A 56,331-nucleotide genomic window follows, 5' to 3' on the forward strand; every position below is an offset into this window, starting at 1 on the left:
ACGGTGCGCCGCGCACCGGCTTCCTGCAATTCGGTCACCGCATTCGCATGGAGGCCCGCAACAGCGATGGTTCGCCGTTGTTCGGTGCCATCGACCAGCAGGTAGTCCAGGCAGCCCCGCCATGCGCGTGATGATTACCGGAGCTGCCGGTTTCCTTGGACGCTTGCTGGTGCAACAACTGCTGCATAGGGGCCAGCTGCGCGGCCAGCCGCTGGAAGCGCTGGTGTTACTGGATCAGCAACTGGAGGGTTTTCCTTCTGACCCGCGCCTGCGCTTGCTCGCCGGCAGCATCGCAGAATCGACCCTGTTACGCCGCGCCCTGGCCGATGGCGTGGATGTCGTGTTCCATCTGGTGAGCGTCCCCGGCGGCGCAGCCGAGGAGCACTATGCATTGGGCCGGCAGGTGAATCTGCTGGCGACCCTGGAACTGCTCGACCAGTTGCGCAACGCTGCGCGGCCACCGGTGCTGGTCTACGCCAGCAGCGTGGCCGTGTACGGCGCGCAACTACCGGCACGCATGGACGAGCAAAGGATGCCGCGTCCGGCGCTGTCTTATGGCGCGCACAAGGTCATGGTGGAAACCCAGCTCAATGACCTCGCCCGCCGTGGCGAGGTAGATGGCCGCGCATTGCGGCTACCGGGCATCGTCGCAAGGCCCCGCGAGCAGAATGGCTTGCGTTCGGCCTTCATGAGCGACCTGATGCACGCCCTTGCCGCTGGAGAAAACTATTGCTGCCCGGTATCGCCGCAGGCCACCGCCTGGTGGATGTCGGCGCGTTGCTGCGTCGACAACCTGCTGCATGCCGCCGAACTGCAAAACCCCGGCCCTCAGCGGGTGTGGCAGTTGCCAGTGCTGCACCTGGCCATGGACCAAGTGGTCGAGGCTCTGGCCGAGGCCTTCGGCGACGACCGTCGGGCCTTGGTGAGCTACCAGCCAAACGCGGACCTGGAGGCCTTGTTCGGCCGCTTTCCGCCTTTGCGTACCCCGCAATCGCGAGCCCTGGGATTTCATCACGATGGCTCTGCCCAAACCCTGGTGCGTAACGCCCTTAGCCTGAGCCAACGCCCGCGCCATGCGCGCGCGTCATTACAAACCCTTTGAGACCTGCTGCCATGACCCTTGCCCGTAAACGCCGCCTCGTCGACCTCTCGGTAACGCTGGACAACAACCCCTACACTGACCCGCCGCCGCTGCTGCCCAAGATCGACTATATGGACCACCAGCAGGGTTGGCCAGAAATGGCCGCCATGTTCCCTGGCCTGTCCCTGGACCAGATGCCGGGGCACGAGTCGTGGGCAGCAGAGCGCCTGTCGATCACCACCCACAGCGGCACTCACATGGATGCGCCTTGGCACTACGCCTCTACCACCGACGGCGGCAAGCCGGCGTTCGGTATCGATGAGCTACCGCTGGAGTGGTGCCTGCAAGCGGGAGTGAAGCTGGACTTTCGCCACCTGCCCGATGGCCATGTGGTGACTGGCGCCGAGGTGCACGCTGAGCTTTCGCGTATCGGCCATGAGTTGCAGCCGCTGGACATCGTGCTGGTGAACACCCGTGCCGGCAGCCTGTTCGGCGAGCCGGGGTATCTGGAAGCAGGCGTCGGCATGGGCCGTGAAGCCACCCTCTACCTGCTGGAGCGCGGCGTGCGAGTCGTGGGTACCGACGCTTGGAGCTGGGACGCACCCTTCAAGTACACCCGCGAACGCTTCGCCGCGAGTGGTGATGCGTCGATCATCTGGGAAGGCCACAAGGCTGGACGCGACATCGGCTACGGCCAGATGGAGAAACTGGCCAACCTTGATAGCCTGCCGGCCAGCGGCTTTTTGGTGTCTTGCTTCCCTTACAAGATCAAGCATGCCTCGGCCGGCTTCGTCCGCGCCGTGGCCATCTTCGAAGAATAAGAACAGGAGCAACTGCCCATGCGATTGCGCATACTGCTGGCGGCCTTGGCGTGCTTTGCGCCAGTGATCGCCGGCGCGGCCGAGCGCCCCAATATATTGCTGATCGTGGCCGATGACCTGGGCTACTCCGACCTCGGCGCCTTCGGTGGTGAAATTGCCACACCGAGCCTCGATCACCTGGCGGCCAGCGGTCTGCAACTGACCAACATGTACGCTGCGCCGACCTGTTCGCCGACCCGATCCATGCTGATGTCCGGCACCGACAACCACCTGGCCGGGCTGGGTACCATGGCCGAAGGGATGCAGCCATTCCAGCGAGGCAAGCCAGGCTATGAGGGCTACCTCAACCAACAGGCGCACTCCATCGCCGGCCTGTTGCGCGATGGTGGTTACCGTACCGCCATGGTCGGCAAGTGGCACTTGGGCCTGGCCCCGGAGCAGGGCCCGGACCGTCGTGGCTTCGAGCAGTCTTTCACTCTGCTCGAAGGGGGTGGGGTGCACTTCAAGCCCGCCCCTGGCTCGACCGCGAAGATCGAACAACTCGCTTACCGCGAGAATGGCAAGCCAGTGGAGCTTCCGGATGACTTCTACTCCACGGACTTCTATACCGACAAGTTGCTGGCGTACCTGAAGGCGGGGCAGGGCAGTGGCAAACCCTTCTTCGCGTATGCGGCTTACACCTCGCCACACTGGCCGTTGCAAGCACCGCAGGCTTACCTGGGTAAATACCGCGGTCGCTACGACGGCGGCTACGACGCGGTTCGCCAGGCGCGAATCGAGCGCATGAAAGAAAAAGGCCTGCTGCCTGCCGACTTCCAGAGCGCCGCGCCGCTGCCGGTCACCCCGCAGTTGCCTGGCTGGGACCAACTGGACCCCCAGCGCAAGCGCATCGAGGCGCGCAAGATGGAGATCTACGCCGCGATGGTGGACAACCTCGACCACAACGTCGGTCGCCTGCTGGAATACCTGCAGACCAGCGGCCAGATGGACAACACCTTGATCGTTTTCATGTCCGACAACGGCCCCGCTGGCGAACGCCACGAGCAGTACTACCCCGCGGCGCCGAATACCGACAACCGCCTGGAGAATCTCGGCCGACGCGGGTCGCAGATCGACTACGGGCTGCGCTGGGCAGAGGTGAGCGCGGCGCCACTGCGGCTGTTCAAGGGCAGCACCGCCGAAGGCGGTATCAGCGTGCCGGCCATCGTACAATTGCCGGCCAGCCTGCGTCGTCAGGGGCTGGAGCGTGGTGTGGCACGGGTGGATGACCTAGCGCCGACCTTCCTCGCCCTGGCGGGTCTGCCGGACCCAGGTGACCAGTACCAAGGCCAGCCCAAGCATCCCATCACCGGCCGCTCCATGCTGCCGATGCTCGAAGGCAAAGGCCGGGCTGAGCCGGTAATGGCCGGTGAGCTGTTTGGCAGCCGCTATTACCGCGAAGGTAACCTGAAACTCCTTGGCCTGGTGCCCTGGAGCATGCCGGGCCAGCCCCAGCCACCGTTGCGTTGGCAGTTGTTCGACCTGTCGCACGATCGCGGCGAGCAGCACGACCTCGCCGCCAGCCAGCCGGAAACGACGCAACGCTTGCAGCAGGCCTGGCAGGAATACGCCCGCCGTGTCGGAGTGGTTGCACCGCCTCTGGCCAAGGCCCCATGAGGCGCCAGCTGATCGTCGTCGGTTGCTTGAGTGTGCTGGCCCTGGCGACGGTAGCTGCGCGGCCGCCCACCAGCCTGCCCTTGGGCAATGTCGCCGGCTGCGAGGCCTACGGTGGCTTGCCGGCGGGTTGGGGCAACGACCCGCTGGCCGGGATGGTCCGCGTCAGCGGCGGGCGCTTCACCCCCGGCACTGATGGGGGTTACCCGGATGAGCGACCGTTCGCCGCAGTGCACGTCGGCGACTTCTGGATCGATCGCACCGAAGTTACCCGCGCGCAGTTCGGCGCCTTTGTCGAGGCTACCCATTACATCACCGAGGCTGAGCGCTCCGGTGGCGCCGCGTTGTTCCACGTACCGCTGGACACGGCCAGCGACGGGTCGGCGTTGCCTTGGTGGCGTTACGTAAGGGGGGCTGACTGGCGCCACCCATCGGGCCCGGACGGGCCGTTGGCCAACCTGGACCAGTACCCAGTGACCTTGGTCACCCTGGCGGACGCCCAGGCCTACGCACAGTGGCGCGGCAACGACCTTCCCAGCGAGGCCGAGTGGGAATATGCAGCGCGCGGCGTTGACCCCTCGCAACGTCTCGGCGAGGAACCACGCGACAGCAACGGCCAGCCCGCCGCAAATTACTGGCAGGGCGTGTTCCCCGTGCATGACGCAGCCGAGGACGGTTTCGCTGGCGTTGCCCCAGTGGGCTGTTTTGCCGCCAACGCCGCTGGGCTGTTCGACATGATCGGCAACGTTTGGGAATGGACGGCAGATGCCCAATGGGGGCCTCTGATCAGCCACGCCAATGGCGATCCGAGCCAATTGCGTAGCGCGCTTGCACCGTCGCGTCCCCAGGTCATCAAGGGTGGCTCCTACCTTTGCGCCGCGTCCTATTGCGCCCGCTATCGCACGGCGGCACGTGAGCGCCAGGATGCGGACCTGGCGACCTCTCATGTGGGCTTTCGCACCATTCGCCGTATCCCGCCAACAACCTTGACCCACTCGGAGTGGTAGGGTAGTACAAGCAGTCTGAATGACCCCTCGCCAACCGGTTTGCCGGGAAACGAAGAGCGGGTCGCCCCAGGGTATAGGGGGCGACCCGCTCACGGCGTGTCAGCGTTCGTGGAGCCACCCACCCTCAATGTTTGGGTGGCGGGCCGCCAGGGGCCCATTTTTCCTGGTAGTGGAAGAGGAAGTACTGCGAGTTATCGGCACCGGGCGCTGCAACCCGCGCGGTCCAGCGCTCGTCATGCAGGTCCATGTCGGCGTCGTATTCCACGTGGCAGCCCATGGGGCTGTTGAAGTACCAGAACCAGTTGGACCCCAGCTGGTGACGCCCTGGCCCCCAGAACGACTCATAGCCTTTCTCGACGAAGCGGGTACCGGCAATCATCACCTCGGTTGGGCCACCCATGTGGAAGGTAAAGTGTTCAATACCTTTCATGAACGGCGGCGTCTGGATCAGGAACAGGGTGTGGTGGTCCTGGGTTCCAGCCGGGCGCAGGAAGGGGCCGGTGTCGACGAAGCGGTCGGTGCAGACAAAGCCCAGGCGGGTGTAGAACGCTTCTGCCTTGGCCTGGTCAGGCACGAAATAGACCACATGCGACAGGCTGCGTGGCAAAGCCGGCATGTCGTCGCTGGCGCCCAGCGAGTTGATGGCGCGGCCCAGCTCCGCGCCTGGGGCGTTGCTTATCTCGCCGGGCATTGCCAACGGGCGGCGCAGGGTGATGCGAAAACCCAGGGCGAAGCCCATGTCGTCCACCACCCGCAAAACGCCGTCCTCCCCACGCACAACGGTGCGGTCCTTGGAAAGTTCGGCCTCGATGGCCTGCAGGGTGGCTTCGTCGGCTACGCCGTAAACGGTTTCGCGCAGGGTGTTCGCGGTCTCCATGGCCTTGGGCAGGCGTGGGTCGTCGCGGTGGCGAATTTCAATGCCGGTGCCGTCCAGGGCCTCGAGGTAGCCGCCGGCTTCGTCCAGCTTGCCCGGCTTCAAACCGTAGTCGGTGAGGTATTGCACGCAGGCGTCGACGTTGTCGACGCCGAACACAAGGTAATCAGGTCCGATGATCTTCATGGTCGGTTTCTCTTCTTGTCTATCAGGCGGTACGACCACCGAGGTTTTCGGCGACCCAGTCGGCGATGTACTGGCCGGCGTTAATGGAGTTATCGAAGCTGGAGTGCTGCACACCGCCTTCGCGCGGGGTGAAGATCTTCAGTTCGCGCTTGGGGCTATTGACCAGTTGTTCGTAGGTACGGTGGGCCCATTTGAGCGGGATCTGTGAGTCCTGCTCGCCATGGGTGACCAGGAACGGCACCTTGATCCGCTCCACCACGCCGTCCAGGTGGACGTTTTCGGCGATGGTCATGAATTCGTCGATGTTTTCGCCGCCCCACACCCAGCGCACGTGCTCCCAGTAATGCGGCACCGGGAAGCTGCCTTCGCGTTCCAGGCGGCGCTTTTGCACGTCGCGCCAGTCGTGGTTGGCGCCCCACACCACGCCACAGGCAAAGCGCGGCTCGAAAGCCACCACACGCGGGCAGTAGTAGCCGCCCAGCGACACGCCTTCGCAGCCGATGCGCTTGGGGTCCACATCCGCACGGGTTTCCAGCCAGTCGAACACGCGGCTGCCCCAATGCTCGGCGTCATAACGGGCTTTCAGGTCGTGCAGGCGCAGCGCTTCGCCGGTGCCCGGCTGGTCGATCACCAGCGATGACACGCCCCGCTTGGCGAGCCAGGCCGGCAGGCCAACCCGGTATTTCATTTCTTTCGTGGAGTCCAGGCCGTTGAGTTGCAGCAGTAGAGGCGCCGGCCCCTGTACGCCTTCGGCACGGATGAATAGCCCGGAAATGACTTTGCCCTCATAGGGGATCTCGACCCGCTCGCAGTTCTCGCCGGAGAGCGCGATGCCGCGGGCGAAGGTGTCGAGGAAGCGTTGGTAAAGCTCCATGCGACCTGGGGCGCCGTGAGCTTGAAGCCGTTCACCTGTGAGGTAGTAGGTTGCGGCACGGTTGTACTTTTCGCCGGCCGAAAGCAGGCGGCCTTTCTCTTCGTCCTCGCGGGCCAGGTCACAGAGTTTGTCGGCGGTCTTCGACCAGGCTTCTCGAAAGGCGCGGGTTCCGGCGGCGTCAGGTTGCTTGGCGGCTTCCTGAAGCGGTTCGCACATTTCGACGATTTCACCGATGCGCGCGCCCATCTCGATAGCGAGGTTTACCGAGAGGTTCCAAACGTAGTTGGTGGGGAAATAGCGGAACATATTGTTGTTTTTCCTTCTTCTGGTCCTGGCCGCCATCGACCCTGCACAGCGAGGGCTATCGCCCGAGGCGCTGTTCGCAGATCGGCAGGGCTCAAGTCGGGCAACCCGGTGTGAACGCTCCCGCATCAGGCAGTGGCGCGGGCGTCGGCCGCCCCTTGGGGCAGCTTGCGCAAGCTCGCATGGGCCAAAGGATTGGACAAATCGCTTGTTCGGATGCCAGCTATCGTATTGCGAGATACCTGGCATGCCGCCGTGACGGCGGGCATGGCGAACGCTGAGGGCACGCATCGCCAGTATCGTTTGGTTGGCGCATCCGGGATGGGGCTGTAGCGGGACCCCGGATGCCGAGGGGCTCAAGCGGTAACGGCAGACTCTGGGCGGCTGACCATCTCCGTCAGCTTTTCGCGCAGCCAGCGCAGCATGGGGTCACGGTCCAGGCTGCGGTGCCAACTCATGTATTCCTGCATGGCCGGCAGCTCCACCGGCGGCGGTAAGATGCGCAGCGGCAGGTTGCGTGCATAAAGCCGTGCCAGGCGGCTGTGCATGGTGGCGATGCGTTGGGTCCCAATGACCAGTTGCGCCAAGGTATTGAAGTCGTGGGTGATGACTTCCACGCGGCGTTTGCAGCCGTATTGGCTCATGAACCACTCCTCTATGCCGGGCGTACGGCTGCGCCCGAAGGCGACGCCGACATGGCCCAGCTCAAGGTAGCGTTCCAGTGTCAGGCGCTCGCCGATGCTGTGGTTCTCGGCGCACACCACGCAGACGTGCTGTTCGTCGAACAAGAGCTGTGAGGGGTGCTCCTTAACGATGAAGTGCTCTGGCGCGATCATCAGGTCCACTTCGCCGCGCATGAGCATTTCCATGGCGGTCTGGCCGGGGCTGATGAGTTCGAAGGTGATGTTCGGGGCTTCGTGGTTGATCTCGCGAATCGCCTCGGCGAACAGCACGCTGATCAGGTAGTCCGAGGCCATGATGCGGAAGTGACGTTTACTCTCGGAGATGTCGTGCACTGGTTTGGCGGTGATGGAGGTCTGGATTTTCAGCAATACGTCGCGAACCGGTAATGCCAGTTCCTTTGCCAGTGGGGTGGGCATCATCTTGCGGCCCACCTGCACTAGCAGGTCATCTTCGAAGTAGGTCCGCAGGCGTCCGAGCACACCGCTGGTGGCCGATTGGGTCATGTGCAGGCGGGCGGCGGCACGGGTGATGTTCTGCTCTTCGAGCAGTACATCCAGCGCCACCAGGAGGTTCAAATCCAGGTGTTTAAAGCGCATCACGGGCATCTCTTGTTGTATTTATTTTCGCGATACCCTGCATCCCGACTAACGATTAGTCAAATTGTTCCTGCCTTCCTAGCCTGTGCTCCTAGGGCCTCTCTGTTGTCGTGCTATCCAGCCGCGCTGGCGTGGTCCCGGTCAAAACACTGTTAATGCTCGGGTTGTCACGCTCGCGATCGACCCTGCGCTCCCACAACAAGAACAAGGATTCATCCATGAGCAGCGATATCAGCAAGGTACTCGTAGTCGGCGGCGGGATTGGTGGCCTCTGCGCGGCCATCGCATTGCGCCGCCAGGGCATCGCGGTGGACCTGGTGGAAATCAAGTCCGAGTGGACCGTCTATGGTGTCGGCATCATTCAGCAGAGCAACGTGGTGCGAGAGATGGCCCGCCTCGGCGTGCTCGAAGGCTACCTCGAAGCGGCCTACGCCTTCGAGGACGTCGGCATCTACGATCTGCAGGGCAATGCCCTGGTGCGCATCCCAGGCCAACGCCTGGCCGGCCCGGAGTATCCCGCCAACGTCGGTATCTCGCGCCTGTCTCTGCACCAGGTGCTGAGCACCACTGCGATCGACCTTGGCACCCAGGTACGCCTTGGCTTGTCGGTAGAATCCTTCCAACAAGACGCGGCCGGCGTGGATGTGAGCTTCACCGATGGCAGCGCTGCTCGCTACGACTTGGTTGTGGGGGCGGACGGCGTTTACTCGAAGATTCGCGGCATGCTCTTGGGCGACACCTACAAGCCGCGTTTCACCGGGCAGGCCGTGTGGCGCTACAACTTTCCTCGACATCCTTCCATTGATCATCTGGCGAGCTATGTCGGCGCTGAGGGCAACGCCGGCCTGGTACCGCTGTCCGACGAGCTGATGTACATGTTCTCCACCTCCCACGAGCCGGGTAACCCCCGCTATGAGCCGGCACAGTTGGCCGAACTGATGCGTGACCGCATCAGTAAGATCGCAGGCCTAGTGGGCGAGCTGCGCGAGCAGATTACCGACAGCAGCCAGGTGGTCTATAAACCCATGGAAGTGGTGTTCGTCAACGAACCTTGGTTCAAAGGCCGTGTGCTGCTGATTGGCGACGCGGCTCATGCAACCACGCCACATTTGGGGCAGGGCGCCGGGATGGCAATCGAAGACGCGCTGGTTCTGAGCCTGGAGCTGTGCGGCAGCGGTTCGGTGGAGGAGCGGCTTGAGCGTTTCATGACGCGCCGCTTTGAGCGCTGCAAGTACATCAGCGAGAACTCGATCACGGCCGGGGAGAGGGAAATGGCCCGTGACGCGACGTTCGATCGCATCGGACTGACCAAGGCGATGCTCAAGCTGACCGCCGAACCGATCTGAAACTGCTAGCCGTGGCGGCGATTCCGGTGTTTACGCGCTCACCCCCTGAGTTATCGAGGTCTCTGTGTCCCAGGATTTGACATTGCTCTGCCGCGACGACCAGTTGCAGGAAGGCCTTGCACATGGGTTCGACCCCTGGGCCCAGGGGCGTGACACCGTGCTTGCGTTGCGCTGGCGTGGCCAGGTGCGTGTCTATCGAAACCTGTGCCCGCACCTGGACGTGGCCATGCAGTACCGCAAGGACCGCTTCATGTCTGGCGATGGCCGGCACATCGTCTGCTTTGCTCATGGTGCGCTGTTTCAGCCTGACAACGGCTTCTGCGTGCTCGGCCCCTGTCAGGGCCAGTCGCTGCAAGCACTGAGGGTAAAGGTCGACGTTTCGGGAAACGTATGGCTGGAGGAGGGTGGCCCTCGGGCAAACGATGAGGCTATTGCGTGCGCTTCCATGGACTAGACCTGAACCTGCTGGTGGTGCTGGACGCTTTGTTTGTCGAGCAGCACGTCACGCGCGCCGCGGTGCGCGTGCACCTGACCCAGTCAGCGGTCAGCGCGGCCCTGGGTCGCCTGCGGGAGCATTTTAACGATCCGCTGTTTGTCCTCGTGGGCGGCGCCATGCTGCCCACGGCGCTGATGCAGTCACTGCACCCACGTATCGACCAGGTACTGGAAAACGCGCGGGGCATTGCCTTCGCCAATGCAAGCTTCGACCCGGGCGCGGCGCGCCGCAAGTTCCGCATCATTGCGTCGGATTATGTGATCGCGGTGCTCATGCCGGCGCTGATGCGACGGTTGGCCAGCCTTGCGCCCCAGGTCGACTTGCAACTTCTCACGCTGCTGCCGCTGCGCGGTGCCGAGCCCGGCAGCCTGGTGGATGAGGCCCTGGAGCACCGGCACTGCGACCTGGTGATCCTGCCGCTTGCCCATGGCTCGGCGCGTCATCCGCAACAACCGTTGTTCGAAGACAGCTTCAGCGTCATTGCCTGCAGGGATAACTGCGCCCTGATGGACGGCCTCACGCTGGAGCATTACTTGGCAGCGCCACATGTGGTCCGCGAGACCGGCGCAGGCGCCCAGGGCAGCATGGAAGCGGAATTTATCGCAAGCCAGGGGCTGGCGCGGCGGGTGGCTGTGGCTGTGGACCAGTTCGCGTTGATACCGGAATTCATCGTTGGCGGCCCCTGCCTATCGACCCTGCACAGTCGCCTGGCGCACCTCTACGCACAGCGATTTCCTCTGCGCCTGCTACCACCACCACTAGCCATTCCCGCCACTCTGCAGGTCATGCAATGGCACGCCTACCAGGACAGTGACCCGGCGCTGGTCTGGCTGCGCCAGTTGTTGGCGGAGGTGGCGGGCTGACCACGGCGGCTATCAATTTCTGTCATGGCCGGCCAGCAGCAAACATCACTTCCTCAGGCATTGGCTGCCCAATACCGTGTCGGTACGACAACAACAGGACAGCCCGCCATGCCCAGACTTCACGTTCACTGTGAAACCCTCTTTACTGGCCTTGAGGACCAGGCCCGCCACGACCAGGTGCTGATCATCGAAAAGGGTGTGTTCACCCATGTCGGCCCTCGTCAGACCGCTCCGCAGCCATTGCCTGGCGAACGCGTGATTGACACTGGCGGACACTTCGTCATGCCCGGCCTGGTGGATGTCCATACCCATCTGGTGTTCGGCAACGCCAAGAGTGAGGAAGACATCGACCTGCACGTCTCGCCGGAATTTCGCGCCTTGCGCGGTCTATTTTTTACCCAGCATGTACTGGCCGCCGGCTACACCTCGGTGGTGGTGCCGGGTGACGCCGGGCATTGCAGCATTGCCATACGCAACGCTATCAATGCCGGTATGTTCACTGGCCCACGCATTGCCGCCAGCAGCAATGTAATCGCCAACCGGCAGAGCCTGAACGATTGGTTCCCCAGTTGGGTCGGTACGCCTGAGTATTTCTCTGGCCGCCTGTGCGCTACCCGCGACGAGCAAATTGCGGAAATCCGTCGCCAGGCCAAGGACGGCGTGGACCTGATCAAGATCGCTATGGACGGCCCGCACATGCGCCCCAACGGTGAACATATCGCTGCGTTCACTCAGGACGAGACCCGCGCCATGGTCGAGGAGATCCACCGCCTTGGAAAAAAAGTCGCCGTGCATGCGTATGGCCGCGAAGCGGTGCTGTATGCGGCGAAGGCGGGGGTGGACGTCATCTTCCACGGCTTTTTCCTGGACGATGCCTGCATCGAGGCAATACTCGAATCGGGTAGTCACCTCGCTCCGACCTTCACCATGCTCGCCAACAACGTCGAATTTGCCGAGGATTACGAGCCTTCGACCCGCTGTGGTTACGCCGCGATGCAGCGCCGTGTGATCGAGGTGGGTTGTCGCAACTTGCGCCGCGCCCGGGAAGCCGGTGTGCCGTTCATGACCGGCAGTGACAGCGGTTTCGCCATCACTCCCTACGGTGAATGGCACGCCCGTGAAATCGAGATTTTTGTCGACTGGTTGGGTTTCAGCCCTGCCCAGGCATTGCGCGCGGCAACCTCGGTTGCCGCGCGGATGATGCCCGTGTCGCAGCAGGTGGGCGCCATCGAGGTGGGCCGTCGCGCCGACTTCATCTGTGTTGATGGCTCACCCCTGCAGAACGTCTCGATTCTTCAGGAGCGCGAGCGCATACGCGAGGTGTACCTCGGCGGGCATCGCGTGGAGGCCCAGGTACCGGGCTACGATCCCTACAAGGTCAGTGACTTCAACACGGTGAAATGGGCCGAGCTTCACACCCGGCAACGGGCCGTGGAAATGGGCAAGCGCAGCGCACCTGCACTTGAGCAGGAGGTAGGCCGGCATGGATAAGCTCACCCTGGAACTGGCATCGCGGATGGTCGACACTGCGCTGGCAGAGGGCCGGCGGTTAGCCTTGCAGCCACTTTGTGTTGCGGTACTGGATGCCGGCGGTCACCTGCTGGCGCTCAAACGCGACGAGCGCGCCAGCCTGCTGCGACCGCAAATCGCGTCGGGCAAGGCCGCATCAGTGCTGGGCATGGGCTTTGGCGGCCGCGAACTTGCCCGTCGTGCTGCCGCGCTTCCTGCCTTCTTCAATGCATTGAGTGACCTGGCCGGTGGCAACATGGTTCCGGTGCCCGGCGGGGTGCTGGTGCGTAATGGGGCAGGGGAGGTGATCGGCGCTATCGGTATCAGCGGTGACAGCTCCGACAACGATGAACGCTGTGCGATTGCCGGCGTGCTGGGGGCAAACTTGATGCCCGACAGTGGGGCATGTTGATAGGAAAAAGGCCACTTTTGCCACTGCGGCTTGGGTGGCTTTTCTCATTTCATGCGCTTATTTGGTGCGCTAAGTCTCGGATATCTGAAAAAGTTTCAGTCTGAATCGCCCCGGGTTTCCTAGGCACCTCCAAGCCTCATATTGAGGCCCAAATAGGAGGTGCCATGAGCCGTCAGCGTTACCCCGAAGAATTCAAGAATCTGCCCGCGCCAATCCAAGCCCTAGATGCATGTGTTGTATTGCCGTTGGGAATTCAACGGATGCAGTTGTGAGCGATCCAGTTGATGAACCGGTCGGCGTACCAGGTACTAATGAACGGCTGGCTCAGATTGTTGACTTTGCTCAGGCGCTCGGAGACTTGGAGGTTGCCGGGGAAACTGGTTGCGCTTTTAGGCCGCCAGTGACTGTAGGGAGGAAAGATCGGCAATGGGATGAACGGCCGCGTCATTGCGTCAGGTGGTGAAACGGAGATTTGTGACAGGGCAACTTTTCCTTCGAGCAGAGGATTTTGCAAAACCGACTGGGGGTTAGTGGAAGCGGACTACAGCATGAGCACTTTCTCAAAATACCTTATTTAACATAATATGCATTATGCGCATTCTCGTACAAACCCAAGCGCCCGTGGATACCCAGATTCGAAACCAGCCTAACGCCGGAAAACCATCCCATCCTTTGACCCTGGTTAACATCCCTGCAGACTCCCTCTACTAAAATCCGATCTCCGCACCCTTATGGGGATCAGGCATGACCATCATCGTAACCGGCGCCGCAGGATTCATCGGTAGCAACCTCGTACAGGCGCTCAATCAACGCAACCAAACCGAGATCATCGCCGTCGACGACCTGACTGCAGGCGACAAATTCCTCAACCTGGCTGACAGTGACATCGCGGACTACCTGGACAAGGATGACTTCCTAGACCGGTTTCGGCGCGGACAATTTGGCAACGTACGCGCGGTTCTGCACCAAGGCGCATGTTCCAGTACCGTCGAAGCCGACGGCCGTTTCATGATGGACAACAATTATCGCTACAGCCGGGACTTGCTGGAGATTGCCCAGGCCCAACAGGTTCCGTTCCTGTACGCCTCATCGGCAGCAGTCTACGGTGCTGGCCAGGACTTTCGTGAACAGCGCGATTGTGAGCGCCCATTGAACGTCTATGGCTATTCCAAATTCCTGTTCGATCAGCATGTGCGCAGTCAGTTCTCAGCTAGGCGCAGTCAGGTCGTTGGATTACGCTATTTCAACGTTTACGGGCCCCATGAACAGCATAAAGGCGCGATGGCGTCGGTGGCCCTGCACTGTTTCAGCCAGTACCAGGCCTGCGGAAAAGTCAGCCTGTTCGGCAGCTACGGCGGTTACCCCAGCGGCAGCCATTTGCGTGATTTCGTCTCGGTGGATGACGTGGTCAGGGTCAATTTATTCTTCCTTGATCACCCGCAATTGAACGGCATTTTCAATGTGGGTAGCGGACGCGCCCAGTCGTTCAATGATGTTGCGCTGGCAGTGATCAACCGATTACGCAAATACCAAGGGCTACCCCCATTGTCCTTGGAGATGGCCCTGCTGGAAGGCATTCTGGAATACAGTGAGTTTCCTGAGCATTTGCGCGGCAAGTACCAGTGTTACACCTGTGCCGACCTGGATCGCTTACGCCATGCTGGTTACAAGACGGCAACATTGACGGTCGAACAAGGTGTAAGTTTGTATTGTGATTGGTTGCAAGGCCTGCAAAGCCCGCCGCCTGCTCCTTTCAGGCAAGCGACGGCAGCTTGATATTCGCATCTTCTTAACATAACTACGCTAAATATTCATTTAGTGTAGTTATGTTTAAACCAGCCTAACGGGGCCCTGCCGATCACCACTGGTGGGTATAACTCGCCGTCAACACGGTGCCTGGCGCAGGCAAATGGCTGGTGTTGTTACTGTTACGCATCAATTGACTGTACAGCGGATAGTAATACCGATTGAACAAGTTCTGGACACCCACGCTGACCTGATCATGCTCACTCAGCTGGTATTGGCTGATGATATCCACCGTGGTGTAGCCATCTACCCTGCGTCTGCCAAAGCTTTCGACGCCTTTGAGGCGGTAATCCTCTGCACCGAAGTAAGTCGCCTGCACGCGATGGCTCCAATCCTCGTTTGGCTTGTATTGAAGATACGCTGTCAGTTTCAGCGGTGGAATACGATAGCCTGTCATGTCTTGCCAATCGCCCCCGTCTGGTTGCTCGCGCCCTTTCATCCAGGTGAAGCTCCCCCCTGCCCCCCAATGCTCGTCGCTGGTCAACCAGTCAGCGCTGCCTTCAACGCCATAGATGCGCTCCTGGGTGCGGGTCAGGATCAGGCCATTATTAAAGCTCTGAACATCACCCAATTTTGATGTGGTGTAGAAAACAGCCAGCGATGCCAGTGTCTCCTCGCCCAGCTCGCCGCGCCAACCGAGTTCGTAGTTATTGGTCTTGACCGGTTCCAGGTTGGACGAGCCAATATCGAAACCACGGCGTGCGTTACGCAGTTGCACACCAATATCAGGTAACTGGAAGCCTTGGCTGAAGGCAGCATAAACCGCCTGGCCGCTGACGGGCGAGTAAGTCAGGCTGATATTGGACAGCAACGCATCGTAATGCACCTTGCCGCCCTCCACCGTGGCGGGGTTGGCGGCACTTGATTCAGACAGGGGGATGAAATCCCCATATTCGGCGGTGGCGTATTCATAACGGATGCCGCCTTCCATGGACCACTGCTCGTTGAAACGGTGCTGTAACTGTGCAAAGGCACCTACGCTGCGCGACGTCAGGTCAGGCATGTAGCTCAACTTGCCGATTTTATTGAATACCGTTCCGCCGCTCGCATCAAACGTTTGCGGGTCGAAGATATCAATCGGCATGTCGCTGCGCTCTTGGTTGAAGTCGCCGCCCCACAACAGTTCGGTATCTGACCCGCCTATCGGGGTTCGCAAGGTAATGCGACTACCAACGACTTCGCTGTTCTGCATGACTTGATCGACATTGCGCCCACGTGTGGCAACGCCACGGGCATCGAAGGGCGTGAATCGGGTGAAATAGTCGCGGTAGTAAAGCTGGGCATTGAATGTTCCCCCGAGCACTTCCGAGTGACCGTATTCAAGGTTCACCAAGGTGTTCTTGATCTGGTTCTGTTCGTCGAGTGATAACCCGGACAACGGTTGTGCGGGTACGGAACCAGGCGGCAATCGGCTGACCGCTGGGTCGGCAGTATAGTCACTGTCCTGCTCGGCGTTGTAATGGCTGAGGGAAAGCTGAATACGTTGCAGCTCATCGATGCGCCAACCCAATTTCCCGCCAATGTTAAAGGTGTTGGAGTCGAACAGGTCACCTTGGCTGGGTTCGGGCGCAATGCGGTGCCCTTTGGCATCGTAAGAGGCGCCGATATGGCGTGCGCCGAAATCGAATGCGTAATCCAGGGCCCCCTGTGCGCCGGCAACATGATGCTGCAACTGCCCCCCTAGCCCATCGCTGTCCACTTGGCTCAACGGAGAAACGCCCGTTAGCGTGGTCTCGGCCATTTGCTCGCCGCCAGCGGGCCGCGTGGTGATGGAGATGATCCCTCCCGTCGCACCAGCGCCGTACATAGCGCTACTGCCGCGAATCACCTCGATGCGCTCGATCAATGCCGGGTCGATATTGGCCAGGTTGCGCGAAGAGTCACGGTTGGTGTTCAGCGGCACGCCATCGACCAGGACCAGCATCGTACGGCCGCGCAGTGTTTGCCCGTAATCGGTGATGGTACGGCTGGAGTCGGCCATCCCTGGGATGCTCTTGGCCAGCAGCGTCGCCAGCCCATCAGAGCCCTGGCGCAATTGCTTCAGTTGCTCGCGTTCGATCACATTGACCTGACGTGCCTGCGGTACTACACCACTGGAAAGCCGAGAGGACGTGATCTCCGTGCCTGCCAGTTCAATGGGGTTGGCGGTCGTAGACGGCGCATTACCTGACGCTGCTTCGTTTGATGGTAAAACGATGAATGTCCGCGCATCACGCGGCTGGACGACCAGCCCACTCTGCTCGAGCACCTGGCCCAGCGCCTGCGCCACTGTGTAACGCCCGTGCAGCGCCGGCGCATGCTTGCCCGCAGTCAGCTCGCTGGAAAACAGCACTTGAGCACCTGTTTGGCGAGCCACCGCATTCAGCGAGCTTTCCAGCGGTGATGCAGGAATATTGAAATCGACAACCACCATGGCTTGCGCGAACGACCACTGGCTGGCCATCAAGGTGCTGGTCAAAATCGAAACGTGCCAAGGTGTACGCAGGAAGAGCTGACTCACTTGTTATTCTCCAGGGGATGAGGTGCAGAGAGTTAGCCGCTTCGCGACGGCCCCAACCCTACCTCGTTGAAGAATTACTTTTTCCCGCGTTGGGCTCAATGCGTACGGCCCCGCCTTCCCTGCTCAGCTTCACCGGGAGAATTTCGGGCAGTAACGCCAACAGCGCTTCGACGCTGTCGCTGCTGAAAACACCTGAAAGCGGCAGTTTGCCGACATCAGGGTCCGTCAGTTCGATCGGCTGGGCGTAATACCGTTGCAGTGCAGCAACCACCTCAGCCAGTGGCGTACCGGCGAAAACCCAGCGGCTTTCTTGCCAGGCGCTAGCGTCTTCGGCATTGCCTTTGGCAACCTCACCGGGGATGCCCTGTTGCACGAGCACCTGCTGCCCAGGCATGAGCAGCGAGGTACGGTCCGCCGCGCGCCCTGTGACTTCCACTTTGCCTTGCGCAACGGTAACCCGCACGTCGCCCGCATATGTGTTGACGTTGAATCGGGTGCCGACCACGCGTATGTCGGCGTTGCCTGCATCGACCAAGAACGGCCGATATTGCATGGGCGAAATGTCGAAAAAGGCCTGGCCGCGCACCAGCGCAACTTGCCGGGTGCGCAAATGCCAGCTGACGCGTACCTCAGTGCCCCCGTCCAGCTTGATCTGGCTGCCATCAGCCAGCTGTACCACCTGGCGTTGTCCCACCTGGGTGACAAAGTGTTCATTGCGGTACGCAGGATCCTTCCAGGCCACACCAGCGGCCAGGGCCAGTAATACGAGCGGGAGTACCTTGCTGCCTTTGCGGGGCCTTTGTGCAGGTGGCGAGCTGGGTAAAGGGAAGCGCTGCTTCAAGTGCTCGCGACACGCGGCCAGCGCCTCATCGACTGCAGCATCGTCTTTGTTTCGTGGACGGCTCACTGCGCCACCTCGGACTGCAGATGTTCACGGCAAGCGATCATACCGACGCGCAGATGCTTTTCTACGGTTTTCAGCGAGATCCCCAGGCGCTGCGCGACTTCAGCCTGGGGGATCTCATGCAGCTTGTGCATGATGAACACGGCCTGGCAACGCGGCGGCAATCGGGAAATAGCCGCAATCAGCCTGTCCAGTCTCTTCGCCGCGTCGACATGGCGCTCCTGTGGCGCTGCGCTGCAGGCGACGTCGGGCAGTTCTGCCACGGCGACGATCAAGCTGCTGCGCCGACGCTCGCGGCGGCAATGCGAGATGGCGTTGTCGTGGGCGATCTTGCGTAACAGCGCCAGGGGCTTGCGCACCCCTTCTTTCTCGTCATCCTCCAGCAACTGAACGCACAGGTCGTGAACGACTTCACGCGCGAACACCCGCTCGCCGAAGCGTCGGCGCACATAATCGACCAGGTCGTCGTAGTGACGGACCAAGGTGGCGAGCAAGGATGGCTTTGGAGGATCTGCCTGCACGGTAGCGATAACAGAGAGGAAATGAGATGCAAGTATAAATGGGAATGCATGTCATTTGAAAGCAGTGTCACCCGCCTCCGCCTTCTTCTTAACTGAGCATGCGAACCGAGCTCACCGCATCAACCGCCATGTCTAGGTCGCTGCCGGTAAGCACCTGCGCATAATACGCCTTCAGTTCGTCCTCCCACCCCGCCACCTCCACCAGCAGATGCTCTGCATGCTCCCGCGTCAGGGCAAAGTGCGCGTGATGGCTGAGCATATTCGCGCGACTAATCTGGCTACCCTCCCGGCCAACTGCCATGGCCAAGGTCTGTGCGGGGCCTTCTTCAAGCATGGGCAGCACGTCGTACATGGGCGACAGGCGCCATCCGCCGTCAACCCAGATCACCGCATGGTTGCGAGGATGGTCGTCGGAGTTGCCGACCAGGGTGTTGTAGCACATGCGCTTGAACAGTGCCTGCAGGTCGGTATCGGGCACACCCCGGCGGCGCATTTCATCGGCTACAGCGGCATAGCGCCAATCCCGATGGTGCGCCCCGTTCCATTCCGAATCCAGCAAGGTCAGCGCGCTAAGCATCGGGATACGTCGGGCACCTTGTGCTATGGGCGTTCGGTCGAAGCGTTCGATCAACAACGTCGAAGGGGTTTCAGCATGCAGCGCGGTCTTGGCCACGTTCAAGCCCTTCCCTGCGGCGAATGTCATGCAGGCATATTCGATCGAGGGCAGGTCGTAATGGTCGAAGCGATCACGCGGCTTGGCCAGAATCAGCATGCCGTTATCCTGCAGCGTACGTTTTGGCCGCGCGCCACCCAGGGCCGAACGCTGTTGGCGCACGTTGAGGGTGGCCACGGACTCAGCGTCGAGCTGGCCGTCGTACACCGCTTCGCACGCAGCGACGAACTTGGCCAGGCCTTTCAAGGTCGGTACTGCGCCATCGCCCAGGCCGGGTGCGGGCGTTGTTGCGCTGCCTGCCATCAGGTTGCCAACGCGGTCGTTGTTCGGTGACTTGAGCAGGAAGTCGAGGGTGCCGAGTTCTTGGCCGTACGCCCGATGCAGCAGCCGCTCGCCCCAGCCATCGGGCATGGCGTCATTGATGAAGCCGGGTATGCCGCGGTTCTTGACGATGCCGGTGTAGGCCTCGGCGCGTAACGGGTAATTGATCGGGTCGGGGACCCAGCCGCCGCGCGCGACGTGGTCAGGTGCATAAAGAAACTCCCCGAGCTTGCCTTTGAGGGTCAGCCGGCCAAGGGTAATCACTTCACCTGTCTCGGGGTGCTCCATATAGATGTAGGCACGGGACATCAGAATTCCTCAGGCTTGGGTTTGGCCAGCCGCACGCGGCGGGATGCCAGGCTCTGGTGGGCATCATCGTCATCACTGAACCGGGTGATCTGGGAGGTTTGCTCTATGCCTTCCAGCGAAGCGAAAACGGTTTCGCTGATACCCAGGCGCCACAACACCAGCATGAATGAACGCAGGTCGACGAGCTCCGAGCCGCCTTCGATCTTGCGAAGGGTATGCGCGGAGACGCCGATGGCAGCTGTAAGGTCCGCTTGGCGCAGGCCGAGTGCCAGGCGCCGTGCCTTGACCAAAAGGCCGATTTTACTGAGGGTATCGGCGCAAGCGACTGGGAAATAAGTCGTCATAAGGCCCGCTATGGTTAACATTAACTGATTTAAGGTTAACCATAGCACACTTAAAGATTTCATAAGAAATGCATAATACTCATTTTGGTGAGTATTATCGCGGATAAGATTAATCAGGGTTAACCTTAAAAACCTTATGCAAGACCACCAAAGCGCTTATAGAAGCTTTCATTCACGTCAGGCAACGGGCCGTCAGCTGTTTCAAGCGCACTGTTCAACCACTCTTCGGCCTTGGCAAACACCAGCCGATACAGGTTGCGACACAGCTGCCGTGCTGCCCTGCCCTCCCAATCACCCGGCAGCAACTCATCAGGCAGTTGCGGGTCGCGCAGCAGCAGCCGACGGTACTCATGAATCAGTAGTGTGCGTGCCAGGAAGCAATCCTGCGCATCAAGCTGTGGCTGCTCTTTAAGGCCCTGCCACAGCGGCCTGAACAGCTGGATAAATTCACTGTACTGCTGCCCCAGCTCGTCGATACGCCAACTCTCGCGCACTTGCGCGCGCATGGCCTTGGACGCAAGCACTTCCTGGGTGTGCGTTTCAAACACGATGCTGTCATCACTGGCCTCCAGCTCGCGCAGGGTCGCGGCCAAGTCCGCGCGGTCAGCACGGGGGCAGCCCATCACGTTGGGCGCCATTACCCCGAAGCCCTGCCATTCCAGCTCTTCACGCAGGGTTTTGCGCTTGCCGGCTTCCAGTTGTGACAGCAGCACCAGGGTCCAGGTCCCATCCCATGCAGGTTGGCTGGGGCTGTAGACACGCTTGAAGGCTTTTTCAAAGCGCCGACGGCCAGTGCCCGTCAGGCTGTAATAGCTGCGTCGGCCGACTTTTTCGGCGGTCAGCCAGCCTTCCTTGGTCAAGCGGAAGATCGAGGTGCGGATCAGCCGTTCGTTAATGCCGATCGGCTCCAGCAGATTGATCAGGCTGCCCAGCCACACCGTGCCACCATGCGGTTCGATAGCGTCGCCGTACAGGGTGATGATCAGCGAGCTGGCGCGGATCGGCGTCTGTTCCTGAAAACGAGTGATCAGGTTGTTCAGTGGGGCAAGTGTGCTCATGGAGAAACTGTGCGCGGGGAAAGCTCCGACTATACCTGCGCGGCGGGTTGCCTGGCCATTGCGTGACACAGACAGGCTCATGCTGGCGCCTTGCCTTTGGGCCGGATGCCGGAGTCACCCATGCGCGGGCGACCCTGCTCGGCTTCGGTCAGCGGCGGGCATTCGACCAGCGCGGCCATGCAGCGCTGCGTCAGGTGCTGATACTCCGCCGTGCCGCGCTGCTTCCAGGCCAGCTCTTGTTCGGTCAGCGGGCGCTTGACCTGTGCAGGGCTACCCACCACCAGACTTTGTTCGGCGCATTCGAACCCCGCCTTGACGAAGGCCGTGGCAGCAACGATGCAGCGCGGGGCTACATGAGCACCATCCATTATCACGGCATTCATCCCTACCAAGGCATCTTCGCCCACGCGGCACCCGTGCAGCACCGCACCGTGGCCGACATGCCCATTGCGTTCTATGACCGTGTCGCCTCCCGGGAAGCCATGCATTACGCAGGTGTCCTGCAGGTTGGCGCCCTCCTCCAGCACGATGCGGCCGAAGTCGCCCCTGAGTGAGGCCAGCGGGCCAACGTAACAACGAGGGCCAACGATGACATCACCAATCAGCACCGCGCTCGGGTGCACATAGGCAGTTGGATGAACTACGGGGGTCAGGCCGTCTAGCCGGTAGCAAGGCATGGCAAAGCTCCTGAAATGATTTGAAATGTGGCAGATCCTTGTATCACAAAAATGTTGCGCGTCAATTGTGCGAATGCCTGTATCGCTTTGTTGCCATCCTTATTTACATCCTTTTTTGCAGAATAAGCCCTATTTTTCTGAAAATGAATCGTTAAATCACTTTTTGAAGCGCTCACCTTTCGCACAGGAATCATCACAAAGAGATACGTGAAACACTTTTTGATGTTGCTTTGGTGTATCGCATAAGGCATATACTGTCCACACCTGAACGTGGTGCAGCCCACGTCCCTGCAAACAATTCCAAGAAATGCCGGCCAATCGATGTGCCGTGCGAGCAGCCAGAGGAACCCGATATGCCTCGTTATCTCGATGCGCAAGCGCCGGAGCACGGCGTCCGGCTCATCACCCTGCAACGACCAGAAGCGCTGAATGCCCTGTGCACAGCGTTGCTGACCGAGCTGGCCAGCGAGCTGGACGCCGCCGAGCGTGATGATCAGACCCTTGCCGTGGTGATTACCGGCAGCCGCAAGGCGTTCGCCGCCGGCGCCGACATTGGCGAGATGGCCGAGCGCGACCTGGTCGGCATCCTCAATGACCCTCGCGTTGCCTGTTGGCAACGGATAGCCGCGTTCTCCAAGCCGCTGATCGCCGCCGTTAACGGCTACGCCCTGGGCGGCGGTTGCGAGCTGATGATGTGCGCCGACATCGTCATTGCGGGCAGCGACGCCCGTTTCGGCCAGCCGGAGATCAACCTCGGCATCATCCCCGGCGCTGGTGGCACCCAGCGCCTGCTGCGCGCAGTCGGCAAGCCGCTGGCCATGCACATGGTGTTGACCGGTGAAGCCATCAGCGCCCAGCACGCCTTGCAAGCCGGCCTGATCAGCGAAATCACCCAGCCGGAACTGGCCGTGGAGCGGGCCGTGCAAGTGGCCCGCACTGTCGCGGCCAAGGCGCCGCTGGCAGTGCGCCTGGCCAAGGAAGCCTTGCTCAAGGCCGGCGATACCGACCTTGCCAGTGGCCTGCGCTTCGAGCGCCACGCGTTCACCCTGCTCGCCGGCACCGCCGACCGCAATGAGGGTATTCGCGCCTTCCAGGAAAAACGCCAGGCCCGGTTCAAAGGCTGCTGAGCACCTCCCCATTCGACTGACCAAGCGAGTCTGCCATGACGTTCGAACACATCCTGTTTTCCATCGAGGACGGCGTTGCCCTCCTGTCGCTGAACCGCCCGGAGCAGCTGAACAGTTTCAACACGCCCATGCACCTGGAAGTGCGCGAAGCCTTGAAGCAAGTACGCCAAAGCAAAGATGCACGGGTGTTGCTGTTGACCGGCGAAGGCCGCGGCTTCTGTGCAGGCCAGGACCTGTCTGATCGCAATGTCGCGCCAGGCGCCGACATGCCTGACCTGGGTGAGTCCATCGATAAGTTCTACAACCCACTGGTGCGCACCCTCCGCGATTTGCCGCTGCCGGTCATCTGCGCCGTCAACGGCGTGGCTGCGGGCGCCGGGGCCAATATTCCACTGGCCTGTGACCTGGTACTGGCCGCCCGTTCGGCCAGCTTCATCCAGGCCTTCTGCAAGATCGGCCTGATGCCGGATTCTGGCGGCACCTGGCTGCTGCCACGGCTAGTCGGCATGGCGCGGGCCAAGGCGTTGGCGATGCTGGGCGAACGCCTTACGGCCGAGCAGGCCCAGCAATGGGGGTTGATCCATCGCGTGGTCGACGATGCCGCGTTGCGCGACGAGGCCCTCACCCTCGCCCGCCACCTCGCCACGCAGCCCACCTACGGCCTGGCCCTGATCAAGCGCAGCCTGAATGCCAGTTTCGACAACGGGTTCGACCAGCAACTGGAGCTTGAGCGCGACCTGCAACGCTTGGCTGGCCGCAGCGAAGACTACCGCGAAGGCGTAAGCGCTTTCATGAACAAGCGCACGCCTGCGTTCAAGGGGCGTTGAGCATGAGCGCACTCGACCGCAACACCCAAGTGGCCGTGATCGGTGCAGGCGCCATGGGCGCGGGTATCGCCCAAGTGGCCGCGCAAGCCGGCCACCCGGTCAAACTCTACGACAACCGCCCCGGCGCCGCCGCTCAGGCAGTGGCGGGCATCGATCGTCAGCTCGCCCGCTTGGTAGAAAAAGGCAAGCTGCCTGCGGGCGAGCGCGAAGCGATCGTCGCACGTCTGTGTCCAGTCGACACCCTCGACACCCTGGCCGATGCCCGCCTGGTGATCGAAGCCATCGTGGAAAACCTGTCAGTGAAGCAGGCCTTGTTGCACGAGCTTGAAGCGCTGTGCGCAGACGACTGCATCCTGGCCAGCAACACCTCGTCACTCTCGATCACCAGCCTGGCCGCTGGCTTGAAGCGCCCACAGCAAGTAGTGGGCATGCATTTCTTCAACCCGGCACCGTTGATGGCCCTGGTCGAGGTCGTTTCGGGGCTGGCTACCGACCCTGCCGTGGCCGCCTGCCTTTATGACACCGCCAAAGCCTGGGGCAAACAGCCGGTGCATGCCCGCTCAACGCCGGGCTTTATTGTCAACCGTGTAGCCCGGCCGTTCTACGCCGAGAGCCTGCGCCTGCTGCAGGAAGGTGCAGCCGATTGTGCCAGCCTGGATGCGCTATTGCGTGACGCCGGCGGCTTTCGCATGGGGGCCTTCGAGCTCACCGACCTGATCGGCCATGACGTCAACTATGCCGTCACCTGTTCGGTGTTCGAGGCGTTTTATGGCGATTTCCGCTTCCAGCCCTCCCTGGTGCAAAAGGAACTAGTGGACGCTGGACGCCTCGGCCGCAAGACCGGCCAAGGTTTCTACAGTTACGCCGAAGGCGCCGAGCGCCCACAACCTACAGAGCTCCACAGCACAGCGCAGGTTGAGCGCTGCGTTATCGAGGGGCAGCTGGGCGTCATGCAGCCCTTGGTCGAGCGCTTGCGCGACAACGGCATCACCGTGACCGAACGCGCCGGCAGTGGCGTGATCCAGGTTGGCGATGCCACGTTGGCGCTTTCCGACGGCCGCCTGGCCACGCAGCGTGCCCGCGAAGAAGGCCTGCGCAACCTGGTACTGGTCGATCTGGCCCTGGACTACAGCAAGGCCACCCGCATTGCGATCAGTTGTTCTGCCGACACCACCCATGATGCCCGTGACCAGGCCGTTGGCTTGTTAACCCGCGCCGGCCTGAAAGTGACCGCAGTCGCCGACCTGCCTGGCCTGGTCGTGCTGCGTACGGTGGCGATGCTGGCCAACGAAGCCGCCGATGCCGTGTTGCAAGGTGTTGGCTCGGCAGCTGATATCGACCTGGCCATGCGTGCCGGCGTGAACTACCCCTGCGGTCCGCTGGCCTGGGCCTCGCGCATCGGCATAAGCCAGACCTTGCGTGTGCTCGACAACCTGCAGCGCAGCTACGGCGAAAGCCGCTATCGCCCTTCCCTGCTAATGCGCCGCTGCGAAGCCCAAGGAGGCAATCTGCATGACTGAAATCGAGCTGGCACAAGCCTGTGCCGATGCCATGTTTTCCCGCGATCACGCCACCCAAGGGCTCGGCATCAGCCTGCTCGAAGCCGGCCCTGGCCAGGCGCGCCTGCGCATGCCGGTGCGCGCCGACATGATCCAGGGCCACGGCACCTGCCACGGTGGCTTCCTGTTCGCCCTGGCGGATTCGGCCTTCGCCTTTGCCTGCAACAGTTACGACCAGGCCACCGTGGCCCTGGGTTGCAGCATCGACTACCTGGCGCCGGCACTGCGCGACGACGTGCTGACCGCCACGGCCAGCGAAGTCAGCCGCAAAGGCCGTACCGGCCTGTATGACGTTCGCATCGAGAACCAGCGCGGTGAGCTGGTGGCGATGTTCCATGGCAAATCCTACAAAGTACGCGGCACGGTGCTCGCGCAGGAGACACAAGATGACTGAACACACCCTGGCCGATGCGCTGATCATCGACGCCGTGCGCACGCCGATCGGCCGCTACGCCGGCGCCTTGAGCGGCGTGCGCCCAGACGACCTGGCCGCCATTCCGCTCAAGGCCCTGATCGCCCGTCACCCGGAGTTGGATTGGGCGGCAGTGGACGACGTAATCCTCGGTTGCGCCAACCAGGCCGGTGAGGACAACCGCAACGTCGCCCGTATGGCCGGCCTCCTGGCGGGCCTGCCGATCGAGGTACCGGGCACCACTCTCAACCGTCTGTGCGGTTCTGGCATGGACGCCATTGGCAACGCGGCCCGTGCCCTGCGCTGCGGTGAAGCCGGGCTGATGCTGGCCGGTGGCGTGGAGTCGATGTCGCGCGCGCCGTTCGTCATGGGCAAATCGGAGCAAGCCTTTGGCCGCGCCGCCGAACTGTTCGACACCACCATCGGCTGGCGCTTCGTCAACCCGTTGATGAAGGCCGAACATGGCACCGACTCGATGCCCGAGACAGCAGAGAACGTCGCTGCTCGCTTCGGTATCTCTCGTGAAGACCAGGACGCCTTCGCCCTGCGCAGCCAGCACAAGGCCGCCGCCGCTCAGGCCCGAGGCCGCCTGGCACAGGAAATCGTGCCGGTCGAGATCCCCCAGCGCAAAGGCCCGGCCAAGCGCGTCGAGCACGACGAACACCCGCGTGGCGACACCACGCTGGAGCAGTTGGCCAAGCTCGGCACGCCGTTCCGTGAGGGTGGCAGTGTCACCGCTGGCAATGCCTCTGGCGTCAACGACGGTGCCTGTGCACTGCTGCTGGCGAGCACCGCAGCGGCCCGGCGCCATGGCCTTAAAGCCCGCGGGCGGATTGTCGGCATGGCTGTGGCCGGGGTCGAGCCGCGCATCATGGGCATCGGCCCAGTGCCGGCAACCCGCAAGGTGCTCGAACTCACCGGGCTGTCGCTGGCCGACATGGATGTCATCGAGCTAAACGAGGCCTTCGCTGCCCAAGGTCTGGCGGTATTGCGCGAGCTGGGCCTGGCCGACGACGACAAGCGGGTCAACCCGAACGGCGGCGCCATTGCCCTGGGGCATCCGTTGGGCATGAGTGGCGCGCGCCTGGTCACCACCGCACTGCACGAACTGGAAGAAACCGCCGGACGCTACGCCCTGTGCACCATGTGCATCGGCGTTGGCCAAGGCATCGCCATGGTCATCGAGCGCCTCTGACCAACGGCTTGTTACCGAACGCAACGCAGCCGGTTATGCTGCGCCCATGACACTCACCGCCCGGCTGCGAACCCGCGCCGGTCGGCGTACAAGAACAATTCGAGTGAAGCCATGAACATGTACCATGATGCCGATCGTGCCCTGCTTGACCCAATGGAAACCGCCAGCGTCGACGCCCTGCGCCAGCACCAACTGGAGCGCCTGCGCTGGAGCCTGAAACACGCCTACGACAACGTGCCGCTTTACCGCAAGCGCTTCGACGAATGCGGCGCACACCCCGATGACCTCAAGTCGCTCGACGACCTGGCCAAGTTTCCCTTCACCGGCAAGAACGACCTGCGCGACAACTACCCGTACGGCATGTTTGCCGTGCCCCAGGAAGAGGTCGTGCGCCTGCATGCCTCCAGCGGCACAACGGGCAAGCCGACCGTGGTCGGTTATACCCAGAACGACATCGACACCTGGGCCAATGTGGTCGCCCGCTCGATCCGCGCCGGCGGCGGGCGCAAAGGCGACAAAGTGCACGTTTCGTATGGTTATGGCCTGTTTACCGGCGGGCTCGGCGCGCATTACGGTGCCGAACGGCTTGGGTGCACGGTCATCCCCATGTCGGGTGGCCAGACCGAGAAGCAGGTGCAACTGATCCGCGACTTCCAGCCCGACATCATCATGGTCACGCCCTCCTACATGCTCAACCTGGCCGACGAAATCGAGCGCCAGGGCATCGACCCGCACGACCTCAAGCTGCGCCTGGGTATCTTCGGTGCCGAGCCCTGGACCGACGAGCTGCGGCGCTCCATTGAGCAGCGCCTGGGTATCCAGGCCCTCGACATCTATGGCCTGTCGGAGATCATGGGGCCCGGTGTGGCGATGGAGTGCATCGAAACCAAAGACGGCCCGACCATCTGGGAAGATCACTTCTACCCCGAAATCATCGACCCGGTTACCGGCGAGGTGCTGCCGGACGGGCAGTTGGGCGAGCTGGTATTTACCTCGCTGAGCAAGGAGGCGCTGCCGATGGTGCGCTACCGTACCCGCGACCTGACCCGCCTGCTGCCGGGCACCGCGCGGCCGATGCGGCGGATCGGCAAGATCACCGGGCGCAGTGACGACATGCTGATCATTCGTGGGGTCAACGTGTTCCCGACCCAGATTGAGGAGCAGGTACTCAAAATAAAACATCTTTCAGAGATGTATGAGATTCATCTGTATCGCAATGGCAACCTGGACAGTGTCGAGGTACACGTGGAGCTGCGTGGCGAATGCCAGGCGATGGACGAGGGCCAGCGCAAGCTGCTGATCGGTGAGCTGACCAAGCAGATCAAGACCTACATCGGCATCAGCACCCAGGTGCGACTGCAGCCCTGCGGCACGCTCAAGCGTTCTGAAGGCAAGGCGTGCCACGTGTTCGACAAACGGTTGGCCAGCTGACTTATCAGCTGCCTTTTTACGGCCCCGGCTCAGTCCGGGGCTTTTTTTTGCCGTCCCTTTTGCAGCGCGAGGCTGCTCCTACAGGTGGTGCGCGCCTTTGTAGGAGCAGCCTTGTGCTGCGAAAGGTCCGCAAAGCGATACACAAATCTTATTCGATACATATAAAACTGTTTGACGTTATGTTTTGTATCGCTTACAAATGACTCATGCCTTAGCAGGAGTCGGAACATGTACGCACAGCTAGTCGAAACCGGAGTCAAACGCGTCAAGTCGCTGGACGAAATGTCGCCCGAAGAGCGCGACTTCCAGGAAAAGATCGACGCCGAGATCAAGATCGAAGCCAAGAACTGGATGCCCGAGGCCTACCGCCAAACCCTGATCCGGCAGATCTCCCAGCACGCCCACTCGGAAATCGTCGGCATGCTGCCCGAAGGCAACTGGGTCACCCGCGCCCCGAGCCTGAAACGCAAGCTGCAACTGATGGCCAAGATCCAGGACGAAGCCGGCCACGGCCTGTACCTGTACAGCGCCATGGAAACCCTCGGCGCCGACCGCGACGAAGAGATCGCCAAGCTGCACAGCGGCAAGGCCAAGTACTCGAGCATCTTCAACTACCCGACCCTGAGCTGGGCTGACATGGGCGCCGTAGGCTGGCTGGTCGATGGCGCCGCGATCGTCAACCAGGTGGTGCTGCAGCGCACCTCCTATGGCCCTTACTCCCGCGCCATGATCCGCATCTGCAAGGAAGAGAGCTTCCACCAGCGCCAGGGCTACGAGCTGTTGCTGACCATGATGCGCCACGGCACCCAGGCTCAGAAGGACATGGTCCAGGACGCCATCAACCGCCTCTGGTGGCCGTCGTTGATGATGTTTGGCCCCAGTGACGAGCACTCCCCTAACAGCGCCCAGTCGATGGCCTGGAAGATCAAGCGCCAGACCAACGATGAACTGCGCCAGCGCTTCATCGACCAGACCGTGCCACAGCTCGAGCTGCTCGGCTGCACCGCGCCCGACCCGCACCTGAAGTGGAACGAAGCCCGCGGCCACTACGATTTCGGCGACATCCAGTGGGACGAGTTCTACGAAGTCATCAAGGGTAACGGCCCCTGCAACCTGGAACGTGTCGCCACCCGGCGCAAGGCCATCGAGGACGGCGCCTGGGTACGCGAGGCCGCCGTGGCCTATGCGCGCAAGCAACAGAACAAGAACGCCGCCTGAGCGGCGATTGATGCGGAGATCGAAAATGTCTGTCTGGACCCTCTACGAAGTGTTCGTGCGCAGCAAGCACGGCCTGAACCACAAGCATGTCGGCAGCGTGCATGCCGCCGACGCCGCCATGGCCATCGAGAATGCCCGTGAGCTGTACACCCGCCGCAGCGAAGGCGTGAGCCTGTGGGTGGTGCCATCGGCACTGATCACCGCCTCCTCCCCTGACGAGAAAGACCCGCTGTTCGCCCCCTCGGACGACAAGGTCTACCGCCATGCCAGCTTTTACGAACTGCCCGACGAAGTCGGACACATGTGAGGTTGGCCATGCATAAAGAAGCGCTTATCCCCTATTTGCTGCTCCTGGGCGACAGTGCCCTGGTGCAGGGCCAGCGGCTCTGTGAATGGTGCGGCCACGCACCGGCCATCGAAGAAGAACTGGCCTTGATGAACGTCGGCCTCGACCTGGTCGGCCAAGCCCGCAACTGGCTGGACTACGCCGCCGAATTGCTCGACGACGGCCGTGACGCCGATGCCCTTGCCTATCGCCGTGACGAACGTGCCTACCGCAACCTGCTGCTGGTCGAACAACCCAATGGCGACTTCGCCGTGACCATGACCAAGCAGTTTTTCTACGACGCCTGGCACTTCGCGGTGCTGCAGGGCCTGGCTGCTTCCCGCGATGAACGTATCGCCGGCATTGCTGCCAAGGCACTCAAGGAGGTCACCTACCACCTGCGTCGCTCCGGCGAGTGGGTGCAACGCCTGGGCGGCGGCACCGACGAAAGCCGTCGGCGCATGCTAGACGCCATCCCGGCGCTGTGGCGTTTTACCGTTGAACTGACCGCGGGCAGCGACAGCGAAGTTCAGCTGGCCGAAGCTGGCATCGCAGCTGACCCGGCCGCCGTCGGCGCGGCCTGGCTCAAGCAGGTAAGCGCGATTTTCGACTCGGTCGAGCTGCCGCTGCCCAAGGCCGCCAGTTATTTCTACCTGGACGGTCGTAAAGGCCTGCACACCGAGCACCTGGGGCTGTTGCTGGCCGAAATGCAGTTCCTGCCACGGGCCTACCCCGATGCAACCTGGTGAGTTGATCGCCAGCGACCTCGGCGCCCGTGCCGCCCGAGGCGACGACCTGGCCCGGGCCTGGGCGGTGCTGGAGCAGGTCATGGACCCGGAAGTGCCGGTGGTGAGCGTGGTTGACCTGGGCATTGTCCGCGACCTGGGCTGGCGCGCCGGCCACCTGCACCTGGTCGTCACGCCAACCTATTCCGGTTGCCCGGCGACCGAGGTGATCGAGGCCGATATCCGTGACGCGCTGCAACAGGCCGGTTTTGCTGCCCCCGCACTGGAGCGGCGCTTGACCCCGGCCTGGAGCACCGACTGGATCAGCGACCTGGGCCGCCAGCGCTTACGCGCCTACGGCATCGCACCGCCCGAAGGCAGCACCAACAAACGCAGCCTGCTCGGTGAGGCGCCTCACGTGTGCTGCCCGCAGTGTGGCAGCGCGCATACCGAGCTGCTCAGCCAGTTCGGCTCCACGGCCTGCAAGGCGCTGTACCGCTGCCGCGAGTGCCTGGAGCCGTTCGACTATTTCAAATGCATTTGAGCCGTGGAGAACACCATGAGCCAGTTTCACAGCCTGACCATCAAGCAAGTGCGCAACGAGACCCGCGACGCCGTGTCCATCGTCTTTGACGTACCCGAGCACCTGCAGACGCAATTCCGCTTCACCCAGGGCCAGTACCTGGTCATGCGTACCCAGCTGGATGACGAAGAAGTGCGTCGTTCCTATTCGATCTGCAGCGCCGTGCAGGACGGCGAGCTGCGTGTGGCTGTCAAGCGCGTGCCAGGCGGGCGTTTTTCGGCCTTTGCCAATGAAGTGCTCAAGGCTGGCCAGCAACTGGAGGTGATGCCGCCGTCGGGCAGCTTCTTCGTGCCGCTCGACCCCGCCCGCGAAGGCCACTACCTGGGCGTTGCCGCCGGCAGCGGCATTACGCCGATCCTGTCGATCATCGCCACCACCCTGGCCACTGAGCCGCACAGCCGTTTCACCCTGCTCTACGGCAACCGCTCAAGCTCCGGTGCGTTGTTCCGCGACAAGCTCGAAGACCTTAAAAACCGTTACCTGGACCGCCTGAACCTGATTTTCGTGTTCAGCCGCGAACAGCAGGACGTCGACCTGTACAACGGCCGGATCGATGCCGACAAGTGCGGCCAGCTGTTCTCCCGCTGGCTGGACGTCGCCACGCTGGACGCTGCGTTCATTTGCGGCCCTCAGGCCATGACTGAAACCGTGCGTGACAGCCTGCAGGCTAACGGTATGGCCAAGGACCGCATCCACTTCGAACTGTTCGCCGCCGCCGGCAGCGAAGCACGCCGCGAAGCCCGTGAAGCTGCGCGCCAGGTGGATTCGGCGCTCAGCCATATCACCGTGATCAGCGATGGCCGGGCGCTGAGCTTCGACCTGCCGCGCAACAGCCAGAACGTGCTGGACGCCGGCAACGCCATCGGCGCCGAACTGCCGTACTCGTGCAAGGCCGGCGTGTGCTCGACCTGCAAGTGCCGGGTGATCGAAGGCGAGGTCGAGATGGACAGCAACCATGCGCTGGAAGACTACGAAGTGGCGGCCGGGTATGTGCTGTCGTGCCAGACCTACCCGGTGAGCGACAAAGTGGTGCTCGACTTCGACCAGCTCTGATACCTGGCCCGCGAAGCGGCCCTAAGCACCACCGCAACACCTGTGTGACCTCAAAAACAACTACAACACCAAGAGATCGCTTGCCATGACCCCCGAACGCATCGAAAGCATCGCCAACCACCCCGACTTCCAGCACCTGGTCCGGCGCAAACGTCGCCTCAATGGCACCCTGACCCTGGCCATGCTGGTGATCTACTACGGCTTCGTCCTGTTGGTGGCGTTCTCCCCCAGCACCCTCGGCCAATCGCTCAGCGGTGGCGTGACCACCGTTGGCATGCTGGTGGGCGTGCTCATGGTGCTGCTGTCGTTCGCCCTCACTGGCATCTACGTGCACCGCGCCAACAACGTGCTCGACCCGCTGAACGACAAGGTCAAGCAGGAGTGCGCGCAATGAACTGGACTGCCATTTCGATGTTCATGGTGTTTGTCTGCTTCACCCTGCTGGTAACCCGCTGGGCGGCACTGCGGACCCGCTCGGCGAGTGACTTCTACACCGCTGGCGGCGGCCTGACCGGTATGCAGAACGGCTTGGCGATCGCCGGCGACATGATCAGCGCCGCGTCCTTCCTGGGCATCTCGGCCATGATGTTCATGAACGGCTACGACGGCCTGCTCTACGCCCTGGGTGTACTGGCCGGCTGGCCAATCATCCTGTTCCTGATCGCCGAACGCCTGCGTAACCTGGGCAAGTACACGTTTGCCGACGTCGTGTCCTACCGCCTGGCGCAAACCCCAGTCCGCCTGACCTCGGCATTCGGCACCCTGGTGGTCGCGCTGATGTACCTGGTCGCCCAGATGGTCGGGGCCGGCAAGCTGATCGAGCTGCTGTTCGGCATCAGCTACCTGTACGCGGTGATGCTGGTCGGGGTGTTGATGGTCGCCTACGTGACCTTCGGCGGCATGTTGGCAACCACCTGGGTGCAGATCATCAAGGCCGTGATGCTGCTGTCCGGCACCAGCTTCATGGCGTTCATGGTGCTCAAGCACTTTGGCTTCAGCACCGAAGCGATGTTTGCCAGCGCCGTGGCCGTGCATGCCAAGGGCCAGGCGATCATGGCACCGGGTGGCTTGCTGTCGAACCCGATCGATGCGATTTCCCTGGGCCTGGGCATGATGTTCGGCACTGCGGGCCTGCCGCATATCCTGATGCGCTTCTTCACCGTCAGCGATGCCAAGGAAGCGCGCAAGAGCGTGTTTTACGCCACCGGTTTCATCGGCTACTTCTACCTGCTGCTGATCGTCATCGGCTTTGGCGCCATCGTCATGGTCGGCACCGAGCCGTCCTACCGCGATGCGGCAGGCGCGATCATCGGCGGCGGTAACATGGTCGCGGTGCACCTGGCCCAGGCAGTCGGTGGCAACCTGTTCCTGGGTTTCATCTCTGCCGTAGCCTTCGCCACCATTCTTGCGGTAGTGGCAGGCCTGGCCCTGTCCGGCGCTTCGGCGGTTTCCCACGACCTCTATGCCTGCGTGGTACGCAAAGGCCAGGCCACTGAACAGGAAGAAATGCGTGTCTCGCGTATCGCCACCCTGGTGATCGGCCTGCTGGCCGTCGTGCTGGGGCTGGTGTTCGAGTCGCAGAACATCGCCTTCCTTTCCGGCCTGGTACTGGCCGTGGCTGCATCGGTCAACTTCCCGGTGCTGCTGCTCTCGATGTTCTGGAAGGGCCTGACCACCCGTGGTGCAGTGTGCGGCAGCATGGCCGGTTTGCTCTCGGCCGTGGTGCTGGTGGTACTTGGCCCGGCAGTGTGGGTCAACGTGCTGCACAACGAACAGGCGCTGTTCCCTTACAGCAACCCGGCGCTGTTCTCGATGAGCCTGGCGTTTTTCGGCGCCTGGGTGTGCTCGGTCACCGACACCTCCGCGCGTGCCAGCGAGGAGCGTGGTCGCTACCTGGCGCAGTTCATTCGCTCCATGACCGGTATCGGCGCTGCCGGCGCCAGCAAGCACTGACTTCGAGAACAACCATGTCGGGTACAACAACAATGAACCGCACTCGTTTCTCTTCCGCCGCCTGGCTTGCCACGCTCGCCCTGCCCTTGCCGGCCATGGCCGACTTCGTCAGCGACAGCCATGCACGCCTGGAACTGCGCAACCACTACATCAACCGCGACTTCCGCCAGAGCAATGCCCCGCAGGCCAAGGCCGAGGAATGGGGCCAAGGCTTTACCGCCCGCGTGGAGTCCGGTTTTACCGAAGGCCCGGTGGGCTTCGGCGTGGACGCCATGGGCCAGCTGGGTCTCAAGCTCGACTCCAGCCGCGACCGCCGCAACACCGGCTTGCTGCCCTTTGGCCCGAACAGCCACGAGCCTGTCGATGACTACAGCGAGCTGGGCCTGACCGGTAAAGCACGGGTTTCCAAGAGCACCCTGCGCCTGGGCACCCTGCAGCCGATCCTGCCGGTGGTGGTGTACAACGACACCCGTCTGTTGTCTTCCACGTTCCAGGGCGGCCTGCTGACCAGCCAGGAGCTCAATGGCCTCACCGTCAACGCCGGGCGCCTCACCAAGGCCAACCTGCGCGATTCGTCCGGCCGCGACGACATGGGCTACGGCGCAGCCAGCAGCGACCACCTGGATTTCGGCGGCGGCAGCTACGCCATCACCCCGCAGACCAGCGTCAGCTATTACTACGCCAAGCTCGAAGACATCTACCGCCAGCAGTTCATCGGCCTGGTCGATACCCGCCCACTGGGCGAAGGCCTGAGCCTGCGCAGCGACCTGCGCTATTTCGACAGCCGTAACGACGGCGCCGAACGCGCCGGCAACATCGACAACCGTAACTTCAACGCCATGTTCACCCTCGGCGTCAGGGCACACAAGTTCACCGCCACCTGGCAACAGATGTCCGGCGACAGCGCCTTCCCTTTCGTCAACGGCGGCGACCCCTTCACCGTCAACCTGGTGACCTACAACACCTTCACCCGCGCCGGGCTCGATTCCTGGCAGGTGCGCTACGACTACGACTTCGTCGCCATGGGCATCCCGGGCTTGAGTTTCATGACCCGCTACACCGACGGCCGCCACGCCGAAACCGCCACGGTCAGCAACGGCCGTGAACGCGAACGCGACACCGACCTCACCTACGTCATCCAGAGCGGCCCGTTCAAAGACGTCAGCCTGCGCTGGCGCAACGTCACCTTCCGTTCCGGCAATGGCTTGACCAATGCCGTGGACGAGAACCGCCTGATCATCGGCTACACCTTGGCGCTGTGGTAACAGCGCCCTTCCCCCATTAGAACAGCATGGAGAACAGCATGTCTGACGCCCCAACCCTGCAAAGCTTCATTGCCGGTCGCTGGATCGGCCAGCACGGCGCCCAGGCCCTGCGCAGCGCCTTGAACGGTCACGTTCTGGCCTACAGCCATGAAGAGCGCCCGGATTTCGCCGAAGCCGTGGACTTCGCCCGCGCCCGTGGCCTGGCCGCCCTCATGGCCATGGACTTCCAACAGCGCGCCGCCCGCCTGAAGGCCCTGGCCTTGTACCTGGCCGAGCGCAAAGAGCAGCTGTACGCCTTGTCCCACCACAGTGGGGCCACCCGCGCCGACAGCTGGATCGACATCGAAGGCGGTAACGCCACACTGTTCGCCTATGCCGGCATCGGCAGCCGCGAACTGCCCTCCGGCAACCTGGTGCACGAAGGCCCGGCCATACCGCTGGGCAAGCAAGGCCACTTTGCCGGCAGCCATATCCTGGTGCCGCGTGCCGGGGTCGCCGTGCACATCAACGCGTTCAACTTCCCAATCTGGGGCATGCTCGAGAAGTTCGCCCCGACCTTCCTGGCCGGCATGCCGTGCATCGTCAAGCCCGCCACCTCGACCAGCTACCTGACCGAAGCCGTGGTGCGCCTGATGAACGCGTCGGGCCTGTTGCCCGACGGCAGCTTGCAGTTGGTGATCGGCAGCACCGGCGACTTGCTCGACCGCTTGCAGGGCCAGGATGTAGTGACCTTTACCGGCTCCGCCGATACTGCCGCCAAACTGCGTGTGACGCCGAACCTGATCCGCAACTCGGTACCGTTTACCGCCGAAGCGGATTCGCTGAACTGCGCAATTCTCGGCCCGGACGTGACCCCGGACAGCGAAGAGTTTGACCTGTACATCAAGGAGGTGGTCCGCGAGATGACCACCAAGGCCGGGCAGAAATGCACCGCCATCCGCCGCGCCATCGTCCCTGCCAAGCATATCGATGCCGTCGCTACCCGCCTGCGCGAGCGCCTGAGCAAGGTGGTGGTGGGCGACCCTTCAGTGGAAGGCGTGCGCATGGGCGCCTTGGCCTCGCATGATCAGCAGCGCGACGTCGGCGAGCGTGTACGCAGCCTGCTGCAGAGCTGCGACCAGCTGTTCGGCGCCAGCGACGGTTTCGCGCCGCATGGTGAGGGTGTTGCCGAAGGCGCGTTCTTTGCGCCGACCCTGCTGCAGGCCCGCGACCCACACGCTGAAGGCGGTGCACACGATATCGAAGCGTTCGGCCCGGTCAGCACGCTGATGGCCTACGAAGACCTTGACGAAGCCCTGGCCCTGGCTGCCCGCGGCAAGGGCAGCCTGGTGGCGACCCTGGTCACTGCCGACCGCGCCGTTGCCGCCAAAGCCATCCCTGTGGCGGCCGCCTGGCACGGCCGCCTGCTGGTGCTGGACCGCGAAGCCGCGCTGGAATCCACCGGGCATGGCTCGCCGCTGCCGCAACTCAAGCACGGCGGCCCCGGCCGCGCGGGGGGCGGTGAAGAGCTGGGCGGCCTGCGCGCAGTCAAGCACTACCTGCAGCGTGCGGCCGTACAAGGCTCACCGAGCATGCTCACGGCAGTCACGGGCGAGTACGTGCGCGGCGCAGAAGTGATCGAGAGCGAAGTGCACCCGTTCCGTCGCTACTTCCAGGACTTGCGTATCGGCGAGTCACTGTTAACCCACCGCCGTACGGTGACCGAGGCAGACCTGGTCAACTTCGGCTGCTTGTCGGGTGACCACTTCTACATGCACTTCGACGAGATCGCCGCCAAGGAATCGCAATTTGGCAAGCGTATCGCCCATGGCTACTTCGTGCTGTCGGCGGCGGCAGGCCTGTTTGTATCCCCTGGCGCCGGCCCGGTGCTGGCCAACTACGGCCTGGATACCCTGCGCTTCATCAACCCGGTAGGCATTGGCGATACCATCCAGGCGCGTCTGACCTGCAAGCGCAAGATCGACCAGGGCAAAGCCAGCCCGTTGGGGCAGCCGCAAGGCGTGGTGGCGTGGGACGTTGAGGTTACCAACCAGCTGGGTGAGCTGGTGGCCAGCTATGACATTCTGACCTTGGTATTGAAGAAGGTTGACTGAGTAGCCTGCCTGCCAAACGATGGGCTGCCTCGCAGCCCATCGCTCATTCGTTCATCAACCCACCACGGCTGGGTCACCCACCGATTGATTGGGCTTGCTCCCGGAAATACGCCAGCTCACGGCGGTAATCCCATACCGTTCGGCCATTGGCCTGCTGACTTTCTTGATCTTTTCCCGCCCGAATTTCGGAATGATGCCGATGCCCGCATCACAGCTGGCCCAATGCCAGGCCTCGGCATTGTCCAACCGTTCCAGGCGGATGATGAAACTGCGCGGTTGGCCATGCAGTTGGTAGTCGATGATGTACAGCTGTGGACCAGGCATCGCAGGGGCCTCCTCTTCTCCATGGATGACCTTTTGATTGATCTGGGCAGTTCCAGAAAATTCAAAAAATTTGCCAACCTAAGACAATCGTTACGATCGCCGTCCGCCGCCATGGCTGTTCTGGCCGCCCTTGCGGCCGGCTTCAGCGGCGCGTTCACGGTCATTGGCGAAGTTGCCACCCGACACCTTGCCGCCTTTGTGCCCGGCGCGGGAGGCTTTTTCCCGATCGTTGGCGAAATTGCCAGAGTTGGTTTCCTTGGTGCCGCCGCGCTGGCTGGTACGTTCTTGATCACGCGCCATTTCGTATCTCCTCGCGATACAAAGGTTGCTAGGCCCTACCTTGATTCCGAGCCAGCAAACACGGGCAATGCTCAATCGAATTGCAGACGGCTGACGGGTGGCGCCAAACGTCCCCAGGCCAAATGCTTGCGTGGCGGCATTAGGCATGCACGCTCCACTGGGTGGAATCAGACTCGATCGGCAGTTCATCGATGGCATGGATCAGCCCGCTCTCCAGTGCCTCCCCGGGCCCCAGTATCCGGGGGTAGGCCATCAGATAACGCGGCACGTCCAGCACTTGGGCACTGCCTTCGGTTCGCTCTGCCACGATTTGAGCGTACAGCTGCAGGTCGTAATCCAGGCTCATGGCGTATTCGGCCATCCTGGCGTGGTCGACCGACCCGTGCAGCGTCCAATGGAAAGGGTGAAACAAGAACTTGCTGAACGCGCAGGCGGTGCGATGCTCGCCCGCCAGAAACAGGATATTGCCCATGGATTCCACCGTCCCCAGGTTGTGGGTATGCAGCGGAATCGGCAGCGCCCGCAGGAAGTTGTACAAGGTAAACCCGTAGCTGCACTCCCCGCCCATGGTCGCGATGTTCAGTTGCAGCAACTGTGCGCCTTGCTGCATGGCGCGCGAACAGGTGTTGATCAGGTTGCCGCAGGTGGATGAGTTGATCGGCCCGGTGAAATGGATGATGTGTCTGGCCATGTTTGCCTCCAGGGTTGGCGGTTCATGCCGGTGAATGGCCAATCCGTCATGGGGTGAAGTCGTCTTTGCACCCGCTATGCGGTGGAGACGCCAACAGCGGCAAAGTTCAACTCTGCGTGCATTACCCGTTGGTCAACCGTGCTGAACCTCACCGCCGCGCATCAGTCGCACCTTCAGAGCGACCACTCAAAAAGCTGGCAATGAGGAAGGCAGCGTGAGCGAGATCCGTATTGGTATATCAGGTTGGCGCTATGGCCCTTGGCGCAAGGATTTCTACCCCAAAGGGCTGCGCCAGGACAGTGAACTCGCGTTCGCCTCGCGGGCAGTCAACAGCATCGAGATCAATGGCTCGTTCTATAGCCTGCAGACGCCCGAACGGTATCGGGGGTGGCGTGAGGAGACGCCGGACGGCTTTGTATTCTCGGTAAAGGGGCCTCGTTACATCACCCATGTACGCCGGCTCAAGGACATCGAAGCGCCGGTGGCCAATTTCTTTGCTTCCGGGCCTTTGTTGCTGGGCGACAAGCTGGGCCCGTTTCTGTGGCAGTTCCCACCCAACATGAAGTTCGACGAAGCGCGCTTTGCGCGGTTTCTGGCGCTGCTGCCGCGTAACCGCAAAGCAGCGCGCGAATGCGCACAAGGGTGTGACGAGCGGCTCAAGGGCAATGGCGGCACCGACATCAAAGGCAACGCACGCTTGCGCCACGCCGTGGAAATCCGCCACGAGAGCTTTCTTTGCGAAGCCTTCGTGAAGCTGTTGCGCAAACACCGCGTGGCACTCGTCGTGGCCGACAGTGCAGGCAAATGGCCCTATGTCGAGGATGTCACGGCCGATTTCGTCTACATGCGCCTGCACGGTGATGTGGAGCTCTACAGCAGTGGCTACACGGCGCAGGCCTTGCGCCACTGGAAACAGCGCATTCTGCGCTGGAGCCAAGGCAGCCAGGCAGACGACGCACACACCGTGCTACCCGGTGCACCGCCCACGCGGGCCACGCGTGATATCTACTGCTACTTCGACAACGACCAGAAGGTCCACGCGCCCTACGATGCCCGGCGCCTTCTGGAGAAGTTGAAGCTGGACTATGACCTGCTCACCGAACCCGGTGTCGAGCCGGAGGTTGAGCTGTGAACAAGACCTTGCCCACACCGCGTTGCATCATCGACAACGTCACCACGGTACAAAGGCTGACCGTGCTGACCCTCAACGTGCACAAGGGCTTCACCCCCTTCAACCGGCGTTTCATCCTGCCTGAGCTGCGCGATGCCGTGCGCGCCACCGGCGCCGACCTGGTGTTTCTTCAAGAGGTGCACGGCAGCCACCAGCAGCATGCCGAGCGCCACGCAGCCTGGCCGGAAACGCCGCAGTACGAGTTTCTGGCCGACAGCATGTGGCCGCAGTTCGCCTATGGCCGTAACGCTGTGTACCCCCATGGCGACCACGGCAATGCCTTGCTGTCGAAATTCCCCATCAGCCAGTTCGACAACCGGGATGTTTCCATCGACGGCAATGAGCAGCGTGGCCTGCTCCATTGCCGCCTGGAGGTGCCTGGGCATAAAGAGGTGCATGCAGTGTGCGTGCACCTGGGCCTGCGGGAATCACACCGCCAGCGTCAGGTGCGCTTGTTGCTGGAGCTGCTCGACAGCTTGCCGCCCGATGCGCCGGTGATCATTGCCGGCGATTTCAATGACTGGCGCCTGAAAGCGGATGTGGCGCTGTCCGAACACCTGGTCGAAGCCTTTGGCGAGCGTTTCGGCACCCCGGCGCGCAGTTTTCCGGCGCGCTTGCCGCTGCTGCGGCTTGACCGCATCTACCTGCGCAATGCCATGCCTAGCAAGGCGCAGGTGCTGTCGAAATACCCATGGTCGCACCTTTCCGACCATGCCCCCCTCACTGCGGAGATCAGCCTATGAACCGACCTTGGCTAGAGGGCAACAGCGTGCAGCTGTTGATCAATGGCGAACAGTATTACCCGCGCGTGTTTGAAGCGATGGCCCAGGCGCGGGAGGAAATCCTGCTGGAGACGTTCATCATCTTTGATGACAAGGTCGGCCAGCAGTTGCAGCAGGTGCTGATAGATGCCGCGCAGCGGGGCGTGCGCGTCGAAGTGGCGGTCGATGGTTACGGCACTGCCGACCTGCCCGACACGTTCATCTCGGCCATGACCGAAGCCGGCGTCAACTTTCATGCCTTCGACCCACAGCCCAGGCTGGTGGGCATGCGCACCAACCTGTTCCGCCGTCTGCACCGCAAGATCGTGGTCATCGATGGGCAGCGCGCGTTCATCGGCGGTATCAACTACAGTGCCGATCACCTGGGCGATTACGGCCCCATGGCCAAGCAGGACTATGCCGTGGAGGTTACTGGCCCGGTGGTTGCGCAGGTGCATGCTACCAGCCGTCGCCTGATGTCCCCCGTGCTGCAGCCACCCAGTGAGGTGCGGCCTGTCACCGAGGCCACCGGGGCTATCACTGCCTTGCTGGTCGAGCGCGACAATGGCCAGCGCAGAACGGCCATCGAAGCCCAGTACCTGCAAGCCTTCCGCGCTGCCCGGCAGCGTATCGTGGTGGCCAATGCCTATTTCTTTCCGGGTTACCGGTTGCTGCGGGAGCTGCGCAATGCGGCGCGGCGTGGGGTGGACGTGACCTTGATCTTGCAAGGCCAGCCAGACATGCGCTGGGTACGGGCCTTGTCGCGGCTGCTGTACAACTACCTGCTGCGTGACGGTGTGCACATTCACGAATACTGCCGCCGGCCGTTGCATGGCAAGGTTGCGCTGGTCGATGACCAGTGGGCCACTGTCGGCTCAAGCAATCTCGACCCATTGAGCTTGTCGTTGAACCTTGAAGCCAACCTCTTCATCCGCGATCACGGCTTCAACCAACAGTTGCATCAGCACCTGCAGTCGCTGGCCAGCGAACAGTGCAAGGCCGTCACCCTGGAACGCATGGTCCGCGGTTACTGGTGGCGGGCGCCGCTGATTTTCCTGTGCTTCCACGCCATCCGTCACTTCCCCCGGATTGCCGGCTGGTTCCCGGCGCACCGCCAGCGCCTGCGCTCGGTGCAGCCGGAGGTGGAAGCCCACGGCGATATGCATGAGGGACAAACGTGATGGCGCGAAAACGTTGGCAAATCTGGGCCAAGCGCCTGTTCACCTTGCTCTTCCTTTTGTTGATTCCAGCCTTGCTGTTCATGCTGGCGCGCAACCTGGACTGGAACGAGGTGCGCCAGTCGCTGCTGGCCTACAAGCCTGGCACTTTAGCGATCGGGTTGGCGGTTGCGCTGTTCAGCTACCTGACGTTTGCCAGCTACGACCTGCTGGCGCGTGCCTATACAGGCCACAACCTGCCTGCCAGGCAGGTGTTGCCTGTGGCTTTCGTCTGTTATGCGTTCAACCTCAACTTCACTACCTGGGTGGGCGGCGTCGCGTTGCGTTATCGGCTGTACGGCCGGCTTGGCCTGGATACCGCGACGATCACCCGCATCCTGACCCTGGGCCTGCTCACCAACTGGATGGGTTACATGTTGCTGGCTGGTACAGTGTTTGCCCTGCGCCTGGTGGACCTGCCGGACAACTGGGCAGTTGGAGCAGCTGGCTTGCAACTGATTGGCTTTGGCTTGCTGGCGATTGCCATCGGCTACCTGCTGGCCTGCGGCTTTGCGAAAAAGCGTACTTGGCAGTGGCGTGAGCATGAAGTCACCTTGCCTGGCTGGCGTCTGGCGCTGGCCCAGGTTGCCCTTGGTGCCAGCAACTGGGCGTTGATGGCACTGCTGATCTTCTGGTTACTGCCTGGCGAAGCCTTCTACCCGTCGATCCTCGGGATTCTGCTCATCAGTTGCGTGGCGGGCGTGGTGGCGCACATCCCGGCCGGGCTTGGGGTGCTTGAAACGGTATTTCTGGCGTTGCTGCATGGCCAGATGCAACAGGGCACGCTGGTAGCGGCGTTGCTGGGGTATCGCACGCTGTATTACCTGCTGCCCCTGCTGTTGGCAGTCATTACGTACCTGATTCTGGAAAAACGCGCTAAGGCCATGCGCCAGCGTGATAATCCAGCCTAGCGCTCTACAGGGCCTCGGCCCGGGAAACTGGGGCTGCTGCGCAGCCCTTCGCCGTCAAGCCAGCGCCTACAGGAGGGCGAGATTCCTTGTAGGAGCTGGCTTGCCGGCGATGGGCCGCGCAGCGGCCCCGATCAATTAGGACTTATCCTCCTCATCAACCACATCATCGGTCCACGGCTCTCCGTCCAATGGCGCCGAACGCGCCAGTTCAGCCTCATCCAGCCCAAAGCCGCCGCCAATCTCGTTAGCATTGACCTGCCGCAACGACTGGTCTGCCGGCCCTTCGCCGTCACCGTCCTCGTACGGGTCGCGGGCACCGGTCTCGTCCAGCAAGGTATCCGGGCTCATGTCGTCATAAGTGACGTTGTCTTCGTGCAGGCTGTCGCTCAACGCTTCGCCACCCGTCATGCCGCTTTCGGCGACGCGCTGTGGCGCAAACGCGTGCTCATCTTCACGAGCAGGTCGTTCGTCGCCCACCCGCCCTTCGCGTTCGTCGTGACGGTCACTGAAATCCAGCTCATGGACACTGCCCATGCGGTCTTCGGTGTCGTCGATTTCGGTAGGTGTGTAAGGTTTGGGTCCATCGGGGCGTGACATGTGCGTACTCCGTCAGTGGGCTATACACGGTCGACTGCGCCCACCACGGGAAAATTCAGAGTTTTTACGCCGAGGGCTGGGCCGCTGGTTGCGCACGGTGCAGTTCATTGGTCAGGTGCAGCCGCATCGCTGCCCGAGCGGCATCGGCGTCTTGGTGCGCGAGCGCAGCGTAGATCTGCTCGCGCTCACGCACCTGTTGTGCGCGTTGCTGTTGGGTGACGTTGTTCTGCGCGCCACGCATCAAAGTATCGGCCAAGTGGCGCATGGCATCGATAAAGAAGCTGTTGCCGGTGCACAGGGCAATTTGCAGGTGAAACTCGAATACGATACGCGTGCTGTCCTGGTGCAACGGCCCAACGGCATTGGCTTCGCCCAAGGCGTCGGCAATGGCCTGCAACTGGCTTGACGTAGCCCGCTGCGCAGCAAGCGCGGCGCACTCTACCTCCAGGCTCAGGCGCAATTCGATGAGCGCCACCGCATCGAGGGCGCTGCCCTTCTCGTGCTGGCTGTCCTGAAAGTCGCCTGGCCGGGTGGTGTCGACCACGAACGTGCCGATGCCCCGACGGGTCTCGACCAGGCCCTCTGCCTGCAGCCGCGACATCGCTTCGCGAACCACGGTACGGCTGACCTTGCGCGCCTCGGTAAAGGCTTGCTCGGTCGGCAGCTTGGTGCCCGCCGGTAGCTCGCCGGCCAGTATGCTACGCGACAGTTCAAGCACCAGCTGCTGGGCCAGGCTGACACGTCGATCAGGGTTGACACGCTCCATCAGAGGATCCATTCAAAAACCAGACGATGAACGATTGTAACCGCAGTTTTACGTCAAAACGCACTATAATGCCCGCTGATCTCACAAGAGCACGATGATGTCTGACCTCACGGCTATTGCCCGAATCAAACCTCGCCGCCTGGCCGAATCGTTGGTCGAACGCTTTGCCCAACGCATGCGTGACGGCACCCTCAAGCGTGGCGACAAACTGCCCACCGAAACGCAGATCATGGCCGCCGAAAGCGTCAGTCGCTCGGTGGTGCGTGATGCCTTGTCGCGCATGCAGGCGGCAGGCCTGGTCGAGACCCAGCATGGCGTTGGTACCTTCGTCCTCGACATGCCGGCACCGGAAGGCTTCAACGTCGGGCCCGCTACCATTGTGCTGTTGTCCGACGTCCTCGACCTGCTGGAGTTCCGCCTAAGCCTGGAAGTCCAGGCTGCAGGCATGGCTGCCGAACGGGCCACGCCACAGGCCATCGACGAGCTGGAGCAAGCGTTGCAGGCGTTGCTGCAAGGCCCGGAAAAGTCGGGCAGTACCACCAACGCCGACTTCCAGTTCCACCTGAAGATCGCCAAAGCGGCCGGCAACCCGTACCTCATCGACATCATGAAACACCTGGGCACCAAGCTGATCCCGCGCACCCGGATGAACTCCGCCTATACCGGGCAGAGCAACCGCAGCACCTACCTGGCGGGGATCAACGCCGAACACCAGCAAATCTTCGACGCCATCGTCAGCCAGCAAGTCGATGCGGCGCGTGCGGCCATGTTCCTGCATTTGAGCAATAGCCGCATGCGCCTGCGCGAGGCGCAGAAACACCAGGCGGTCTACAGCGAGTGAGCCGCTTCAGGCGCCGGTTGCACATCCTCAAAGACCAACCCGTCGCTGGCACTGACCTGCCACGGGTTGGCACTGCCGGTTTCGCTGAAGTGGACCGTGTCGAACCGTGAGCCCTTCAAGCCATCGATCTTGGCCTTGGCCGGCCCGCTGAAACGCACGCGCTCGAAGGACAGGCCTTGGTGATAAGCGCCGTGCAGGCTGTCGCCCTTGACCTCGATCGCCGCCAACTGGGCATTCTCGACCGTGACATTGCTAACCCGCACATCGCGGAACTGGCCAGCGATGGTCGACTTCTTGTAGTCCAGCTTGGCGTTCGGGTCGTTGTAGTCGAGGGTGAAAATGAACGCCTGCTTGACCGTATTGCGCATTGCCGAATCGCGGAACACCACATTACGCGCGCCACCGCCCATGAAGTTGGTGCTCTTCATGCGTAAGCCGGTATCGGTGCCGTCAGACACGTTATCTTCGGCCAGGATGTTCTGGATCCACGCCCCCGTGTGGCTGCCAGCCACGACCATGCCGTGGCCCTTGCGGAAGTAGTTGTTGAAGATCCACGCGTCTTCCTGGGGCTTTTGCTTGACCGCATCGGCGCCGGTGCCGGCTGCGAAGTTGACGCAGTCATCGCCGGTGTCGAAGAAGTTGTTGAACACCAATGCGCCGCGGCTGTTGGCAAACTCGATGCCATCGCCGTTGTTGGCGTCGTAGGTCTTGTGCGTGGTGTTGGCCAGCACCACGTTCTCGGTCTCTAGGTTCATGATGCCGTGATAAGCCGGGTTGAGGACCGTGAAGCCGCCGTAGAACACGTTCTTGACGTTGCGTAAGGTGACCAGCGACGAGCGCATTTGGCCATAGGCGTCCTTGACGTTCATGCCTTCGGCCACGGCGCGAGCGACCTGGGCCTTGGCCAGCACGCCGTCTTGCAGGTAGCGGGTGTTGTCGCTGGGCAGGTAGAACGGCAGCGGTTGGCCACGTTCATCGACGATGTCGGCGTTGCGCTTCCAGCCGTTACCATCAATCACCCCTTTGCCGACGATACGAATGTTCTCGAATGCCTGGTGCGCGCGCGGGTCCCGCGGCAAGGCGTTGATCAGCGAGGCCGGGCGTACGGTGGTGGAATACGGGTACTGGATATAGCCATCGCGGGGGTAGTCTTCGGCGCGCTCGGACCCGAGCAGGGTCGCGCCCTCGGCGATTTCCAGGGTCATGTTGCTTTTGAGGTACAACGAGCCGCTTTTGTAGGTACCTGCTGGCAGCAGCACTTTGCAGCCGACGGTACACGCGTCGATGGCCTTCTGGATGGCGGCAGTGTCGAGGGTCTGGCCGTCGCCCTTGGCGCCATAGTGGCGCACGTCGAACAGTGCCGGCACGGCGGTGGTACGTTGCACGATGACCGGGCTGTCGGCCGATTCCTTGCCGGCGTGGTCCACCGAGCGCACGGTGAAGCGGTATTCGGTGTCGGGGGCCAGGCCAACTGCGGTGTAACTGTGGAGGGCGATACGGTGGTGGAAATTGCGCGTGTCCTGCTCGTAGAAGCGGTCGATATAGGGTTTGGCCGGGGATACTTGTCCGTTGTTGGCGTTGCTGCCACCGAGCAGCTTGCCATTGGCGTAGACGTGGTAATCGGCGATGTCGGCAGGGTCGGCGGGTTTCTCCCAGACCAGGATTATCTGCTGGTCGTCGTAGGCCAGCGTCGGGACCAGGACTTTGCTTGGCGCTTCGAGTGCCCATAGGGGTGAACTGAAGCCGAGCGCCAGGAGAGTCAGCAGTGATCGGGGGGTCGCGGTGTTTGCATGCGGCATGGGGTTATCTTCCTTGTTTTTGCCTGTGACAGTTGTGACTTGGGGGCCGCTTTGCGGCCCATCGCAGGCAAGCCAGCTCCTACCGGGCAGCGGTGGCCTGTGGGAGCTGGCTTGCCTGCGATGGGCTGCGCAGCAGCCCCGGGTCGCTTCAGACGAGCGCCATACGCGGCGATTCAGCACTGAAATCGCGGCTGGCCTGCACCAGCATGCGGGTGTAGTCGTGGCTGGCCAGGTCCTGGCTCAAGGCTTGGCTGTCCAGGCGCTCGACAATCCGCCCCTGTTGCATCACCGCGACCTTGTCGCACAAATGGCTGACCACACCCAGGTCGTGGGTCACCATCAGGTAGGTGAGTTTCTCGCGCTGACGCAGGTCCGCCAGCAGGTTGAGAATCTCTGCCTGCACCGACACATCGAGCGCCGACGTCGGCTCGTCCAGCAGCAACACCCGGGGTTCGAGAATCAGCGCCCGGGCGATCGCCACGCGCTGGCGTTGCCCGCCTGACAGCTGGTGCGGGTAGCGGTAACGGAAGCTGTCGTTCAAGCCGACCTTGACCAGGATGTCGTTGATGCGGTCATCGCGCTCGCCCAGGCCATGAATGGTCAATGGCTCGCGCAACGCGGTGTCGATGGTGTGCCGCGGGTGTAGCGAACCGTAAGGGTCCTGGAACACCATCTGGACCTTGCGAAAGTGCTCCTTGGGCAGCTTGTGCTGCAGCGGGACGCCGGCAATGCTCAGCGCCCCGCTCCAGTGCCGGTACTGCCCAGCCAGGCAGCGCAAGACCGTGGTCTTGCCCGAGCCCGACTCGCCTACCAGGCCGAACGACTCGCCGTCTTCAACCGTCAGGTCGACATCGTGCAGCACCTGGTTGCAGGCGGCGCCCACACCAAAACTCAGGTTCAGCGATTGTGCTTGGATCATGCTCATGTCAGTTCCCTCAGCAGGTGAGCCACAGCGGGTCGCGTTGCAGGACCGGCAGGCGTGGGCGGCGGTTGTCCATGCTCGGCAGGGCCGCCAGCAGGCCACGGGTATAGGGGTGTTCGGCGTATTGCAGGTCGCAGGCGGCCAGCGACTCGACCACCCGCCCGGCATACATCACCAGCACCCGGTCGCAGTAGTTGCGCACCAAGTTGAGGTCATGGCTGACGAAAATCAGCCCCATCTGCTGTTCCACCACCAGTTCTTCGAGCACATTGAGCACCTGCTGGCGTACCGACACATCCAGCGCCGAGGTCGGCTCATCCGCGATGATCACCTCCGGGTTGGTGATGACCATCATGGCGATCATGATGCGCTGGCCCATGCCGCCGCTGACTTCATGGGGGTACAGGTTGTAGACCCGTTTGGGGTCACGGATATGGACCTTTTCCAGCATCAGCAAGACCCGCTCACGGGCCTCGCTGCGGCTGGCCTTATGGTGCGCCAGGTAGGCCTCGGCAATCTGATCGCCCACCTTGACCACCGGGTTGAGCGAGTACTTGGGGTCTTGCATGATCATCGAAATGCGCTGGCCGCGAATCTTCTGCATGGCCTTTTCGCTGGCACTGAGCAAGTCGACATCGCCGAACTGCAGCGCCTTGGCAGTGATCTGCGTGCTATTGGGGTGCAGCTTGAGCAGGCTGCGCCCGACGGTGGACTTGCCCGAACCGGACTCGCCGACGATGGCGAGCTTCTCACGGCCCAAGGTGAACGACACATCGCGTACCGCGTGCATTTCTTTCTTGCCATTGACGAAGCGCACATTGAGCGAATCGACAGTGAGTTTGAGCGTCGACATAAAGCCTCCAGTTACTCGCTACGCGGGTCGAGAATGTCCCGCAGGCCATCGCCCAACAGGTTGAACGCCAGGCTCACCAGCATGATCGCGGCCCCCGGTACGGCCACCAGCCACCAGCATTCGAGCATGTAGCGTCGGCCGGTGGAGATCATCGCGCCCCACTCCGGCAACGGCGCCTGCGCGCCCAGGCCAAGAAAGCCCAATGCAGCCGCGGTGAGGATGATGCCGGCCATGTTCATGGTCAGGCGGATGATCACCGACGACAGGCACATCGGCACGATGTGGCGCAGGATGATCCGCGTCGACGACGCGCCCTGCAGCTCGACCGCAACGACGAAGTCAGCCTTGCGCAGCGACAGCGTTTCGGCCCGCGCCAGGCGAGCGATTGGTGGCCACGAGGTCAGCGCGATGGCGACCACGGCATGCTCCAGGCCAGGGCCGAGCGCGGCGATGAACGCCAGTGCCAGCACCAGGCTTGGGAACGAGATGAAGATGTCGGTGATGCGCATGAACACGGTGTCGACGACGCCACCGAAATACCCCGACACCGTGCCGATGAACAACCCGATCGGGCCGACGATCACGGTCACCAGGGTAATGATGTACAGGGTGATGCGTGAGCCATACACCAGCCGGCTGAAAATGTCGCGGCCGTACTCGTCAGTGCCGAACCAGTGTGCGGCACCGGGTGCTTGCAGGGCGTTGGCGAGGTTTTGCACGACCGGGTCATGGGTGGCGATCCACGGCGCGAAGGCGGCGACCACCACCAGCAGCAAGGCCACCAGCAGGCCTGCCAGGGTCATCGGGTTGCGCAGCAGGTGGCGCAGCACCCGCAGGCTGCTTTTGTACAGCGCATCGACACTTGAAGCGGGTGTGCTGTCGGCCTGCGGCTTGTCGCTTGAAACGGTAGAAGACAGGTTGGCAATCATCGGCATGTTCTCGATGTGAAATCATGGCCACCTGGGGCGCCCGCAGACGCCCTCGGCAGTGTTCAGCGTTGCTTGTAGACACCCAGGTAACGGGTCGCCTCGGCGTCATCGCCGGTGAAGCCCTTGACGTCCACTGCACTGACGGCGGTGTCGGTCATCTGCGAGATCATCATGATCGGGCCGACCTGTTGGTCGTAACGCTGCTGTGCCTGGTGGTACAGGTTCAGGCGCTTGCCGGCGTCACGCTCGACCCCAGCCTGGTCGATCAGCGCATTCAGCTGTTGGTCGAAGAACGACGCGCGCCAGCCCTGGAAGTTGGGCAGCCCGGCGGCATCGCTGTTGTCGGGGTTGTAGACGAAGGTGCGCAGGCTGAAGTACGGGTGCGGGTAGCGTTCGGCCCCACGGGCCACGATCATTTCAAAGTTGCGCGCACGCATGGCGCCGTACACCTGGTTGCCGGTGCCGGTGACGATGCTGGCCTTGATGCCGCCTTCGGCCAGGGTCGATTGCATGCGCGCGGCAATGTCGATGAAGGGCGGTTCGGACAGCGTCCGCAGGGTGGTGCTGAAGCCTTGCGGGTAGCCGGCTTCGCTCAGCAACGCCTTGGCTTTGGCCACGTCGAGCCGGTAGCCAGGGTCTGGCAGGCGCGCGTCGAGGCCCAGTTGCATCGGCTGCTGGTTGAGCATGCCGTAATGCGGCATGACCTGTTCGTCGATGCCTTTGTAATCAATCAGGTAACGCACAGCTTCGCGTACCTTCGGGTTGGCGAACTCGGGCTGCTTCATGCTCATCGCCACGTAGTACATGGTGCCACGCTGCAAGGGCTGCACCTGCAGTTGATCAGAGCGCTCGACGGCCTTGATATCCGGTGCGGCCATGCCGTAGGCGAGGTCCAGGTCACCGCGTTCGAGCATCAGGCGCAGCGATTGCGACTCGGTCATGTGCCGCACCAGCACCCGCTTCATTTTCGCCGGGCCAGCCCAGTAGCCGTCAAAACGGTTCATCACCAACGCATCGTTGGCACTCCACTTGGCCAGCGTGAACGGGCCGCTCCCCGCTTCATGGGTGACCAGCCAAGCGGCGCCGAGGTCGCCGTTTTTCTCGTGCTTCAGCACTTCGAGGCGGTCGACGATGACCGCACTGGGCGAGGTTGCCAGCGAGTCGATCAACAGCAACGGGTCGGTCGGTTGTGGCAAGTCGACCACCAGGGTCTGCGCATCGGTGGCGCGAATCAGCGCCTGGATGTTGTCGACGTTGTAGCCGTAAGCCTTCCAGGTGGTGGCCAGGCCGAAGTTGAGCTTCATCACCCGGTACAGCGACCAGGCCACGTCCTCGGCGGTCAGCGGGTTGCCGGAATGAAATTTGACGTCGTTGCGCAAATGGAAGGTGATCTGCTTGCCGTCTTCGCTGATGTCCCAGCGTTCGGCCAGCTGTGGCAGGTGTTTTTCCGGGTTGCCCTGGTCGCGCTTGACCAAGGTGTCGTACAGGTTGGCGTTGACCCCGGAGGCATCCAGGCCCGGCGCATTGGCCGGGTCGATGGAAAACAGGTTGACCATGCTCATGCCGACGATCAACTGGTCGGCAGGGGTCTTGGCCTGCACGGCGGCCATCGGCGCCAGGGCCAGGATTGCACCCAGCAGGCTCATGTGCAGCGGGGGAAGTGCAGTCTTCATGTGGGCGTCCTTCTTTTTATAGTTATGCAATGTGTTCACGCAGCCCCTGGGGGCTTAGCGGGTCCTGGGGTCGAACACCTTGTACAGAGCATCGCTGATCAGGTTGAGGGCGACGAAAATCAGGCCGATCACCAGCACGCAGCCCATCACCGCGTTCATGTCACCGAGCATCAGGCTGCTGGTGAGGTATTGGCCAAAGCCCGGCCAGGCGAACACCGTCTCGATCAGCACCGCGCCTTCGAGCAGCGAGCCGTAGGCCAGCGCCACCACGGTCAGCAGTTGCACGAGGATGTTGCGAAACGCATGGCCCCATACCACCTGGCGCCGCGACAGGCCCTTGACCCGCGCCGTGATGATGTATTCCTGCGACAACTGCTCGAGCATGAAGCTGCGCGTCATGCGGCTGATATAGGCCACCGAGTTCAAGCCCAGGATCAGCCCCGGCAAGATGATGTGGCGCAAGGCACTGCTGAACGCCTCCCAGTCACGCGCCAGGGCGGTGTCGATCAGCAGCAAGCCGGTCACGTCCGGGACCATGCCGTCGTAGGCGAGGTCGATACGCCCTGCCCCGCCCGCCCAGCCGAGCCAGGCGTAGAACACCAGCAGGCCCATCATGCCCACCCAGAAAATCGGCGTGGAGTAACCAAACAAAGTGATCACCCGGGCCACATGGTCGCCCAGCTTGCCCTGGTTGCTGGCGGCAACCACACCCAGTGGCAGGCCGATGAGGATGCCGAACAGGATTGCCAGCGTGGCCAGCTCGATGGTCGCCGGGAACACCCGCTTGATGTCCTCCAGCACCGGATGGCCGGTGAGCAGCGCATTGCCGAAATCACCGTGCAGCAAATCGTTGAGGTACAGCCCGAACTGGGTCCAGATCGGCTTGTCCAGGCCCATCGCCTGGTAGACCTGGTCATAAGTGGAGCTGTCGGCGTCCGGCCCGACCACGGCCAGCACCGGGTCCAGCGGCATCACCCGACCAATGAAGAACGTCAGCGCCAACAGGCCGAGCAAGGTCACCAGGACCGTGCTGGCGCGTCGGGCAGTGGCAGACACGCGGGTGCCCAGCACAGAGGCAGTCGAAAGCAACATAACAGGCTCCTGAAAAAGCGTTCAGCAAACACCGAGGCGTAAGGGGCGCGGGCGCCCCCGTCCCGCTCATCGCGACTTGTAGACGTCTTTGTAACGGGTGGTGGCCGCGCTGTGGGCCTGATAGTTCTGCACGTCGTGGTACAGCACCACGGTGTCGGTCATCTGCGAGACCGGCAGAATCGCGCCCACCTGGGCGTCCAGGGACGTCTGGATCTGCTGGTACTGGGCCAACTGCCGCGCCTTGTCCGGTTCGACTTCGGCCTGCTCGATGAGGGTGTTCAACTCAGGGCTGTAGAACGACGTACGCCAGCCCTGGAAGTTGCTCAGCTTGGCTTCGTCACGGTTGTCCGGGTTGTACACCAGGGTGCGCAAGCTGGAATGCGGATGCCGCTCGGCACCGCCGCCGCCGCGGCCCACCAGGATGTCGAAGCTGCGTTCGCGCATGGCGCCGTAGATCTGGTTGCCGGTACCGGTGACGATGGTGGCCTGGATGCCGGCCTGGGCCAGGGTGGCCTGCAGGCTGGAGGCAATGTTGATGAACGGGGGTTCGGTGAGCACGCGGATGGTGGTCTTGAAACCATTGGGGTAACCGGCTTCTGCCAGCAGTTTTTTCGCTTCGGCCACGTTCAGGCTATAGCCGGGGTCGTCCAGGCGTGCCGGCAGGCCCAGCGGCAGCGGGCGCTGATTGAGCTGGCCGTAATGCGGCATGACGGTCTGGTTGATGCCCTGGTAGTCGATCAGCGAACGCACGGCCTTGCGCACGCGGGCGTCGTCGTAGGGTTTTTGTTTGACGCTCAGCGCCACGTAGTAGAGCGTGCCGCGCTGCACGGTCTCGGTGCGCACCTTGTCGGACTTCTCCAGCGCTTCGATGTCCGGGGCGGACATGCCCTTGGCCAGGTCCAGGTCGCCGCGCTCCACCATCAGCCGCAGCGACTGCGATTCGGTCATGTTGCGCATGACGATGCGCTTGAGCTTGGCCGGGCCACCCCAATAGCCGTCGAAACGGCTCATCAGGATCACGTCGTTGGCACGCCAATCGTTGAGGATGAACGGGCCGCTGCCAGCGGCATGGGTGGTCAGCCAGGCGGCGCCCATGTCGTCGCCCTTCTGGTGCTGCTGGACGACCTTGCGGTCGAGGATGAACGCGCTGGGCGAGGTCGCCAGGGTGTTCAGCACCAACAGCGGGTCGGTCGGCCGCGGCAGTTCGAGGACAAAGGTGTGTTCATCGCTGGCGCGCATGTACTGGGCGACGTTACCTGCCGTGAAGCCGTAGGCCTTCCAGGTCGAGGCCAGGGCCAGGTTGAGCTTGAGGATGCGCTGCAGTGACCAGGCGACGTCCTCGGCGCTGAACGCGTTGCCTGACTGGAACTTCACGCCTTCGCGCAACTTGAAGGTGAGGGTCTTGCGGTCATCGCTGACCTGCCAGCTTTGCGCCAGCGCCGGCACCAATTGGTCCGGTCGCTGCGCGTCCTGCACCAGCAGCATGTCGTACAGGTTGGCGTTGACCTCGGAAACGTCCAGCCCGGTGGCACCCGCTGGGTCGAGGGACAACAGGTTGATCATGCTCATGCCGACGATCAACTGATCGGCCGGCGTCTTGGCGTAAGCAGCAGGTACCGAGGTCATTGCCAGCGATGCAGCAAGGACCCCTGCCCAGAATGTGGGGAGAACGCTCATGTGAGATTGCCTTTTTATAGTTATTGGACTCTCGGGCGGCACGCGAGGGCGCGTGCCGCCATGCACGAATCAGAAGCGTTGCAGCGTGTGGGTCTCGACGTAGTCGAAATCGATCTCTTCACCCAGGCCCGGCAGGTCCGACAGGTGCACGAAGCCGTCCTTGTCCATCGGGTCGACCAGGCGCTTGAGGTAGGCCGGTACTTCGTCGTAGTCGAGGAACGGGTGCAGCAGGCCGCGCTCGTACCAGGTGCAGTTCTTGATCGCCCCGACCACGGCCAGGTTGGCTGCGCCGTTGCCGTGGATCTCGCAGTCCATGCCAAATGACTCGGCCATGTGCGCCACCTTCAGGCATGGGGCGATGCCACCAACCCCGGCAACGCCGGCACGCAGGATGTCACACACATCGTTCTTGACCCAGCTGGCCCGGCTCAGGTGCTTGCCACCCAGGCTTTCCGGGCCCAGTACCGGGATGTCCAGCTGGCTGGACAGCCAGGCATAGGATTCGGCGGAGTCTTCCATCATCGGCTCTTCGAACCAGGCGAAGTCGAGCTTTTCCAGGGCACGGCCGATGGTCAGGGCGTCGGTGCGGCTGTACCAGTGGTAGCCGTCGATCATCAGGGCGATGTCCGGGCCGACCGCCTCGCGCACTGCGGCGCAGGCTTTGATATCCATGCTTACGCTGGGCGCGAACGACACAGGCGGCATCCAGGTGTGCAGCTTGATCGCTTTGTAGCCGCGTTTGACCAGGGTTTCGGCAAAGCGCCCGTATTCCTCAGGGGTCGACAGGCCACCTTCAAGCTCGTCGCCACACATGGTCGAGCCATACGCAGGCACCTTGTCGCGGTAGCCACCAATCAACTTGTGCACCGGCACGTTGAGCTTGCGCCCGGCCCAGTCCCACAAGGCCTGCTCGACCAGCGCCAGGGCGCGATCGGTCAACTGGCTGGCACTGCCGCGCTGCCAGTGGGCGAGGTCGTGCCAGATCTTCTCGCGGTCGAAGGCGTTTGCGCCGACCAGCACCTTGCGCACGAAACCGTCGAGCACGTAGGGGCGGATCAGTTCAGGGGCACCCAGTGCATAGCCTTCATTACCGCATTCGGTAGTGATGCGCAGCAGCGCCATCTTGGCCTGGGTTACGTCACCGGGGTGGGCATGGCCGGCGCTGTCGACAGCGCGGCGCGTGGGGTAGGAAAAAACCTGGACGTTTACAGCAGTGATGATCATGGACGTCTGAGCCTTCTTATTGGATTTGTGGCGGGTGAGTCACGCTCTGGAGGTCATCCTACGTCATCATACAACTTTTGAAAAGCACTCCTTAAAAACTTTAAAAACTGCCGTTGTCGGCTGCTTTTCTACCTCTTTTGGGATGCTTGTCTCATTCCAATGGTTGCGATAAAGCGTCTATATCAGGCATTTCAAGGGCTGATTGAAAGGTCATCCGACAACCACTGAAGAAATCGTAGACAACCGAAATGTTGTACGATAACTTTGCCGAATCTGATCGCGGCGCCCTGCCCCCCTACCGCATCCGATCGTGACTACCCGCTTCAAAACGACCTCAACAAAAACAAGAAAAGAAGATCGAATGAACACCACACTCCGCACTCTCATTGCTGTCAGTACACTCGGCCTGTCGTTTTATGCCTGCGCAGACTCGGCCAGCATCAACTACCGCCACGGCTACACCGAAGACGACAGCATCCATTCCGACCGGATCAAGCTGAACTACCGGATGGACACTGGCCTGGGCTTCGCCGCCGAGATCAAGTACAAGACCGCCGGCGACCGCGAGGACGTGGCGTACGACAACATGGTCAACAACGGCCATGAGTTCACCGTGGACTACAACTACAAGCTGAGTCCCAAGTCGACCCTCACCCCCGCGTTCCAGATGGACAGCTCGAAGGACGCCACCACCTACAAGTTCGGCTTGAAGTACAACTACAAGATCAGCGACACCTGGTACGTCGCCACCCGTGTGCGGCACGACGCGCGCAACCTAGACCGCGACCAGATCGACCACTCCAAGGCAGACCGCGCCAAGGACAATCAGAACACCACTCGGCTCGAAGGCTGGCTCGGCTATACCCCGAAAGGGCCGTGGGCCTTCGAGTACCAGTACATTTATTTCGACACCGACTACATCCGCTACGACAACAAGAAGAGCGACTACGAGCAGAACCTGATCGTCAAGTACAAGCTCAACAAGCAGTGGGCGCCGTT

General features: G+C 62.2%; 54 protein-coding genes and 1 pseudogene (2 of these 55 only partly in view). 32 read left to right on the plus strand and 23 right to left on the minus strand.

Annotation, left to right across the window (positions count from 1 at the left end):
- The 5 genes in view from LOY53_RS12700 to LOY53_RS12720 are tightly spaced (at most 18 nt apart) and all read left to right on the plus strand, a layout consistent with a single transcriptional unit that may run on beyond the window.
- Positions 1-131, plus strand: partial view of a fumarylacetoacetate hydrolase family protein gene (locus tag LOY53_RS12700; RefSeq protein WP_252824095.1) — the 3' end only. It extends 862 nt beyond the left edge of the window; the window shows 131 of its 993 coding nt (coding positions 863-993); its start codon lies off the left edge, out of view; its stop codon occupies positions 129-131.
- Positions 122-1,102, plus strand: coding sequence for an NAD-dependent epimerase/dehydratase family protein (locus LOY53_RS12705; protein ID WP_252824096.1), 981 nt, complete (start codon positions 122-124; stop codon positions 1,100-1,102). The genes LOY53_RS12700 and LOY53_RS12705 overlap by 10 nt, the downstream gene beginning before the upstream one ends.
- An 11-nt stretch (positions 1,103-1,113) precedes the next feature.
- Positions 1,114-1,902: a cyclase family protein gene (locus LOY53_RS12710; protein ID WP_099429316.1), complete on the plus strand. Its 789-nt coding sequence runs from the start codon at positions 1,114-1,116 to the stop codon at positions 1,900-1,902.
- Positions 1,903-1,920: 18 nt separating this feature from the next.
- On the plus strand, positions 1,921-3,558 hold the full coding sequence (locus LOY53_RS12715; protein ID WP_258704116.1) for an arylsulfatase: 1,638 nt from the start codon (positions 1,921-1,923) through the stop codon (positions 3,556-3,558).
- Complete coding sequence (locus tag LOY53_RS12720; RefSeq protein ID WP_252824099.1) at positions 3,555-4,562, plus strand: formylglycine-generating enzyme family protein; 1,008 nt, start codon at positions 3,555-3,557, stop codon at positions 4,560-4,562. Before LOY53_RS12715 ends, LOY53_RS12720 begins: the two co-directional genes overlap by 4 nt.
- Positions 4,563-4,686: 124 nt before the next feature.
- Here the strand turns inward: LOY53_RS12720 and LOY53_RS12725 are convergent, their stop codons facing one another.
- The 3 genes from LOY53_RS12725 to LOY53_RS12735 form a co-directional block, all read right to left on the minus strand.
- Entirely contained in the window at positions 4,687-5,622 is a 936-nt protein-coding gene (locus LOY53_RS12725) for a VOC family protein (protein ID WP_252824101.1), read from the minus strand.
- A 22-nt stretch (positions 5,623-5,644) separates the two neighbouring features.
- Positions 5,645-6,802 carry a S9 family peptidase gene (locus LOY53_RS12730; protein WP_258704117.1) on the minus strand — a complete coding sequence of 386 codons (1,158 nt, stop codon included), beginning with the start codon at positions 6,800-6,802 and terminating at the stop codon, positions 5,645-5,647.
- Positions 6,803-7,155: 353 nt separating this feature from the next.
- The gene (locus LOY53_RS12735) at positions 7,156-8,079 is read right to left on the minus strand and encodes a LysR family transcriptional regulator (RefSeq protein ID WP_027593285.1); all 924 of its coding nucleotides are present in this window, start codon (positions 8,077-8,079) and stop codon (positions 7,156-7,158) included.
- A 218-nt stretch (positions 8,080-8,297) separates the two neighbouring features.
- Here LOY53_RS12735 and LOY53_RS12740 point away from each other — a divergent pair, with 218 nt between their 5' ends.
- From LOY53_RS12740 to rfaD, 6 genes are all read left to right on the plus strand, one after another.
- Positions 8,298-9,425: an FAD-dependent oxidoreductase gene (locus tag LOY53_RS12740; protein WP_258704118.1), complete on the plus strand. Its 1,128-nt coding sequence runs from the start codon at positions 8,298-8,300 to the stop codon at positions 9,423-9,425.
- A gap of 64 nt (positions 9,426-9,489) precedes the next feature.
- Positions 9,490-9,879: a Rieske 2Fe-2S domain-containing protein gene (locus tag LOY53_RS12745; protein ID WP_252824105.1), complete on the plus strand. Its 390-nt coding sequence runs from the start codon at positions 9,490-9,492 to the stop codon at positions 9,877-9,879.
- A complete protein-coding gene (locus LOY53_RS12750) occupies positions 9,861-10,784 on the plus strand; it encodes a LysR family transcriptional regulator (RefSeq protein WP_258704119.1) in 924 nt (307 codons plus the stop codon). The genes LOY53_RS12745 and LOY53_RS12750 overlap by 19 nt, the downstream gene beginning before the upstream one ends.
- A gap of 108 nt (positions 10,785-10,892) precedes the next feature.
- Positions 10,893-12,275, plus strand: a complete 1,383-nt coding sequence (locus LOY53_RS12755) for an amidohydrolase family protein (RefSeq protein ID WP_252824107.1) — start codon at positions 10,893-10,895, stop codon at positions 12,273-12,275.
- Entirely contained in the window at positions 12,268-12,705 is a 438-nt protein-coding gene (locus tag LOY53_RS12760; protein WP_252824108.1) for a heme-binding protein, read from the plus strand. Before LOY53_RS12755 ends, LOY53_RS12760 begins: the two co-directional genes overlap by 8 nt.
- Positions 12,706-13,449: 744 nt before the next feature.
- Positions 13,450-14,481: an ADP-glyceromanno-heptose 6-epimerase gene (rfaD, locus tag LOY53_RS12765; protein ID WP_252824109.1), complete on the plus strand. Its 1,032-nt coding sequence runs from the start codon at positions 13,450-13,452 to the stop codon at positions 14,479-14,481.
- Between the two features lie 82 nt (positions 14,482-14,563).
- Here the strand turns inward: rfaD and LOY53_RS12770 are convergent, their stop codons facing one another.
- The 7 genes from LOY53_RS12770 to paaY all read right to left on the minus strand — a co-directional run bounded on the left by LOY53_RS12770 (position 14,564) and on the right by paaY (position 21,818).
- Positions 14,564-16,954, minus strand: a complete 2,391-nt coding sequence (locus LOY53_RS12770; protein WP_252827422.1) for a TonB-dependent receptor — start codon at positions 16,952-16,954, stop codon at positions 14,564-14,566.
- Between the two features lie 115 nt (positions 16,955-17,069).
- Positions 17,070-17,918 carry a FecR family protein gene (locus LOY53_RS12775; RefSeq protein ID WP_252824110.1) on the minus strand — a complete coding sequence of 283 codons (849 nt, stop codon included), beginning with the start codon at positions 17,916-17,918 and terminating at the stop codon, positions 17,070-17,072.
- Positions 17,915-18,436 (minus strand): RNA polymerase sigma factor, encoded by a 522-nt coding sequence (locus tag LOY53_RS12780; RefSeq protein WP_258704120.1) that lies wholly within the window; start codon positions 18,434-18,436, stop codon positions 17,915-17,917. The genes LOY53_RS12775 and LOY53_RS12780 overlap by 4 nt, the downstream gene beginning before the upstream one ends.
- An 88-nt stretch (positions 18,437-18,524) precedes the next feature.
- Positions 18,525-19,739: a type II toxin-antitoxin system HipA family toxin gene (locus LOY53_RS12785; RefSeq protein WP_258704121.1), complete on the minus strand. Its 1,215-nt coding sequence runs from the start codon at positions 19,737-19,739 to the stop codon at positions 18,525-18,527.
- Positions 19,739-20,083 carry a helix-turn-helix domain-containing protein gene (locus tag LOY53_RS12790; protein WP_099454146.1) on the minus strand — a complete coding sequence of 115 codons (345 nt, stop codon included), beginning with the start codon at positions 20,081-20,083 and terminating at the stop codon, positions 19,739-19,741. Before LOY53_RS12790 ends, LOY53_RS12785 begins: the two co-directional genes overlap by 1 nt.
- 134 nt (positions 20,084-20,217) lie before the next feature.
- Complete coding sequence (gene paaX / locus LOY53_RS12795; RefSeq protein WP_258704122.1) at positions 20,218-21,141, minus strand: phenylacetic acid degradation operon negative regulatory protein PaaX; 924 nt, start codon at positions 21,139-21,141, stop codon at positions 20,218-20,220.
- A gap of 77 nt (positions 21,142-21,218) precedes the next feature.
- On the minus strand, positions 21,219-21,818 hold the full coding sequence (gene paaY, locus LOY53_RS12800; protein WP_252824113.1) for a phenylacetic acid degradation protein PaaY: 600 nt from the start codon (positions 21,816-21,818) through the stop codon (positions 21,219-21,221).
- A 353-nt stretch (positions 21,819-22,171) separates the two neighbouring features.
- Here paaY and paaF point away from each other — a divergent pair, with 353 nt between their 5' ends.
- The 15 genes from paaF to paaZ all read left to right on the plus strand — a co-directional run bounded on the left by paaF (position 22,172) and on the right by paaZ (position 37,584).
- A complete protein-coding gene (gene paaF / locus LOY53_RS12805; protein ID WP_258704123.1) occupies positions 22,172-22,945 on the plus strand; it encodes a 2,3-dehydroadipyl-CoA hydratase PaaF in 774 nt (257 codons plus the stop codon).
- A 35-nt stretch (positions 22,946-22,980) separates the two neighbouring features.
- A complete protein-coding gene (gene paaG / locus LOY53_RS12810; RefSeq protein WP_252824116.1) occupies positions 22,981-23,772 on the plus strand; it encodes a 2-(1,2-epoxy-1,2-dihydrophenyl)acetyl-CoA isomerase PaaG in 792 nt (263 codons plus the stop codon).
- A 2-nt stretch (positions 23,773-23,774) separates the two neighbouring features.
- Positions 23,775-25,292 (plus strand): 3-hydroxyacyl-CoA dehydrogenase PaaH, encoded by a 1,518-nt coding sequence (paaH, locus tag LOY53_RS12815; protein WP_258704124.1) that lies wholly within the window; start codon positions 23,775-23,777, stop codon positions 25,290-25,292.
- On the plus strand, positions 25,285-25,725 hold the full coding sequence (gene paaI, locus LOY53_RS12820; RefSeq protein WP_027593247.1) for a hydroxyphenylacetyl-CoA thioesterase PaaI: 441 nt from the start codon (positions 25,285-25,287) through the stop codon (positions 25,723-25,725). Before paaH ends, paaI begins: the two co-directional genes overlap by 8 nt.
- Entirely contained in the window at positions 25,718-26,938 is a 1,221-nt protein-coding gene (gene pcaF, locus LOY53_RS12825; protein WP_258704125.1) for a 3-oxoadipyl-CoA thiolase, read from the plus strand. The genes paaI and pcaF overlap by 8 nt, the downstream gene beginning before the upstream one ends.
- A 111-nt stretch (positions 26,939-27,049) precedes the next feature.
- Complete coding sequence (gene paaK / locus LOY53_RS12830; protein ID WP_258704126.1) at positions 27,050-28,369, plus strand: phenylacetate--CoA ligase PaaK; 1,320 nt, start codon at positions 27,050-27,052, stop codon at positions 28,367-28,369.
- 228 nt (positions 28,370-28,597) lie between these two features.
- Complete coding sequence (gene paaA / locus LOY53_RS12835) at positions 28,598-29,587, plus strand: 1,2-phenylacetyl-CoA epoxidase subunit PaaA (protein WP_099429341.1); 990 nt, start codon at positions 28,598-28,600, stop codon at positions 29,585-29,587.
- Between the two features lie 25 nt (positions 29,588-29,612).
- Complete coding sequence (gene paaB, locus LOY53_RS12840) at positions 29,613-29,894, plus strand: 1,2-phenylacetyl-CoA epoxidase subunit PaaB (protein WP_004374528.1); 282 nt, start codon at positions 29,613-29,615, stop codon at positions 29,892-29,894.
- Between the two features lie 8 nt (positions 29,895-29,902).
- Positions 29,903-30,661 (plus strand): 1,2-phenylacetyl-CoA epoxidase subunit PaaC, encoded by a 759-nt coding sequence (paaC, locus tag LOY53_RS12845; RefSeq protein ID WP_099454138.1) that lies wholly within the window; start codon positions 29,903-29,905, stop codon positions 30,659-30,661.
- Positions 30,648-31,181, plus strand: a complete 534-nt coding sequence (gene paaD / locus LOY53_RS12850; RefSeq protein WP_258704127.1) for a 1,2-phenylacetyl-CoA epoxidase subunit PaaD — start codon at positions 30,648-30,650, stop codon at positions 31,179-31,181. Before paaC ends, paaD begins: the two co-directional genes overlap by 14 nt.
- Before the next feature lie 15 nt (positions 31,182-31,196).
- Positions 31,197-32,273, plus strand: coding sequence for a 1,2-phenylacetyl-CoA epoxidase subunit PaaE (paaE, locus tag LOY53_RS12855; protein WP_027593241.1), 1,077 nt, complete (start codon positions 31,197-31,199; stop codon positions 32,271-32,273).
- Between the two features lie 85 nt (positions 32,274-32,358).
- Positions 32,359-32,667 carry a DUF485 domain-containing protein gene (locus LOY53_RS12860; protein WP_027593240.1) on the plus strand — a complete coding sequence of 103 codons (309 nt, stop codon included), beginning with the start codon at positions 32,359-32,361 and terminating at the stop codon, positions 32,665-32,667.
- Entirely contained in the window at positions 32,664-34,226 is a 1,563-nt protein-coding gene (locus tag LOY53_RS12865) for a cation acetate symporter (RefSeq protein ID WP_252824122.1), read from the plus strand. The genes LOY53_RS12860 and LOY53_RS12865 overlap by 4 nt, the downstream gene beginning before the upstream one ends.
- A gap of 32 nt (positions 34,227-34,258) precedes the next feature.
- On the plus strand, positions 34,259-35,491 hold the full coding sequence (locus tag LOY53_RS12870) for an OprD family porin (protein WP_258704128.1): 1,233 nt from the start codon (positions 34,259-34,261) through the stop codon (positions 35,489-35,491).
- Positions 35,492-35,529: 38 nt separating this feature from the next.
- Positions 35,530-37,584, plus strand: a complete 2,055-nt coding sequence (paaZ, locus tag LOY53_RS12875; protein WP_258704129.1) for a phenylacetic acid degradation bifunctional protein PaaZ — start codon at positions 35,530-35,532, stop codon at positions 37,582-37,584.
- A gap of 54 nt (positions 37,585-37,638) precedes the next feature.
- Here the strand turns inward: paaZ and LOY53_RS12880 are convergent, their stop codons facing one another.
- The 3 genes and pseudogenes from LOY53_RS12880 to LOY53_RS12890 all read right to left on the minus strand — a co-directional run bounded on the left by LOY53_RS12880 (position 37,639) and on the right by LOY53_RS12890 (position 38,899).
- Positions 37,639-37,908, minus strand: coding sequence for a DUF6555 family protein (locus LOY53_RS12880; RefSeq protein WP_027593236.1), 270 nt, complete (start codon positions 37,906-37,908; stop codon positions 37,639-37,641).
- A gap of 90 nt (positions 37,909-37,998) precedes the next feature.
- Positions 37,999-38,154, minus strand: a pseudogene (locus LOY53_RS12885) (general stress protein); the annotation flags it as partial.
- A 193-nt stretch (positions 38,155-38,347) separates the two neighbouring features.
- Positions 38,348-38,899, minus strand: coding sequence for an ATP-dependent Clp protease proteolytic subunit (locus LOY53_RS12890; RefSeq protein WP_258704130.1), 552 nt, complete (start codon positions 38,897-38,899; stop codon positions 38,348-38,350).
- A gap of 214 nt (positions 38,900-39,113) precedes the next feature.
- Here LOY53_RS12890 and LOY53_RS12895 point away from each other — a divergent pair, with 214 nt between their 5' ends.
- The 4 genes from LOY53_RS12895 to LOY53_RS12910 are packed head-to-tail and all read left to right on the plus strand — an operon-like array spanning position 39,114 to position 42,959.
- Positions 39,114-40,031 (plus strand): DUF72 domain-containing protein, encoded by a 918-nt coding sequence (locus LOY53_RS12895; RefSeq protein ID WP_252824127.1) that lies wholly within the window; start codon positions 39,114-39,116, stop codon positions 40,029-40,031.
- On the plus strand, positions 40,028-40,813 hold the full coding sequence (locus tag LOY53_RS12900; protein WP_099454132.1) for an endonuclease/exonuclease/phosphatase family protein: 786 nt from the start codon (positions 40,028-40,030) through the stop codon (positions 40,811-40,813). The genes LOY53_RS12895 and LOY53_RS12900 overlap by 4 nt, the downstream gene beginning before the upstream one ends.
- A complete protein-coding gene (gene clsB, locus LOY53_RS12905; RefSeq protein WP_252824130.1) occupies positions 40,810-42,012 on the plus strand; it encodes a cardiolipin synthase ClsB in 1,203 nt (400 codons plus the stop codon). Before LOY53_RS12900 ends, clsB begins: the two co-directional genes overlap by 4 nt.
- Entirely contained in the window at positions 42,012-42,959 is a 948-nt protein-coding gene (locus LOY53_RS12910) for a lysylphosphatidylglycerol synthase domain-containing protein (protein ID WP_252824131.1), read from the plus strand. The genes clsB and LOY53_RS12910 overlap by 1 nt, the downstream gene beginning before the upstream one ends.
- Positions 42,960-43,094: 135 nt before the next feature.
- Here the strand turns inward: LOY53_RS12910 and LOY53_RS12915 are convergent, their stop codons facing one another.
- Both LOY53_RS12915 and LOY53_RS12920 read right to left on the minus strand, forming a co-directional pair.
- Positions 43,095-43,556 carry a phosphotransferase system, HPr-related protein gene (locus LOY53_RS12915; RefSeq protein WP_258704131.1) on the minus strand — a complete coding sequence of 154 codons (462 nt, stop codon included), beginning with the start codon at positions 43,554-43,556 and terminating at the stop codon, positions 43,095-43,097.
- 64 nt (positions 43,557-43,620) lie between these two features.
- Positions 43,621-44,322 carry a FadR/GntR family transcriptional regulator gene (locus tag LOY53_RS12920; protein ID WP_252824134.1) on the minus strand — a complete coding sequence of 234 codons (702 nt, stop codon included), beginning with the start codon at positions 44,320-44,322 and terminating at the stop codon, positions 43,621-43,623.
- Between the two features lie 97 nt (positions 44,323-44,419).
- On the opposite strand from LOY53_RS12920, the gene LOY53_RS12925 reads away from it, so the two are divergent.
- A complete protein-coding gene (locus tag LOY53_RS12925; protein ID WP_252824136.1) occupies positions 44,420-45,163 on the plus strand; it encodes a FadR/GntR family transcriptional regulator in 744 nt (247 codons plus the stop codon).
- On the opposite strand, the gene LOY53_RS12930 is transcribed toward LOY53_RS12925, so the two are convergent.
- The 8 genes from LOY53_RS12930 to LOY53_RS12965 form a co-directional block, all read right to left on the minus strand.
- A complete protein-coding gene (locus tag LOY53_RS12930; protein ID WP_258704132.1) occupies positions 45,151-46,962 on the minus strand; it encodes a glycoside hydrolase family 28 protein in 1,812 nt (603 codons plus the stop codon). The genes LOY53_RS12925 and LOY53_RS12930 overlap by 13 nt on opposite strands.
- A gap of 148 nt (positions 46,963-47,110) precedes the next feature.
- Positions 47,111-47,887, minus strand: a complete 777-nt coding sequence (locus LOY53_RS12935) for an ABC transporter ATP-binding protein (protein WP_099454125.1) — start codon at positions 47,885-47,887, stop codon at positions 47,111-47,113.
- 10 nt (positions 47,888-47,897) lie between these two features.
- On the minus strand, positions 47,898-48,737 hold the full coding sequence (locus tag LOY53_RS12940) for an ABC transporter ATP-binding protein (protein WP_099429354.1): 840 nt from the start codon (positions 48,735-48,737) through the stop codon (positions 47,898-47,900).
- Positions 48,738-48,748: 11 nt separating this feature from the next.
- Positions 48,749-49,666, minus strand: coding sequence for an ABC transporter permease (locus LOY53_RS12945; RefSeq protein ID WP_252824139.1), 918 nt, complete (start codon positions 49,664-49,666; stop codon positions 48,749-48,751).
- Between the two features lie 62 nt (positions 49,667-49,728).
- On the minus strand, positions 49,729-51,339 hold the full coding sequence (locus tag LOY53_RS12950) for an ABC transporter substrate-binding protein (protein ID WP_027593222.1): 1,611 nt from the start codon (positions 51,337-51,339) through the stop codon (positions 49,729-49,731).
- A gap of 54 nt (positions 51,340-51,393) precedes the next feature.
- Complete coding sequence (locus LOY53_RS12955) at positions 51,394-52,431, minus strand: ABC transporter permease (protein ID WP_027593221.1); 1,038 nt, start codon at positions 52,429-52,431, stop codon at positions 51,394-51,396.
- A gap of 66 nt (positions 52,432-52,497) precedes the next feature.
- Positions 52,498-54,108, minus strand: coding sequence for an ABC transporter substrate-binding protein (locus LOY53_RS12960; protein WP_408981362.1), 1,611 nt, complete (start codon positions 54,106-54,108; stop codon positions 52,498-52,500).
- Between the two features lie 69 nt (positions 54,109-54,177).
- Entirely contained in the window at positions 54,178-55,332 is a 1,155-nt protein-coding gene (locus LOY53_RS12965) for a mandelate racemase family protein (RefSeq protein ID WP_085272840.1), read from the minus strand.
- 361 nt (positions 55,333-55,693) lie between these two features.
- On the opposite strand from LOY53_RS12965, the gene LOY53_RS12970 reads away from it, so the two are divergent.
- Positions 55,694-56,331, plus strand: partial view of an oligogalacturonate-specific porin KdgM family protein gene (locus LOY53_RS12970; RefSeq protein ID WP_099454123.1) — the 5' portion only. It continues 88 nt past the right edge of the window; 638 of the gene's 726 nt are visible here — the first part of the coding sequence; it begins with the start codon at positions 55,694-55,696; its stop codon lies off the right edge, out of view.

The sequence above is a fragment of the Pseudomonas sp. B21-031 genome (assembly GCF_024748985.1).
Taxonomy (GTDB): domain Bacteria; phylum Pseudomonadota; class Gammaproteobacteria; order Pseudomonadales; family Pseudomonadaceae; genus Aquipseudomonas; species Aquipseudomonas kermanshahensis.

What these genes read in the sequence shown, in the direction of transcription:
- LOY53_RS12730 (WP_258704117.1), bottom strand. Translation starts at nt 6,802, where the DNA reads ATGTTCCGCTATTTCCCCACCAACTACGTTTGGAACCTCTCGGTAAAC.
- LOY53_RS12725 (WP_252824101.1), bottom strand. Translation starts at nt 5,622, where the DNA reads ATGAAGATCATCGGACCTGATTACCTTGTGTTCGGCGTCGACAACGTC.
- LOY53_RS12880 (WP_027593236.1), bottom strand. Translation starts at nt 37,908, where the DNA reads ATGCCTGGTCCACAGCTGTACATCATCGACTACCAACTGCATGGCCAA.
- LOY53_RS12860 (WP_027593240.1), top strand. Translation starts at nt 32,359, where the DNA reads ATGACCCCCGAACGCATCGAAAGCATCGCCAACCACCCCGACTTCCAG.
- LOY53_RS12720 (WP_252824099.1), top strand. Translation starts at nt 3,555, where the DNA reads ATGAGGCGCCAGCTGATCGTCGTCGGTTGCTTGAGTGTGCTGGCCCTG.
- paaA (WP_099429341.1), top strand. Translation starts at nt 28,598, where the DNA reads ATGTACGCACAGCTAGTCGAAACCGGAGTCAAACGCGTCAAGTCGCTG.
- paaI (WP_027593247.1), top strand. Translation starts at nt 25,285, where the DNA reads ATGACTGAAATCGAGCTGGCACAAGCCTGTGCCGATGCCATGTTTTCC.
- LOY53_RS12955 (WP_027593221.1), bottom strand. Translation starts at nt 52,431, where the DNA reads ATGTTGCTTTCGACTGCCTCTGTGCTGGGCACCCGCGTGTCTGCCACT.
- paaK (WP_258704126.1), top strand. Translation starts at nt 27,050, where the DNA reads ATGAACATGTACCATGATGCCGATCGTGCCCTGCTTGACCCAATGGAA.
- LOY53_RS12710 (WP_099429316.1), top strand. Translation starts at nt 1,114, where the DNA reads ATGACCCTTGCCCGTAAACGCCGCCTCGTCGACCTCTCGGTAACGCTG.
- LOY53_RS12950 (WP_027593222.1), bottom strand. Translation starts at nt 51,339, where the DNA reads ATGAAGACTGCACTTCCCCCGCTGCACATGAGCCTGCTGGGTGCAATC.
- LOY53_RS12785 (WP_258704121.1), bottom strand. Translation starts at nt 19,739, where the DNA reads ATGTCCCGTGCCTACATCTATATGGAGCACCCCGAGACAGGTGAAGTG.
- paaY (WP_252824113.1), bottom strand. Translation starts at nt 21,818, where the DNA reads ATGCCTTGCTACCGGCTAGACGGCCTGACCCCCGTAGTTCATCCAACT.
- LOY53_RS12790 (WP_099454146.1), bottom strand. Translation starts at nt 20,083, where the DNA reads ATGACGACTTATTTCCCAGTCGCTTGCGCCGATACCCTCAGTAAAATC.
- LOY53_RS12920 (WP_252824134.1), bottom strand. Translation starts at nt 44,322, where the DNA reads ATGGAGCGTGTCAACCCTGATCGACGTGTCAGCCTGGCCCAGCAGCTG.
- LOY53_RS12705 (WP_252824096.1), top strand. Translation starts at nt 122, where the DNA reads ATGCGCGTGATGATTACCGGAGCTGCCGGTTTCCTTGGACGCTTGCTG.
- LOY53_RS12910 (WP_252824131.1), top strand. Translation starts at nt 42,012, where the DNA reads ATGGCGCGAAAACGTTGGCAAATCTGGGCCAAGCGCCTGTTCACCTTG.
- paaE (WP_027593241.1), top strand. Translation starts at nt 31,197, where the DNA reads ATGAGCCAGTTTCACAGCCTGACCATCAAGCAAGTGCGCAACGAGACC.
- LOY53_RS12915 (WP_258704131.1), bottom strand. Translation starts at nt 43,556, where the DNA reads ATGTCACGCCCCGATGGACCCAAACCTTACACACCTACCGAAATCGAC.
- LOY53_RS12865 (WP_252824122.1), top strand. Translation starts at nt 32,664, where the DNA reads ATGAACTGGACTGCCATTTCGATGTTCATGGTGTTTGTCTGCTTCACC.
- LOY53_RS12870 (WP_258704128.1), top strand. Translation starts at nt 34,259, where the DNA reads ATGAACCGCACTCGTTTCTCTTCCGCCGCCTGGCTTGCCACGCTCGCC.
- pcaF (WP_258704125.1), top strand. Translation starts at nt 25,718, where the DNA reads ATGACTGAACACACCCTGGCCGATGCGCTGATCATCGACGCCGTGCGC.
- LOY53_RS12760 (WP_252824108.1), top strand. Translation starts at nt 12,268, where the DNA reads ATGGATAAGCTCACCCTGGAACTGGCATCGCGGATGGTCGACACTGCG.
- paaG (WP_252824116.1), top strand. Translation starts at nt 22,981, where the DNA reads ATGACGTTCGAACACATCCTGTTTTCCATCGAGGACGGCGTTGCCCTC.
- clsB (WP_252824130.1), top strand. Translation starts at nt 40,810, where the DNA reads ATGAACCGACCTTGGCTAGAGGGCAACAGCGTGCAGCTGTTGATCAAT.
- LOY53_RS12740 (WP_258704118.1), top strand. Translation starts at nt 8,298, where the DNA reads ATGAGCAGCGATATCAGCAAGGTACTCGTAGTCGGCGGCGGGATTGGT.
- LOY53_RS12945 (WP_252824139.1), bottom strand. Translation starts at nt 49,666, where the DNA reads ATGATTGCCAACCTGTCTTCTACCGTTTCAAGCGACAAGCCGCAGGCC.
- LOY53_RS12935 (WP_099454125.1), bottom strand. Translation starts at nt 47,887, where the DNA reads ATGAGCATGATCCAAGCACAATCGCTGAACCTGAGTTTTGGTGTGGGC.
- paaX (WP_258704122.1), bottom strand. Translation starts at nt 21,141, where the DNA reads ATGAGCACACTTGCCCCACTGAACAACCTGATCACTCGTTTTCAGGAA.
- LOY53_RS12755 (WP_252824107.1), top strand. Translation starts at nt 10,893, where the DNA reads ATGCCCAGACTTCACGTTCACTGTGAAACCCTCTTTACTGGCCTTGAG.
- LOY53_RS12930 (WP_258704132.1), bottom strand. Translation starts at nt 46,962, where the DNA reads ATGCCGCATGCAAACACCGCGACCCCCCGATCACTGCTGACTCTCCTG.
- paaZ (WP_258704129.1), top strand. Translation starts at nt 35,530, where the DNA reads ATGTCTGACGCCCCAACCCTGCAAAGCTTCATTGCCGGTCGCTGGATC.
- paaB (WP_004374528.1), top strand. Translation starts at nt 29,613, where the DNA reads ATGTCTGTCTGGACCCTCTACGAAGTGTTCGTGCGCAGCAAGCACGGC.
- paaD (WP_258704127.1), top strand. Translation starts at nt 30,648, where the DNA reads ATGCAACCTGGTGAGTTGATCGCCAGCGACCTCGGCGCCCGTGCCGCC.
- LOY53_RS12965 (WP_085272840.1), bottom strand. Translation starts at nt 55,332, where the DNA reads ATGATCATCACTGCTGTAAACGTCCAGGTTTTTTCCTACCCCACGCGC.
- LOY53_RS12960 (WP_408981362.1), bottom strand. Translation starts at nt 54,108, where the DNA reads ATGAGCGTTCTCCCCACATTCTGGGCAGGGGTCCTTGCTGCATCGCTG.
- LOY53_RS12770 (WP_252827422.1), bottom strand. Translation starts at nt 16,954, where the DNA reads ATGGCCAGCCAGTGGTCGTTCGCGCAAGCCATGGTGGTTGTCGATTTC.
- LOY53_RS12940 (WP_099429354.1), bottom strand. Translation starts at nt 48,737, where the DNA reads ATGTCGACGCTCAAACTCACTGTCGATTCGCTCAATGTGCGCTTCGTC.
- paaC (WP_099454138.1), top strand. Translation starts at nt 29,903, where the DNA reads ATGCATAAAGAAGCGCTTATCCCCTATTTGCTGCTCCTGGGCGACAGT.
- LOY53_RS12890 (WP_258704130.1), bottom strand. Translation starts at nt 38,899, where the DNA reads ATGGCCAGACACATCATCCATTTCACCGGGCCGATCAACTCATCCACC.
- paaH (WP_258704124.1), top strand. Translation starts at nt 23,775, where the DNA reads ATGAGCGCACTCGACCGCAACACCCAAGTGGCCGTGATCGGTGCAGGC.
- LOY53_RS12715 (WP_258704116.1), top strand. Translation starts at nt 1,921, where the DNA reads ATGCGATTGCGCATACTGCTGGCGGCCTTGGCGTGCTTTGCGCCAGTG.
- LOY53_RS12735 (WP_027593285.1), bottom strand. Translation starts at nt 8,079, where the DNA reads ATGCGCTTTAAACACCTGGATTTGAACCTCCTGGTGGCGCTGGATGTA.
- paaF (WP_258704123.1), top strand. Translation starts at nt 22,172, where the DNA reads ATGCCTCGTTATCTCGATGCGCAAGCGCCGGAGCACGGCGTCCGGCTC.
- rfaD (WP_252824109.1), top strand. Translation starts at nt 13,450, where the DNA reads ATGACCATCATCGTAACCGGCGCCGCAGGATTCATCGGTAGCAACCTC.
- LOY53_RS12925 (WP_252824136.1), top strand. Translation starts at nt 44,420, where the DNA reads ATGTCTGACCTCACGGCTATTGCCCGAATCAAACCTCGCCGCCTGGCC.